Source organism: Lentzea alba, from assembly GCF_047445655.1.
GTDB classification, from domain to species: Bacteria; Actinomycetota; Actinomycetes; order Mycobacteriales; family Pseudonocardiaceae; genus Lentzea; species Lentzea alba_A.
Genome location: NZ_JAJAEG010000048.1, coordinates 1 through 57,671, shown reverse-complemented (window position 1 = coordinate 57,671; position 57,671 = coordinate 1). Strand labels below are relative to the sequence as shown.

Below are 57,671 nucleotides of genomic sequence, written 5' to 3'. Positions count from 1 at the left end.
GGTCCACATCGCCGTCTGCGGCGAGTACCAGCACGGTGACGGGGCGGACAGGTTTGCGCTCGTCCATGCCGAGTTTGAGAAGCAACTGCTGAACGACCTCACCTGGCGACAGGCGTCGTCCGTCCAGGTGACCGATGGACTCGCGGAGACCGGGGATCTCGGTGTCGTCGAGGCGTACCGGCAGCACGTAGTCGTCCCGCTCGCGCAACAGCCTGTCCAGTGCGCTGGCGCGTTCGTGGTGCGTCCACGTCTTGCGCACGTAGTCCGCGGACGCGAACAACACGCAGTACCGCGACCGCTTGCGATAGATGTCGTCCAGGTACGTCGCGAGGTCCTTGCCCCAGAGCGTTGCCACTTCGTAGTCGTCGTAGAACACCTTGACGCCGTTGTCTCGCAGCAGTCGCGCGACGTCATCGACGTAAGGCCGCTGTTCTCCTGCGAATGAGAGACAGACGTCGTACGACTCGGCCATTAGCGCCACACTCCTGACCCGGTCGAACCACTGAGATGCGCCCAGGAAACGCGAAGTGAGAGGCGGCCGCGCCGGTTGTCTACACACTGTCAACGATATGGCCAGAAACGGTCGAATCTCGCTGACGTGGGGTCACACGGCGTTAACGCTCGGTGCTTGAGGTCGACTGCGAGATGGCTGAACAGTTCGCCGAGATCTTGGGATGCCAACGCTCATACGAACAGGGCGGATGCACGTTGCGTGCATCCGCCCTTGTGGATCAGGCGCCCTCCCAGGCGTAGACGGTCTTGTCGCCGGTGAGGCGGACCCTGTGGGTGGACGGATTGTTCTCATGCCCGTCGGTGCATCGGTGGGTAGAGCCTTCGGGTAGTTGGTTCGGCCACCACCCGGCGGTCAGCGACGGTGCGCCCTCGGATTCAGCCGCGCCGCACGCGTCTGGGGACAACGGTTATTCGCCGAGCGTGAATCGCAGGATGCTTTCGTTGGTGTCGATGTCGAACTTGATACGAATGTCCTTCGCATCGGAGGGCACCCAGGGCGGTACCCAACCTGCCTGGCCGTGGTCGGCTTTCTGAACCGCGTTCATATCCGCGTATGCGGCTTCACGCTCGTCGGAAGGCGTGCAGGCAGACGCGGAAATCGCCACCACCGCGCCGATGGCCACCATCGATGACCTGTTCACCAGGGATCACTCCTGATCGAGAAGCGGGATCTAGGAAAAAACCTAGCGGGGATTCAGGAAACCGTGTGAAGCATTCACAGAACCTTCACTGAACAAGCACAGAATCAACCGGGCGTGCTGCAGGGCAGGTGCATCGATGCGGGGTTAGGTCAGAGGCTCGCTCGGCTCGATGGCCAGCTGGGGATCGCACTTCGGTACGAAAAAGCAGAAGAGGCCGTCTATGCGACGACCTCTTCGCGTGTGGTTAACGCTCGTGTCCGAGAGGGGACTTGCTCTCTATCCCTACGCCTTGACCTGGCTCGAACGTAACTACTGGCGCATGTCCCGCCCGTGCGGAGCGCTCCTGGTTGGGACAGGCGTTCGGGACGGGCGGAACCAGGCATCTACCTGCACAGACAGCTTCCTACGTGACTACGGGACGGGGTCATAACCCCGTCCCGTAGTCACCTATGCGCGTCTCCATTCAGACTTCAAGGGTCGCTGCATCATCTGGGACGGGACGGCGTCGGTCGCTGCTCACCGCGCCAGGTACGCGTGACACATGCCGGAGGTAGCCACTGCGATGCCCAGACGCGGCAGGATTGCGGCGTAAGGTGACGCAGTTAGGTCGGTGGAGCACGGCAAAAGTAGTGCCCAAGCAGTGCAACGCTGATTTGATCCTGCGCGACGAGCCGTCGAGCCGTAAGAGGAGTTTCAGCATGTATCGTCCTATACCTGACTTTGCGGCATGGCCAGCTCCGCAGAATCCCTCTGAACTCACGGCTAAATACAACCAGTTCGCTGAGATGCTGAGTAGGACAGATCCAGAAGTTGCGGACACTGTAATTCAGAAGCTGGGCCGCGAAGCGGCCGCCGAGACCGGTGCGATCGAAGGGCTCTACTCGCTATCCGTTGGGCAGACACGTGTCATTGCTGCGCAAGAACCTGGATGGGAAGAGGTTCTAACTGCGCAACGTTCTGACGCATTGTCACTGTTCGGTGCGCAGGTTGATACCTACGAGTTTGTGCGGGCCCAAGCTAGTATAGATGAAGACTTTACTGAGTACTGGCTCAGGGGTTTGCATGCCCGAGTTTGCTCAGGGCAGTCAGAATATGAGGTGCATGTCGGCGTAGGCGACGGGACTTATCTGATTCAAAAGCGCGAGTTGAGGCACGGTCACTACAAGACCGAGGAGAATGAAACGGAAAGAAGGGATGGTGGTGTGCTGAAGTTCTGCCCGGTCTTTGATCTTATTCCTGAGATGCATCGACTGGCCGGCCAGGTTAACTCGATTGACTTTATGAACGCAAGTGCAATAACTCAAGCCGCATACGCTCACTACTGTCTGACTCATATACATCCGTTTCCGGACGGCAATGGGAGAACTGCGCGAGCCTGGGCATCGTACTATACGTACCAGTCATTCGATCTACCAATTATCGTATACTCCGACCGAAAGATGTCGTATCTACAAGCCCTGGAGTACGCGAATGTAGGCAGCTACGGTGAACTCGTCGAGCATTTCGCGTATCGAGTAACGAACACAATTGAGCGAGCCATTGAGGAGCTCGAATTCTTTACTAGGCCGTCCGCAGTGGTCATGCTGGAAGACTTGTTGGCGATCAAGCCAGCCGATGCAAGGGTAAGGCTTGCCGATGCGCGCGACATGGCCACATCGATAATGGACGTCGTTGATGCGGAGTTTAAGCAGCGTATTACCCTTCTTGCTTCTCTGGGGAAGGGTGAAATTGACATAGTTCTAAACGCTGCCGTAATGTCCGGAGGGAAGCCGCATCTAGGGTCTGTTCCAATGGGGGAGCAGTTTAATGCGGCTGGCTCAAGAAATGTGAAGTCGTCGCTCAAGGAGCCAAGCTCGGTAAGCTCAAGGCTGGATATCACGATTGGTATAGCGCAGGACCTTGAGGCCGACTATACCTTCTTTCTTTGGGCTACGCGCCCTGCGTCGGGCTATCCGGGATCGCTTACTGTATCCCGTCTCCGCCTCGCCTACGAGGACGCATTCCCGGACGTTGGAACAAGTGCGATTGAAAGAATAGCACTTTTCGCGGAGCGGGCGCTAATAGATCTACTGGATGATCTTCAGAGGCAGAAGAGGGCTATCTATCGTCGTGGAGGTGTTGGTACTGCCTAGAATCGAAATGGCTGATCGCTATCTGCGAATCACGGCTCTTAGGTCGACTCGACCTCCTGGACACCGCTTGGCACGTGCGCTGCAGGAGTCCGGCGTCTATGGGTCGACTGGCCGACGAGGCGGTTGCTCCAGGCAGGCCGCCGTTCCGGGCATGTTCTGAACGTTGTCGTCGGCCTCAGCGAGACACTTGTGCAGCGTAGCTACCTTTGAAAGGCCAGGTCCTGAAGTCATCTGTCGCCTCCTCGTAACGAACGTGAGATCAGGTACGACGGATATGGCATACATTGACTCCGAGTGTGAGATATAGAAAAGGCCACGCGATGAATTTGCCGCTCGATGAACTCCACGACAGGGAGCCTGATGACGATGCAACTCGGTACTCTCGTGGTGATCAAAGTGCGGTTGAAGCGCACTATCGGAAATTCTTTGGAGGTCACTACTCTCACGTGTGGCATGAAAGGGTATCTGTCGGAATTCATCTGGACATCTATATTTACGGAGCAACCCCCGATCGTCCTTACGTTACGCTGGCCACGGTTGGCATGGGGGCGGCGGATATTACCTGCGAACACGGTGACGAACTCGCGCATCCGATAGAGCTTGTGACATACGTCCCGCACGACTGGGACTTTTCTTCTCCTGAAGCCCAATGGCTTGTTCGGAGAATAATTGAGGTAGCACGGTTTCCGCACGAGTTCCAAAAGGTAATGGCTAAGCATCACACGTGGTGTGTGTGCGACGGAGAAACTGGGCTTGCTCACGCCCTGTTTCCCGGATCAAACTTCACGCATTGGTTCTTTCGGTCTCTTCTTGACGAACCGGATGAAATCGATCACCTCACGCTGCCGAGTGGTCGGTGTGTTAATTTCCTTTGGGCCTATCCGATAACCCGACGTGAGTTGCATTTCGGGGAACAAGAGAGCGACCTAGCCGAGCTGGAGGTTCAGCTAGCGTCGTACGCGCCGACCCCGATTGATCTCTATCGTCCGTGCCTGTTCTCTCCGGAGAATAGGGAGGAGAGGCGAGCGCGAAAGAGGAGCCAGAAGCGGCTCGCAAGGTCTCTGCCTTTTTCGCCGTGGATGTCGATTCGCTGTGACTATCATGGCCACAAGGCTGATCTACCTGATGGTGAGCGCAGTGAATGAACTGTGGAATATCCCAAGTTTTGTGGTGAGTGCCGTACTTGGCGCTGTATCTGGTGGGCTGACGAGCATACTTATTGGCGCGAGAAAGGCGGAGAGGGAGGAGAAGGGGAAGCGACGGGTAGAGGCGCGGATAGCGCTCGTTAAAGCAATTCGACTATATCGTCACGATTATAAAAAGGTTCGACTGTTGCGCTTGGAGAATCAGCCTGTCACGGGTGAGAATCTGTTTCCTTCTGCCTTGGGGCTTGCAAATTCTGCTAACGCTTTCGGTCAGTTTCTTCCTCTTCTGGGGCGTGCGCTTTTGCGGAAAAGGGTGGCCTCTGTTGTCGGCGCTGAAATGCTTAGTCTTGCTGAGTTGCAGATTGAAGACGGTGGTGAAGTTTCCGCAGCTGCATTACACATGGTCGCTGAAAGGTGTCGTGCCGACCCGAGGGAATCCATGCGCCTGCTCGTCGAGGTAGATCCGGCCGACCTCTTGTGGGATGACTTGCTGCGACGGATTGAGCGACTAGCTCGGAAGTACTCTTAATTCTATGTTTGCTGCTGGGGGTCAGGTTCAGGATTGGGTTGCCTGATTGGCCCTTGCCGCATCGGGGCGTGCCAGTCGACGCACCTTGTGCAACCTGGGGCGCAGCGGCTGCAAAGCCAACTGACGCATCTCTCACGGGCCTGAAAGATCCGCTCGTGATCGTCGTTGGGCTGGGGCGTTCGAACCTCGACCCTCATCGAAGGGCACGCTGACGAGATTTGGCGTTCGGCGCTCGGTGTCGCGCCCGGTCGGTAACGGCTCGCCGCACCGCCATGCGTGCGACAAGTTCGCCGTACACGACGGCGATGATCACGGCGAGAACCGCCACCAGGACTGTGCCGGGTCCGCAGATGCACAATGCTCCGGCCGTCATCGGTGCTGCTTCTGGCGATCGGCGAGTGCGCGAAGCTGCTCCGACAACATCGAGGAGAAGTTCTCCGCACCTTGCGGGAGGAAGCCGATCAGCACCGGGCATGGACTACCGGGCAGAGCGACGTAGATCAGGTCATCGTCGCCGAGGTGTGCCTCGACGGTTGTGCCCGACCGAACCACCGAAACCACGTATCCCGAGCCGAGAAGGCCCTCGGCTGCCGGGTGTCGTTCGTCGGGCGTAGTCACGGTGACCTCCGTTGCGAGGTGTCCAGCGGCGCTGAGGCGGACAGGAGGCGTCCACGCCGCCGGACGGCTCGGGGGACCGCTGGTGAGCGACCCATGTCAAACTGAAATCAACGTCTCATCAGCACTTGGTCAGCGGAACGACCTGGTGGCGACATGTAGACGACATGGGCGAATCGGGAGGTGGGACGGCGTGCGGACGTTCCGGACGGTCCTGGAGCAGAAGATCCGGGAACGGCGTCAGACCCTCCAGGAGTTCATCGACTTCGCCGAGGCGTTCGCACGCGAGCACAACGAGATGGGGACGATCGGCAAGCGTCATCTACAGCGGCTCATCGCTGGTCGGAAGGCTTCTGGGGAACCACTCGGGCCGACTGTTCAGCCGGCGACCGCGCGCCTGCTGGAACGGATCTTCGAGGTCGGGATTGATGACCTGTTGTCTCCACCGAAGCCGCCCGAGATCGACACGCCAAAACGGCCGGAACGGGACGCGTTCGAGTTGGCTGCTGCCCTTGACTGGCTCGACGAACGCGCCGGGTGGCAGCCAGGAACGGGCCGTTCGAAGGTGCGCGCGAGGTTGGAAGCGCTCGACCTCGGGGCGCTGCTGGATCGGGGAGCGCGGCGGGCGAGGGTTGGGCGAACGGCGTTGGCTCGCGCGCTCGTCGAGTACTACGGTGACCAGGGCGTCTATCGGGCGATCTGTGCGGACACCGAGGTCCTGACCAGCATCGTGAGCCGCGCGGAATGGCTTGACCTGGCCTGCCCGCTGGGCGGTGCCCGTGGTGAGCTGACGCTCGCTGAGGAGATCGGCGATCACCGGGCGCTGGACGACGTCGAGGCGTCGGCGGCCCTGTCGCGGCTCGCGGAGTCGGTCGCACTCGGCGTGCGCTTCGCCAACCTGCCGCTGTACCGCCTGCGAAGCGTGGACGTCGGTCCTGGGCGGGTGCGGGGGCGCGTCGGCATCGTGCCGTTCGTCGAGTACGCGTTGACGGCCGACCTGCTCGAACAGGAACTGACCGATGCCGTTGGATCTGGAAGCCTTGCTCGCCGGACTCTCTTGCGGGACAAGCGATTGCCGACTCTCGATGCGGTACACGATCTGTCCGATCGCGTATGTGCCGGTGGTGTTCTGGCTCTGTGTGCGATCGCTCGGCCGCATGATCAAGTCCGCGGTTCGGCGGACTACGCCCTGCTGGTGCAGGAGCGTTCCGGCCAGGTGCTGAACGCCGTTGGGCGGCTCGCGGTGATCCCGAAGGGTTTCCACCAGCCTCTGACCGATGTCCGAGCCGATGCGGCGGTGGGCGCGACGCTCCGGCGAGAGCTGGAAGAGGAGCTGTTCGGCCGTCATGACGTCGATGCGACGGTGGGTGCCGCGCGCTCGGCGGTACCGATGCATCCGAGCCGACGATCGGAGCCGATGAAGTGGCTGACCGGGGCACCGGGGCGGTTGCGGATGGAGTGCACCGGCTTCGGGCTGAACCTTGTCAGTGGGAACTACGAGTTCGCGAGTCTCGTCGTGATCGAGGACGAGGAGTTCTGGCACCAGTTCGGCGGACAGGTCGAGGCCAACTGGGAAGCAAGCGGACTGCGGCTGTACTCCAGCCTCGACGGCGACCTGGTAAGCGAGTTGATCTCGCAAGAGGCCTGGAGCAACGAGGGGCTGTTCGCAATGCTCCAGGGCCTGCGTCGGCTACGCGAGATCGGCGGCGACCGCGTGAGTCTGCCGCCGGTCGAGTGGCGACTCAGCGACTGATCACGTTTGCGACGGCCAGCGGACCGTCATGACCACCGAGTCCTCAATCGCTTCCCACGAGTGGTCGATGCCGGGGCCCCACATCACGTAGTCGCCCTGGCGCGTCATCGTGGCGCTGCCCTCGGTTAGGTCAACGCGGAAGTTCCCTTGTACCAAAAGAACGAGGGTCGTGCGCTGGTCATCTGAGGTCCATTCCACACGCTTGTCGCCGGCGGGGTGATTGAACCACTTGACCTCGACGTCCTTTGAGGACCGGACGCCCTCGGACGGGTCGATGAAGTGCCCGACTAGCCAGCCGCGAGTAGCGCTTCCATCCTCAGCAGCGTTGCCCTGGCTCCAGTTCGCGGTCACCGTATCTCCCATTCGATCGTTGGCACGTTCACGCGGCTACCGCCGATCTCGCTGAGTCGGCGAAGTCCTTGCAGGAGCGCGAACAGGCCCTCATTGCTCCACGCTACGTCGGCCGCGAGTTCCTCGACGAGCTCGGCGTCTGCGCTGGAGTACTGGCGAAGGTTCGCCGTCTCCCAGTTGGCCTCAATTTGCCCGCCGTACCGCTGCCAGAACTCCTCGTCATCAACGATGATCAGGCTCGGGAACTCGAAGTTCCCGCTGACGAGGTTCAGCCCGAAGCCCGTGCACTCCATCCGCAGACGTCCCGGCTCGCTGAGGAGCCAGCGCATTGGCTCGGAAAGGCGGCTCGGGTGCATCGGGTCGGCGCTGCGCTGGTCGCCCACCGTGTTGTCGATGTCGTGGCGGCCGAACAGCTCTTCTTCCATCTCGCGGCGCATCGTCGCGCCTACCTGGGCGTCGGCTCGGAAGTCCACCAGCGGCTGGTGGAAGCCCTTCGGGATCACGGCAAGCCGACGCGCGGCGTTGATGACGTGACCTGAGCGCTCCTGCACCAGGAGAACGTAGTCCGCTGGACCTCGGAAAGGGTCGGCCGGTCGAGCGAACGCACACAGGGCAAGCGTGCCGCCTGCGGTGAGGCGTCCTCCTACGTCCAGCACGGTGTCGAGGTCCGGCAGGTAGCGGTCACGAAGCGGAAGTTCGCCCGCGTGAACGCCGCCGGCCAGCGCGTCGACCAGCTCTCCTTCGAGGAGATCCATCGTCACGATGTACTCGACGAACGACGCGATACCGACCGTGCCGCCGATCGACTCCCTCTGTATGTCGACGCCGAGGAGGCGGTACAGCGGCATGTTGACGAATCGGACGCCGAGGGCGAGCGACTCGGCGAGTCGCTGAACGGCCTGGTCGAACGCTTCCTCGTCGAGGGTTACCGGCGCGGCGCCAGCCGCGCGCATGAGCTTGAGGCGGTCGTGGCTCGCGATCATCGGGCAGTCGAGGTCGAGCCAGTCGGAGCGCGTGAGGATGCTCGTGTCCGCCTCGACGTCGCCGAACCGTGCGGCATATCGGCCATAGCCGTCGGAACCGCGACCGTAGTAGTCCGCGAGTGCCTGGGCGACCTTCCGCTGATCGACGCGTCCGCGACGGCTTCCCCTGTCGCGCAAGGAGTTCACGTCAACCTGGGCGAGGCGGGACGCGACTGCACGGCGGGCCGTTCCGGGCTCGCGCGTCGCGTGCTCGTCGAGCCAGTCGAGCGCGGCGACGATGTTCGGATCGGCGGCGAGCCGTTGTTCGGCCTCGGTCGCCGCGCTGTCCGGTGGCGGTTCGGTCGCGGCGGGTGTTGTGCCGGTGCGCAGCTCAGCGAAGCGTGCCTGGACATCGGCAGACGCTCGATCAAGCGCGGCGTCCAAGATCTGCTGGCCCTCGGACTTGGGGCGTGAGCTGGGGTTTTGGTGCCAGTAGCCGACGGTTCGCGAGTGGATGCCGAGGTGCTCGGCGAACCCCTCCTGGCTAAGCCGTAGTGCCTCCTGTAGCGCGCACGCGTCGGCGCCCGTCCAGCCGTTGTTCAAGCTCATCTCGTCGCTACCCCCGAAGCGCGATTTGCAGGGAACTTGTGGCGGTCTTGTGGTGGTTTTGCATAGGTCTTGCATGGGTTCCAGGGTGATTCCGCAGTGGAATTAGAGCCATGGAAAACAGCCGCTTCACCAGCAAAGACACCGCACTACTGACGACCGCGGACATGCTTCGCGACGTCCGCAACCTGGCCCATTACCGATGCGATATCCGACCTGAGAGCGTCAAGCCGCTCGGTGATGTCTTCGAGTCGCTCCTCGACTCGGTCCATCCGGGTCCAGAGCGTGTCGGCAAGGTCCACGACCGGGTCGCCGACCTCGGGAGGCGTACGGCCACGCAGCACGGCTTCCAGGTGCTGTGGGTGCCAGCCGAGGGCCGTGGACAGGGATTCGAGGGTTCGAGGGCTCCGCCGGCGCTCGACGAGGTTGTGCTGAACCTCGCGCACGATCGCGAGCGACACATGCGACCGCTCGGCGAGTTCCTTCTGGCGCAATCCCAGTTCATTCACGCGCTCGTTGATCGCCTTGGCGACTGCCGCCCAATCCTCCGACACGTATTCCTCCGCGTTCCGCCTCGACGCAGAGATTAGTCACCGATTCGCACCTAGCGGCGTGACACAGCGTTTCACGCGCCGTTCGCGACCTCGCACGCCTTCGTGAGTGCTGAAATCAATCGTCTAGTAACTGAAATCATCATTTCTCGTAGAAAGGTTCATTCCTCATGCGTACCTCTATGTCTGCCTCCGCGCACACCATCCGCGAGACCGCGTGGGTCCTCGGCGTCGACAAGGCCGAGGTCTGCCGCGCCATCCGACTCGGCAAGCTCCGCACTGAGCGCCGTCGCGGTCAGCTCGTGATCCCCGCAAGTGCGCTCCTGCCGCTGCTCGCCAACGCCGGTCCGGGGGTGCTCCGTGACTGACGACCGACTGATCGGCATCGCGTGGTCGTTGGACCGCTTGCGTTGGGTACCGACCGAACAACTCTCCGAGGTGGTCGAGCGTGACGGCCTGTGTATTTGGGCGTTCACGAACGAACCACCGGACGCCGGCGACGAACTGACCGATCACGAACTCGCCGAGCGCACCTGTGCCGGGTGCCCCGTGCGAGACGAGTGCCTGGAACTGGAGCTGCGCACCGCCGGCGAGAACACCACCGGCGTGTGGGGTGCGCTCACCGACGACGAGCGGCGGGAGCTGTACCCGCACTGGCTCCGACGCGGTGAACGCTTCGAGAGGGGGCCGCGTTCATGAACGCTCTCACTCTCGCCCCGACTCAGGTCATGGCAGGCGTCGGCGCGCTCCTGGTCCTGGTCTTCGTCTGGCGAACGGCGTCCTGTCGAGCGAAAGCGGCGGCGAGCGCGGCACGTACTGGCGCACGGTTCGTCTCGCTCGCCGGGCGCGTTCTGTTCAACGCCGCGCTGATCGTCGTGGCGCAGTGGATCGTGATCACTCAGGGAGGAAGCGGCTGGCTGCTCGTTGGGGTGCTCGCCATCCCAGCGCTGTTCGCGTCGTACACGCTCACCAAGGCTCTGACCGTCACCACATACGAGCCGCGCCGCCGAGGCGGTGAACGCCGATGAGCGAGCCGATCGAGCGCGTGGCGGTGCAGGTGGATCGGTTGTGCTGGACGGGAATCCTGCTCGGGCTGGCGTTTACGATGACCAACGTTCAGCAGTTCGCGGCGGCTGGTGCTCCGGCGTGGTCGCTCGCCTGGTCCGCCGCGTGGCTGCTCGACCCAATGGTGTCGCTGGTGCTCCTGGCGATCCTTCGGGCCGAGCAAGTCACGGCACGACACGGCATCCGCATGGGTGGCTGGGTTCGAGCCGCCAAGTGGTTCACGCTCGGCGCGACGTACGTCATGAACACCTGGAGTGCGTACGCCGCAGGATCGGCCGCGCTGGTGGTGCTGCATTCGGTGCCGCCGCTCGTCGTGTTCGTCGCGACGGAGGCCGTGACGGATCTTCGGGACAAGCTCGGCTCGGGGGCCGTCGCGTTCACGGCCGTGCCGGTAGAACCACCGGCTTCGCCGAGTCTTCCGAAGAAGCCCGCGAATCCGAGGACGTCGTTCGCTGACTATCTCGCGGTCGCCAAGGCGGCTCGAACGCCGGACGTGACGGTGACACCCGCATGGGTGCGTGAGGTGACGGAGTGCTCGCGCGGTCTGTCGTCGCGACTTGCTGCGGCGTTGAACGCCGAGGTGCAGCCGTGAACGGCGAGATCGTTCCGGCGGGACCGGTGTTCGACGGCGAACTCGTCGACGACCAGCCGGACGCGGTGCAGCCGCAGGTTCACAGGGTTGCGAGTTGGTGGCAGCGGTCGCGGGTCGTTCCGGCGGCGTTGAAGTCACGACAGGCACTCGGGTACGCGGTGAAGGACGGGCTCGGGTGGCTGGTGCGGTCACCGGTTCGCTCCATCCGGGCCACTGGTCGCGGGCTGGTGATCGCGGTACGCGGCTGGCGGCTGTGGGTGCGAGTGCACGACTATCGCGAGGCTGCCGAGCAGTCGGAGAAGTTGGCGGACAAGTTCGCTGAGATCCGTGGACTGACGTTGTTCCGGTGGAAGGTGACCGGCGCCGTACTCGCGGTTTCCGTTGTCTCCCTTGCGATCCTCGATCTTGTCTACGGCCACCGAGTGTTGTGGATCGCCGGCGTAGGTGGCTCAACGGCGTTGGCGTTCCTCGGCAGACAGAAGGACGGAAACCCCGGACGGAAGGCCGTGCTCGCCGGGCCACGCTCGCTCGCGTGGACGATGGACCCTCAGATCCTTGTCGACGCCTTCCGCGACGCGAAGCTGATCGGCAAAGACGAAACCCTGCGGCTCGTCGAGCGAGCTAAGCATCAGGGTGGGGGATGGGCCGTCACGGTCGATCTCCCCGCCACCCGCAAAGCGGCTGACGTGGTGAAGCACCGTGAAGACCTTGCGTCAGCCTTGGCGGTGGATGAGATCCAGCTCAGCGTCGAGCGCGTGCGCGGCAACGGTGGGCACGCCGGACGCGTCGCGATGTGGGTGGCCGATGAGGACCCGTACGCCAAGTCACCGATTCGGACACCTTTGCTGGCGGTCGAGCGGTGGGACGCGTGGCGGCCGGTGCCGTTCGGCACTGACGCGCGCGGCAGGCGGATCACGCTGCCACTGGTGTGGACGTCGCTCCTGATCGGTGCGCTTCCCCGTCAGGGCAAGACGATGGCGGAACGGTTGGCAGCCGCGGGCTTGATCTTGGACCCGCATGTTCGGCTGTACGTCGCGGACTTCAAGAACGGGAAGGACTGGAAGGCTGCCGAGAAGGTGGCCCACCGGTTCATGGCTGGCGACGACGCTGAGCACGTGCTGGCGTTCCTCGACTGGCTTGTTGAGCTGGTCGCCGATGTCCAGAACCGCTACCGGCGGATGCAGGACCTTGACGACGTGACCTGTCCCGAGTCGAAGGTGACGCCGGACATGTCTCGCGATCAGTCGCTGGGTATGCCGATCACGGCACTGATCGTCGATGAGGTCCACATCGCACTGGAGGACCGCACTCCCGTTGAGGTGCAAGGGAAGAAGCTCACGGCAGGGGAGTACATCGGTGAGCTGTTGACGTGGCTCGCGAAGAAGGCCCCGGCGGCCGGCATCATCCTCGTTCTCGCGACACAGCGGCCGGACAGCAAGACCATCCCGACCAAACTCCGTGCGGTGCTCGGCTCGCGTTTTGCCTTGCGCGTTATGGACTTCCGCGACAGCAACATCATCCTCGGCGAGCAGATGAACACGCGCGGATACGACAGCAGCCGACTACTGCCGTCCCATCGTGGTGTGGGCATCCTGCGACCGGACGGCGAGACGCAAGCCGGGGCTGACGTGCTCGCGCTGACCGTGCGGACGTACTACATGCCGAACGAGGACTGGCGGGAGATCTGCGAGCGAGGCCGCGCCTTGCGTGAGGCAGAAGGGACGTTGAGCGGACACGCGGCAGGGCATGACGTGCCGCCGATGTTGGACCGGGCAGCGGCGGTCAAGGCCATCGGAACCGCAGCCGTGGCGAGCCTGGCCGAGGTCGAGCTTCCCGAGCCGTTGGCGTCAGTCGTCGAGTACCTCGGCGATGATCTGAACGAGCGCGAGTTCGTGCCTTCCGCCGAACTGGTGGAGGTGCTGGAAGTCGAGGTGACCGCGTTCGGCCTGGAGATGGGCGAGCTGGGGTGTCGGCCGACGCGGCAGTACATCACGACCGACGAGGGCACGCGTCGAGTGCGCGGCTACCTCACGGCCGACCTTCGTGCGGCGGTTGAGCGCACGGCTTCCAGTGCTGAAATCAGCACACCGCCGAACACTGAAGGCGGCTGATCGTGACTCCTGACGACGCGAAGGACGGTGAACTCAGGTTCAACCCGCCAAGTGAACTACCTGTTCTCACCAAGGATGTAAGCCGCATACTGCTAGGCATGCTGATCAGGCTGACCGAGGTCGAGGCTCTCGACGAGCCTCGGGAAGGGAGGGCGGATGACTGTTGATATCAGTCGAGACCCGTGGAGCAAGCTCGATGAGCTGCTCGGTATTGAGGTGGAGGAGCCGGTTGGCGAGGGCATCGGACCGGTTGCGTTCTGCGGTCGGTGCTCGACCGAGGACAACCAAGACCCGAAGACCTCTCGCGCATGGCAGTACGGGAACGCCGAGAAGCTGGTCGAGCCGCTGGGTGGCGTGATCGTTGAGGAGTTCTTCGATATCGGCCAATCCCGGTCGGTGCCGTGGGAGCGACGTCCTGAGGCATCTCGCTTGCTGGCTGCGCTGAAGGACCCGAATCGGGGCTGGAGCGCGATTGTTGTGGGCGAGGGGACCCGATGCTGGTTCGGTAACCAGTTCTCGTTGGTCGCTCCCAAGTTCGCTGCGTACGGCGTGGACTTGTGGGTGCCAGAACTCGGCGCCAAGTACGACTCACGGAATCCCTCGCACAAGATGCTGATGAGCATGTTGGGCGGCATGAGTGAGTCGGAGCGTCAGCACGTGCAAGCGCGTGTTCGGGCTGCGATGGATGCCCAGGTGGTCAACGAAGGACGGCACCAAGGTGGGCGGGCGCCATACGGCTACAACGTTGTGGACGGCGGTCCGCATCCGAACCCGAGAAAGGCGGCTGAGGGAGGCCGCTTGCGGGTGCTGGCGATCGACGAGCCGAGCGCCGAGGTGGTGCGGCAGATCTTCGCCATGTACCTGACCGGGGAGATGGGCGATCGCGCCATTGCGAATCGCCTCAACCGAGACCGCGTTCCATGCCCCTCAGCGCGTCGTCCGGATCAGAATCGGCATCGGCTCGCCGACGGGTGGCAGGGCAGCACCGTGCGAGCGATTCTGGACAACCCTCGCTACACGGGCTTCGCCTTCTTCGGGCGGTGGACTCGGCAAGAGATGCTGCTCGATCCAGACGACGTCGCCGCTGGGCACGTCATCCGGTTTCGCAGGTCGGCGCCTGATCGTGTCGTGCGTTCTCGCAAGAAGGCGCATCCGCACATCGTGGAGGTCGAAGAGTTCGTTCAGTCGCAGTTGTTGAGGCGGTCTCGGGCGGCTGGCGGCTTCTCGGCGGGAAAGAGGTTGGTGCGTGGGTCGAAGCCGACTAAGCGGATCTATCCACTGCGCGGGCGGGTGAAGTGTGGCTATTGCAAGCGGCGTATGGAAGGCACACCGACCGGCGCCCGGACCTACTACCGCTGTGCGCTTCGGACGATGGTGCCTGGTTCGCCTGCTCTCAACGGGCATCCCGAGAACGTGTACTTGAACGAGGTTGTAGTGGTCGATCGGATCAATGAGTGGATTGATCGGCTCTTCGCCCCTGAGAACGTCGACAGCACGGTTTCGGCGTTGGCGGCTTCTCAAGACGACGACAAAGCCGGGGTGAGCGATCACACAGCAGCACAGAAGCGGCTCACCGAGGCGGAGGCGAAGCTGCGCAGATTCCAGGACGCGATCGCGGCCGGCGTGAACCCAGAAGCACTTGTCGGAGCGATCAACGAAGCCGAGGAGAAGCGGGCAGCGGCTCAAGCCGAACTGGCTGGGACGCCCAAGCGTGGTCGAGGCCGGAGTGTCGCCGAGATCTACGCGATGATCGACGCGCTCGGCGACGTGAGGAGCATGACGCGTCGGGGCGAGCCCGATGAGCTGCAGAAACTCTACGAGAAGCTGAACCTGGAGACCGTCTACAACGCCGAAGGGCGGACGCTCGATGCGAGCATCCGCCCTGTCGGTAGGGATAAAGCTGGTGTCCGAGAGGGGACTTGAACCCCTACGCCCTTTCGGGCACTAGCACCTCAAGCTAGCGCGTCTGCCATTCCGCCACCCAGACTGATGGGAGTGATCGTATAGCACCGCCCCGCAGGGCCCGAACGCGGGGATAGGATCGCCGGCGTGAAGGTCATCGTCGAGGCCGACGGCGGGTCCCGGGGCAACCCCGGACCTGCTGGTTACGGGGCTGTTGTCCGCGACAAGCTGAGCGGTGAGACGCTGGCCGAGCGCAAGGGGTACATCGGGATCGCGACCAACAACGTCGCCGAGTACCAGGGCCTCATCGCCGGGCTCAGGGCCGCCCAGGAGCTCCACGCCGAGACCGTTGACGTGCGGATGGACTCGAAGCTGGTCGTCGAGCAGATGTCCGGCCGGTGGAAGATCAAGCACCCGTCGATGCAGCCGCTCGCGCTCGAGGCCCAGCAGCTGGCGCGCACGTTCGGCCGGATCACGTACGAGTGGATCCCGCGCGAGCGCAACCGGCAGGCGGACCGGCTGGCCAACGAGGCCATGGACGGCGAGACCAAGGACGAGGCCAAGGACGAGACCAAGGAAGGCGACAAGCAGCCGCACTGGAGTGGTGCCACGGGCGATCCGACTCGGGTGATCCTGCTCAGGCACGGGCAGACCAAGCTGTCCGTCGAGCGCCGCTACTCCGGGCGCGGTGATCACCAGCTCACGGAGCTCGGGCTGGAGCAGGCGACCAAGGCCGCCCAGCGGCTGTCCAAAGTGGACGACATCGCGGCGATCATCTCCTCGCCGCTGCAGCGCGCGACCCAGACCGCCCAGAAGCTCGGTGACGCCACGGGAATCCAGGTGATCACCCATCAGGGGCTCATCGAGACCGACTTCGGCACCTGGGAAGGGCTGACGTTCGCGGAGGCGGCGCGGCAGGACCCGGAGATCCACCGCCGATGGCTGGGCGACACCTCGGTGAGGCCGCCGGAAGGCGAGAGCTTCGACGAGGTCGGCGCCAGGGTGCGGAAGGCGCGCACGGAGATCATCGCGCGGTACGGCGGCAAGACGTTGGTGCTGGTCAGCCACGTCACGCCGATCAAGACCATGTTGCGGCAGGCGTTGGACGTGGGGCCGCAGTTCCTGTTCCGGATGCACCTCGACCTGACGGGTGTGTCGATCGCCGAGTTCTACCCGGACGGGCACGCGTCGGTGAAGCTCGTGAACGACACCTCGCACCTGAGCTAGGACGCGCGGCGCAGACGTGGCGTCAGGGCGTGCATGAACCGGTCGGCCGCTGCGTCCAGTGCGGCGGCCGCATCAGCGGAACCGACGTTCTGGTCCAGCACGAACTCGCCGCGCACCACCTGGTCGGCGCCCTTGGCCGCGAGCAGCGGGTGCAGGGCGTAGTCCATCGCGACCAGGAAGCCCTGGCTGCCACCTGTCGCCAACGGCAGCACCGCGCGGCCGCGCAGTGCCTTCTTCGGCAGCAGGTCGAGCAACGCCTTCACGAGCCCGCTGTAGGCGGCGCGGTAGACGGGTGACGCCACCACCACGCCGTCCGCGGTCAGCACGCCGCTGACTGCGGCGGCGATCTCGGGGTCGCGCAGGTCCTCGGTCAGGAGCGACAACGTGGGCAGCGCGCGCACGTCCAGCAACGACACGTGGTGGCCCGCGGCCTCAAGCACCGCGGAGACGTGCGACACCACCACACCGGTCGGCGCGGCAGGGGACGGCGCGCCGGAGATGATCAGCAGATCGGACATGGCCAGGCACTCCGTTGCGACGTCGTGTGATGGCACCGAGTGAACCAACGTCCGGACCAGTGAACAACCAGTCCCAGACGCTGGGATATCCTGGTGAGTGCGGATGAGTCGGCAGGGCGGCCGCGGCAGGTGACTGTCGAGGAAAGTCCGGACTCCACAGGGCAGGGTGGTTGTTAACGGCAACCAGGGGTGACCCTCGGGACAGTGCCACAGAAAGCAGACCGCCTCGGCGCGAGCCGGGGTAAGGGTGAAACGGTGGTGTAAGAGACCACCAGCGCCCCAGGTGACTGGGGCGGCTAGGTAAACCCCACCCGGAGCAAGGCCAAGAGGGCGCGAAAGCGCCTGCGCGAGCGTTCGAGGGCGGCCCGCCCGATGCTCGCGGGTAGGCCGCTAGAGCCTGTCGGCAACGGCAGGCCCAGATGGATGGCCGCCAAGTGGGACTCCGGTCCCATGAACAGGATCCGGCTTACATGCCGGCTCATCCGCCTCATCGATTGCCTCGTCCGGCCTGTCCGAACTGCGGAACGGCGTGAGGGGTTGGCCATGGCTGAGCAACCGCCACCACCGCGGAGGATGCGGTGGAGCATCGGGCTCCTCGGCGACTTCGTCTGGATGAGCCTGCCTGAGTCGCGCCCGTTCTTCGCGGAACGGATCATGGCCGAGGTCGAGGAAGCGATCGACCACGACCGGGAACTGCAGCCGATCCAGCCGATGGACACCGCTCGCGACGTGTTGTGGTACCCGCTGATCCAGCCGGCGCTCGATGCCAGGCCGATGGACGAGCAGTGGGTGGCCAGACTGTTGCGGGTCGTTCGCGAGGCGTGGGAACTGGAGCCTCCCCCGTGGGAGGACACCAGGTACGGCCTGCGCGTGTACGTGCTGGAGAACCTCGACGTGCCGGACTACCTGCCCGTCGTCGAACGGCTTGATCCCGCGCTGTACGCCGCGATCAGGAGCGAGATCGGTTCACAGCCCCAAAAGTGATGGTGCCGGGCGGGATTCCCGCCCGGCACCGTTGCGATTCAGAACGTTGCGACGTTCAGCAGCGGTTCGTGCGTGCTGTCCGGGTCGGTCGCGGTGTTCCAGTTGGAGTTGCCCGCGGACCGCAGAGCGGACTTCACCGCCGCGGGAGACGCGCTCGGGTGGGTCGACTTGTACAGCGCGGCGGCACCCGCGACGTGCGGGCTGGCCATCGACGTGCCGGAGATCGTGTTGTAGCCGCCGTTCTTCCACGTCGACTGGATGCACACGCCGGGCGCGATGACGTCCACGTCCGCGCCGTAGTTGGAGAAGTCGGCGAACGTGTCGTCGACGTCCGCGCGGCACGTCGACGCCGCGCCGCCGCCGGCGCGACCGTTGAAGTCGGCCAGCGCGCTGACCGTGATGACTTCCTCGTAGGTGGCGGGCACGAAGGACGCCGAGTTCGCCGAGCTGTTGCCGGCGGCCACGACGTAGGTCACGCCGGCGGACACCGAGCGGCAGATCGCCTCGTGCATCGCGTCCTTGTTGGACCCGCAGGCGCTGTCGCTGCCCGATCCGCCGAGGCTCATGTTCGCGACCTCGATCTCACTCGCGTGCGCGGTCACGTAGTCGATGCCGCAGATGATGGCCGAGAACGAGCCGCTGCCCTGGTTGTTGAGCACGCGGACCGGCCAGATGCGGGCACCGGGAGCCACGCCCACCACACCGGTGCTGTTGTCGAGCGCGCCGATCGTGCCGGCCACGTGGGTGCCGTGGCCGTTGCCGTCGTCCGCGCTGCGGCCGGTGGAGCAGTTCTTCGCCTTCGCGGTGTTGACGTTGAGGTCCGGGTGGTCGAGGTCGACGCCGGTGTCGATCACGGCGACGTCGACGTTCACGCGCTCGTCGGTGCCGTTGATCCTGGCGGTCGGACTCTGTTCGCCGTCGATGCGGTCGACACCCGTGGGCAGGGTCTGGGCGGCGATGGAGGCCACGCCGTCCGGCTGCACGAGTGCGACCCGCGAGTCGCGGGCGAGACGTGCCGCTGTCGTGGCGGTCATGCGCGCTGAGTAACCACGCACGGCCGACTGGTAGAGGTTCTCCACGGTGACGCCGGCGAAGTCGGTCACGCTCGGCACGCTCACCCCGTCCTTCAGGAGGACGATGTAGCCGCTGGTCTGCGTGGCGGCGGAGGCGGGCGCGGCAGGGACGGCCGCGGCGAGCAGGACAGCTGCGAACAGGGCTTTGACGGTGAGTCGTCGCATGTCTCTCCTCAAAGGCGCTTGAGCAGGGTGCCCGATGCTCTCACCCGAACGGGCAGATGCGCTACCCCGTTCGGAGGTAACTCGACTGGGTGACCTGTATTGATGGACCCGTGCTCTCCCACCTCGAATGTGCCCGTTGCGGCCGGCGCCACGACGCCGACCAGGTGCAGAACCTCTGCCACGAGTGCGCCTCACCGCTGCTGGCGCGCTACGACCTCACGCGCGTCGCCCGGCCCACCCAGGACAACAGCCTCTGGCGCTACCGCGACGTCCTCCCGGTCCGCGCGCCTGATCCCGCCTTCAGCCTCGGCGAGGGCATGACGCCGTTGATCCCGTTGCCCGCGCTCAGCCGGGCTCTGGACGCGAACATCCTCATGAAGGACGAGTCGCTCATCCCGACCGGCTCGTTCAAGGCCCGCGGCGCGGCCGTCGGCGTCGCCAGGGCCCGCGAGCTCGGCATCAAGGGCATCAAGATGCCGACCAACGGCAACGCGGGCGCCGCCTGGGCCCTCTACGCGGCCCGCGCCGGGCTCAGCAGCGTCATCGCGATGCCCGAGGACGCCCCGCTGATCACCCGCGAGGAGGTCGAGGCGAGCGGCGCCGAGCTCCGGATCGTGCCGGGCACCATCGCCGACGCCGCGCAGGCCGTCAAGGACGTCGATCTCTTCGACGCCTCGACCCTCAAGGAGCCCTATCGCATCGAGGGCAAGAAGACGATGGGCTACGAGATCGTCGAACAGCTCGGCTGGCGCGTCCCCGACGTGATCATCTACCCGACCGGCGGGGGAGTCGGGCTGATCGGGATTCACAAGGCACTGCAGGAGATGCGCGAACTCGGTTGGATCGACGGACCGTTGCCGCGTCTGGTGGCCGTGCAGTCCACCGGCTGCGCACCGATCGTCAGGGCGTTCAACGATGGCGCGGCTGAATCGACGTTCTGGGAGAACGCCTACACCGACGCGTTCGGCATCAACGTGCCGAAACCGTTGGGGGACTTCATCATCCTGCAAGCCATCAGGGAGACCGATGGCACCGCGATCGCCGTGGACGACACGCAGATCCTCCACGACCGCAACGAAACCGCGCGGCTCGAAGGTGTTTTCCTCTGCCCGGAAGGAGCTGCCACGATCAGCGCGGTCCGGGCGTTGCGCAAGGACGGTTGGCTCAAATCGGATGACGAGGTGGTCGTGCTGAACACCGGCGCGGGCATCAAGTACCCGGGTGTCCGCCTCTAGGTATCCGCAATCCCCAAGAGCGTTACAGAATTTCGGCCGTTCGAGTGGCTGCGAAGTCTCAGCGGGCCACTCCCGGTATCACGGCCCGGAACCTCCGATCCTCCTGTCAGACGGTCGGCCCCTGCAGCCGGCCGTCCCCAAGGGAGGGAAGAGACATGCAACGCAAGCTGACCGTGGTGCTGGCCCTGTCCAGCCTCGTCACGGCGGGCGCGGTCGGAGTCGCGACCGCCGACGCCGCGGAGCTCCCCGTGTACGGCGTGAAGAGCTCCGGTCTCGACCAGGAGCAGGCGCAGAGGCTGCAAAGAGCGTTCGGCCTCAAAGACGTCCAAAGATCCGAGTTCGGCGCGGTGAGCTTCGCCGACGAGCAGCGGTACCAGTACGTGCCGACCGTCGACAAAGGACAGGGCAAGCCGGACGAGGACGGCGAGCCCACGACGTTGACCGCGCTCGACGTCGACGCGCTCAGGCGCATCAGGGCCATCCCGACCGACGAGGCGGCGAAGCGGGCGCAGGAAGGACTGCGGGCGGCGGGTGTGTTGCCGGCCAACGCGACGCCCACCGCGCAGCACACGACGTTCGAGCTGGCAGACGCCAACGGGCGCAACGCGCTCACGACGAACCTCGACACGGCGGTGTCCTACACGTTCCAGCTCGGCGGCATCCCGCTCGAAGGTGAGGGCGCGAACATCCGCGTCGCGTTCGACGCGCAGGGCGTGACCGCCGTCAGCCACGCCAGCCGGACCTTCGCCCAGGCGGGCACGGTCAAGGTGCACGACCTCGCCACCGGTGCGCAGCTGTGCCGGAAGTTCCTCGGCGCCGACGCCAGGGCCGACTACGTCTACGTCGCGCCGCCGCTGGAGGAGAAGGTCGACAAGATCGAGCCGTCCTTCCGCTGCACCGGTGGCAACGCCGACAAGGGCACGGCTCAGGCCGTCACCCTGCCCGCGGCCGTGGGAGCCGAGCTGCCCCAGCCGACCGAACCGCAGCCGCCGCGCGAGCAGACGTTGCAGGCACAGGAGATCCGCGAGGTCGGCATGGAGGGCACCGGCAACTGCGCCGGCCTGCCCAACACCGTGGCCAACGTCAACAGCTTCGACGCGGAGGCCGGTGCCCACGGCATCAACCGGAACTTCAAGTGGCTCGACGGCAACGCGTGGGAGAGCGACTTCAAGGACCCGGTGTTCGCCGGCGGAGACGACAACAACTGGGCCGACGACGTCGACATGACCTACTGGCAGGGCCACGGCTCCGGCACCGGTTTCTACTTCACCGGTTGCTCCAACCACAACGACACCAAGCTCGCCAACACCGACGCGCGCTGGGGCCAGAACGACGTCGAGTGGATGAGCCTCTTCACCTGCCTGATCCTCGAGGACGTCACGGGTGGCCAGACCTGGGCGCAGCGCTGGGGTCAGGCGTTCCGCGGCCTGCACCAGATCAACAGCTTCACCACGGTCAGCTACAACTCGTCCAACCACGGCGGCAAGTTCGGCCACTACATGTGGCGCAACCCGTTCCTGTGGTGGAACAAGCCGATGAAGGTCCGCGACGCGTGGGCGCAGGCCAGCATCGACACGCAGCCGGCCGACGTGCGGTGGGCGACGATGGGTGTCTACAAGTACGCCACCGGTGAGTACGTCAACATCGACGACTACTTCCACGGCAAGGGTTCCGTCGGTCCGGACCTGCTCCCGAACGGCTGGTTCTGGCGGATCTCCGGCGCCAGCTAACCGAGGTCGCGCACCCTCAACCTCGCCATGCCGAGTGAACTGAACAGAAAGGCCACCGCCGCGAGCCCGATCAGGGGCGCGGCGGTGAGCTGTTCGCCGGTCAGCACGCGAGGCAGGAAGTGGAACGGCGACACCAGGTTCGCCACGTCGTAGCCGATGCCCAGCGACGGCCCGACGATCTCACCGAACATGTTGACCACCAGCCACACCACGAACGAGATCGCCGCCGCAGCACGCGGCACGAAGGCCACGGCGAGCATCGCCACCGCACCCACGACCAGCGCGGCCGGCACCTGGAGCAGCGCCGCGGTGAGCACATGCAGGTCGCCACGTCCGGCGGTGAGCCCGGCAACGGCCATCATCGCCAGCGTCCCCGCCACGGCCACAACCAGATGCCCGGCAGCCCACCGCATCCGGCCAATTGCCGTCGACAACAACAACTCCGCCCGTCCGGACGTCTCGTCGGCCCGCAGCCGCAACACCACGAGCACCGGGAACAACGCAGCAGCGCCGCCCAGGCTGACCATGATCATCCACAGCAGCGTGTCGCCGATCGTGCCGGTGCCGTAGCGGTGCAGGAACTCGCCCATGACGGGAGAGGAGCCGTCGATCGTGCCGCGCATGCCCGCCGCGACACCGCCCATCGTGGCCCCGGCCAGTGCGAACGCCGTGACCCACCCGATCAGCTGAGTCCGGTGCACCCGCCACGGCACGTTGACGTCGCCACCGGCCTTTCCCAGCTTCGAGGGCGCCACCCCCGCCCCGAAGTCGCGGCTTGAGTTCAGCCGGAACGCGATCGCGGTCAGCACGGCGGCGGCCACCAGCGGCACGACGATCACCCAGTCCGACACCAGGAACAGGTGGCTCCAGCCGTTGGGGGAGAACCAGCGCGCCCACAACACCCCGCTGCCGTCCGCCGCGAACCGCACCCCGTACGTCACGCCCAGCGCCCCGCACGCGATCAGGTGGGCGGTCGAGGACCGTTCGGTCAGCTGAGCGGCCACCGCGGCCACCGCCGCGAAGACCAGTCCGGGTGCGGCCACCGCGAGCCCGAACCTCAGTCCGCCGATCACCGTCACCAATGTGCCGACCAGCAACGACGCGCCCATCGCGAGACCCAGCGCGGAGGCGAGTGGTGCGTACCGGGAGATCGGCGTGGAGCGCAGCAGCTCCTGACGGCCGGACTCCTCCTCAGCGCGCGTGTGCCGCAGCACGATGAGGATCGCCATCAGGGCGGTCAGCGTGAACGCGACGTCGCCGATCTTCCACAGGATCAGGCCGTGCAACGTCGGCGCGGTCAGCTGTCCGGTGAACGCGGTCAGCGCCGTGTTGCCTTCGAGGTCCTGCGCGAAGGAGAGGGCGGCTTCAGGGGTGGGGAACATGCGGCTGTACTGGCCGGTGGTGCTGAGGACCACGCCTGCGATGAGCACGATCCAGGCGGGGAGCACGACTCGGTCACGACGCAGCAGGAACCGTAACATGGTTCAGAAGCTACGCATCTTTCACAAACTTGTGAAGACTCAACGCTTGGCCGGACGCCCCGAAGGCATCCTCAACACCGGCCGGAACGGCTCCCCGGCGTTGTAGAGCTCCTCCAACTCGGTCACATAAGCCAGCACCGCCGGGTTCACGATGTCGGCCAACGACCGCACCCCGGCCTGAGGCTCATAAGAGGCGAGATAGGTGGCCGCCGCACGAGCCCGCTCCAGCACCGACCTGTCGAAGTTGATCGTCCGCTGGACCCGGCGCCGGGATTGCGGCGCCTCCCCGGTAGGCTCCGCTACGCCTGGAGCACTAGGGGAGGCTGTGATTCCGTCCACACTTCCGTCCGGCACGAGGTCAGGTTCGAGCATGGGCGAATCTCCTCGGAGTCGTCGCTCCGGAGCGCGCCCGCAGTGCTGGTCAAAGGGGTCGCGAACCGGCCGATCAGGGCGTTCACATGAGTGGACACGTGCGCATGTTTGAGACGCACGCACTGTGTGTGACCAGGGCGTTCGCAGTCGGGTGAACCTTGCCAGCGACGGAGAGAATCTTGAGCCGGGTGTTCCCCACTGACGTCTCCTCAGTGATGATGTGTCGGCCAGATTAGACGTAATTCCTCCCAGGGGGAACGGCCAGATGATCTACAGCCCGCTCCAACAGCTTCACACCTCGTGACGAACTCGTGTTCTACTCGTAGCGCAAGCCCGAGCGCACTCTGGAGTACCTAATGACCGCCATGGACCTGGTGACACTCGCTCAGCAGCAGCCGCAGGTGCCGGGCACAGGCAATGTCCGCGACTGGATCCTGGACAACATCGTTCCGCTGCTCCTGCTCACCGTCGCGCTCCTCCTGCTCTGGCTCGGAGGTGGCAAAGGCGACAACGCGGGCGTCATGCGCCGCCTCGGTGGTGTGATCGTCGCCCTGGCCATCATCGGGCTCGCGGTCACGACCGACGCGGGCTCGAACATCGGCAAGTGGCTCGCCGGCTTGTTCGTCGGAGGCTGACACGTGCGGGTTCGCACTGACGACGAGGTCTACCGGGTCGACGCCGTCTGGCTCGGCCCGCCCAAAGCGACTTTCCCCTGGCGCGCGCGATACGTCGCGTGGGGCGTCGGGATCGTCGTTTTCCTCGTCGTACTCACGATCGAGCGGCAGATGGGCGTCGGGTTCGGGTTCTTCTCGACCGCGTGGGCCCTGGTCGCGACGATCATCCTCACTCGCTTCATCACCCAGCGGATCAGCCATGAACGGCCGCTCACGGCCGTCATGTCGATGTGGGTCCGCGAGCTCACCGCACCTCGAGAACGCACGGCAAGCACCGGCGGAGCGGCCAGTGCCGCCCGGATCCGGGTCGCTCCGCAGCGGCCTCGTCCCAAGTTGAGCAAGAAACAACAACGACGGGCGAGACAGCAGGCCCAGCACCGCCGGACGTCAGCCAGCCGTAAGAAGGAGGTTCGCGGTGTTCGGACGCCGGCGAGACCGTGACCGTCGCTCCGCCCAGCACATCGCCCAGCACGCCGCGGCGGATCCCCGCGAGCGCGACCGGGCCGCATATTCGAAGCGCGGCCGCCGCCTGCCCGGCGAGCAGGCCGTGCCGAGCTACACGCCGTCGATCGCGGCCCGCAGCATCGACGGCCACCTGCTGCGCACCGGCCAGGAGGTCTACGCCTGGTACCGGCTCGCGCCGCAGCGCTGGTCGTTCCGCAGCGACTCGCAGCGCCAGGACCTGATCGCCGCGATCGCCGGGCAGTACGCCGAGCTGCAGGGCCGTTGGATGCACCTGCGGGTGACGACACGGCCGTACCCGATCCGCATGTGGGCCGAGGCGCACGTGCACAACGCCGTCAAGCGCCTGCCGGACACGCCCGGCACGCTGTCGTTCGACGACTACATGGTCGGCGAGCAGCAGCAGCTCATGGGCCGCTCGATGGCGGAGAAAGAGGTCTACCTGGGCGTCCAGGTGCAGACCCGCAACATGATGGACCGCGCCGTCGAACGCGCCGCGCCCGTGCTGCGCAAGGTCTTCCCGGACGCCGTGGACGCCGAGCTCGTCGCACTGGACTCCGAGGTCGAGCACCTCGACCAGGTGATCGGGTCCGCGGGTCTCGAAGGCCGTCCCGCGACGGCCGAGGAGATGTCCTGGCTGATGCACCGGTCGTGCTCGCTGGGTCTGCCCGCGCCGCGCAACCTGCCCGCCGTACCGGGTGCCGCGTGGGAACCGGAGGACCTCGCGTCCTTCACCGACGCCGCCGACTTCCACCAGGAGCCTTACTCGCCCACGGTGACCGTGCGCGGCCGCACCGGCTCGAACGCGGGCATCAAGCGGCACGTCGCGGTGCTGACCGTCGGCCTGATGCACGGCCTGCAGATTCCCGAGGTCGACGACCCGTGGGTGCAGCGCGCGGACCGGCTGCCCGCCTCCGTGGAGTGGTCCGCCCGCATCTACGTGCGCAAGCCCGAAGAGGTGTCGGGCGAGCTGTCGCGGCAGATGAGCAAGGTGCGCTCGCAGGTCCGCCACTACACCGACGAGCACGAGCTGGAGCCGCCGCAGTCGCTGGCCCGCCAGGCCGGTCGCGTGCTGGAGATCGACGACGAGATGACGTCGGGCTTCACCGCGCTGGGCACCCGGGTGCGCTCGTGGTGGCGCCTCGCGGTCTCCGGTCCGACCGAGCGTGAAGCACTCAGGCTGGCCCAGTCGTTGCTGGAGCTCTACAAGCCGAAGATCGCGATCGAGCACCCCGAGGCCCAGTACGCGATCGCCCGCGAGTTCATCCCCGGCGAACCGCTGTCGAACGGCGCGTACCTGCGCCGCGGCAGCGTGTTGTGGGCCGCTTCAGCGGTCCCCACCGCGACGGCCGAGGTCGGTGACCGCCGCGGGATCCTGCTCGGCGAGACCGTCACGGCCACCCGCCGCCCGGTCGCGTGGGACCCGTGGATGGCGCAGGAGCTGCGTGACGCCTCGGGCCTGACGGCGATGGTCGCGGGCCTCGGTGCCGGTAAGTCGTTCCTCGGCGGCGGCATCGTCTACAAGACGCTGCGGGCCGGCGCGCACTGGACGCTGCTCGACCCGTCCGGTCCGCTGGCGGCGCTGTGCGACCTGCCGGAGCTGCGGCCGTACGCGCGGCCGATCAACCTGCTCAACGCCCAGCCCGGCATCCTCAACCCGTACCGGGTGGTCGCCGAGCCGATGATCGAGCACTTCCTCGACGAGGACGACCCCGAACGGGCCTGGCGCCGCGAGAAGGCACTGGCGGCGGCGACCCGTCGTCGTCTCGTGCTGGACGTGCTCACGGGCCTGCTGCCGTTCGAGGTCGCGCGTCTGCCCCAGACGCGCATCGTGCTGCTGCGCGCCGTCCGCACGGTCGGTGGCCGCTTCGACGCGCACCCCGGTCTCGTCTTCGAGGCGTTGCGCCGCGACGCGTCCGAGCACCACGAGCACGCCGTCGTCGTCGCGGACTTCCTCGACGAGATGCGCGAGCGCATGTCGTTGCTCATCCCCGAGGAGAACCACGACCCGTACAACGAGGTGCGCGACGACCGCCTGACCGTTCTCACCATGGCGGGCCTGAACCTGCCGAAGGACGGCGTCGGCCGCGAGCACTGGACGGACGCGGAGTCGCTCGGCGTCGAGATGCTGAACCTGGCCGCCTGGCTCACCCAGCGCTCGATCTACGAGAAGCCGAAGGACCAGCGCAAGGGCGTCTGGATCGACGAGGCGTTCTTCCTCTCGGAGGTCCCGACCGGTCGCGTGCTGATGAACCGCTTCGCGCGTGACTCGCGAAAGTGGAACGTCCGCGTGCTGCTGTCGTCCCAGATCCCCGCGGACTTCCTGCGGATCCAGGGCTTCGTGGCACTGCTCGACTCGGTCTTCGTCGGGCGTCTCGACGACGACCAGGCGCAGGCAGACGCGTTGCGGTTGCTGAAGGTTCCGATCGGTGCCGGGTACGAGCAGGTCGTCGCCTCGCTCGGCCGCCGGCCCGGTGGCGAGCGCACCGCGACCGAACGCGACCGCGCGCCGCGCCAGTTCATCTTCGGTGACGGTGCCGGTGGTGTGGAACGGATCCGCATCGACTTCAGCGGCCCGCACCTCGAACACCTGCGCAACTCCCTCGACACGACGCCGGACGCCAAGCGCGACAGCGGCGAGCTCGTGAAGACGGACGACGACCACGCGGCGTCCCAGCCGCCCGCCTACGTGCCCGACGAGATCGACGACGAACTGGCGGCGGACATGGAACTCGGACTGACGGAGGAAGAGGCCCACCTGGTGGGCCACGGTGACGGGCCCAACCGCCACCGGGACGGCGCCGCATGACGGCGCTGACGATCGTGCTCGCGATCGCCGCCTTGCTCTGGGCGAGGCGGCGGTTCGCGCTGCGCACGTCAGCGAAGTCCCGTGCGGTCATGATGGTCTCGGCCATCCTGGCTCTGCAGGTGGTGATCGGCGCACCTGCCCACGCGCAGGCCTGTGGCGACCCGCCGAACCCCGAACGTCCCGGCGCGGGCATGGTCGGCGCGCTCGACCCGCCCGTGGGCAACGGCCTGCCGGGCTCGCCGTACCTCGAATACGGCTACGCGGGCATGGTCTGGCACTACTACCAGTCCAGCTGCACCATCCCGAACGCCAGCGCCACGCTCGACACGTGGGCGGGCAACGAGCTCTTCAGCATCGGCAAGAACATCGTCGGTGCGACGAACGCGTTGCACTACACGGTGATGGGCCGCGGTCTGCTGGTGCCGCTGGACGACGCCGTGAAGAACGGCGTGCAGAAGGTCTACGACAACGTCTACCTGCGCTGGTTCGGACTGGTCGCGCTGATACTCGCGATCCTGATGTTCCGCCAGATCTGGACCGGCGACTTCGCCACGATCTCCAAACGCGGGCTCTGGGCGTTGGCGGCCATGTGGCTGGCAACGTCCACTTTGGCCTTGCCGCAGTTCTACAACCTCCTCGACAACACGCTGGTCTCCAAGACATCCGAGATACAGGCGGGGTTCATCGAGGCGCCTGAAGAACAAGGCACACTCCACGTTCTACCAACGAAACTGCACGACGCGGTCGTCTATCAAAGCTGGCTGCGCGGCGCGTTCGGCACGCCGGAAGCACCACAGGCCGCCGAGTACGGCCCGCGCATCCTCAAGGCCCAGGCCTGGACGACGGCGGAGATCGCCGAGCACAAGGACGCGGACCAGGCGGCGCTGACCGCGAAGAAGGCGGAGTGGAAGGCCCTGGAAGGCCAGCTCGGCACCGCGAAGGGCTACTTCGACGGCACCGACGGCAGCCGCACCGGCGCCGGCTTCCTCTCACTGTTGCAGGCCATCGCGTTCTCGCTGTTCCAGCTGTTCGCGAAGGCCGCGGTGCTGCTCGCCCAGCTGCTGCTGCGCATCCTCACGCTCGCTGGGCCGTTGATCGGTCTCGTTGCGTTGCTGCACCACGACTTGCTGCGCAAGGTCGCGCGCGCCGCGGCCGTGACGGTGTTCAACGTGCTGGTGCTCGCGGTTCTCGCGGGTGTGCACGCGCTGCTGCTGCAGGCGATCTTCAACGCGACCGGGCTTTCGTTGCTCACCAGGACACTGCTCGGACTGATGCTGACACTCGTGTGCTTCGTCATCGGCAAACCGTTGCGCCGCATGTGGCAGATGGTCGAGATGTCGGTCGGTTCGGCGGGCAACGTCCTGCCGATGAGCGGCGGCGTCTGGTCGAAGATGATGGGGCGCAAGAAGCAGACCGGTCCCACCCCGCAGGACGAGTTCTGGGATTCCGTGCGGGACAACGAGGTCGACGGCGAGGTGCCGCAGCGCGGTCGCGGCCGGGTGCGCCCGGAGGCGTCCAGCCCGGTCATGGCGACGGCGCAGCGACTCGACCGCGACTCGGTGCCCGGCCAGATCGTCAGCGGCTCCGACGGCTCGGGTGTGCGCGCCGGCGCGTTGCCCGCGGGATCGGGCCCGGCGGCGTTGCCGGTCGGCCGGTCGCGCGTGGTGGACAGCCCACCGGTCACCGATCGGCAGTGGGACCGGGTCGACGACGCGGTGCTCGTGCCGTCGCGGTCAGGCGGCTACCAGGGACCGGTGCAGGAACCTCGCAGGGCTGAGACAGAAGTGGTGGCAGGGCGTCCGGTGCACGTGATCTACCGACCGTCGCGCGGTTTCGAAGTCCGGGACAACAGCTGAGAGGGGGACGTTAGGTGCCGATCCGTACCAACCGCGGCCGTGCCGCGGTCTACCGCAGGCTGTGGGGCTGGCCGCTGCGTTCCCCACGCCACCTGGCGGCGTCGATCATCATCTTCACGGTGGTGGTCATCGCGCTCGGCGTGATCATCCCGAAGGTGATGGACCGCCAGTCGTCGACGCCGACGGCAGGGGGCACCTCTTCTACTTCGGTGCAGCCGAACCAGGTCGGTCAGCTGCCGTCGAGCGGCGCCTCGCTGCCGACCAAGCAGCCGCCGCCGACGAACGCCGCGTCGGCCGCGCCGCCTGCCGCCGACGCCCAGCTGATCGCCGAGCTGTGGGCCGAGAACTGGATCAAGCCGCCGCCGGACAACGACGTGAACAAGTGGCTGGCGCAGCTCCGTCCGTACACGACGGAGGAATTTCTCGCCCAGATGGCGACTATCGACCCGAAGAACGTTCCGGACAAGATCACTCAAAAGGTGGCGGCGAAGCGGTCGACGGTGTCGTCGGCCGACTTCGAGGTGGGAACTGATGTCGGCAAGGTCGTCATCACGTTGATCAAGCTCTCGCCGAGCAACGAGTGGCGGGTCAACGGCTACACGAAGGCGGACTGACCATGCGCTGGATGTTGCTGTTCGGGGCGCTCGGCGCGGTCATCGTGATCGCGGTGGCGACCTCGGGTGTGACGCAGGTGGTCAGCAACTCGACGAACCCCGCGGCGCAGGCCAACTTCCTGCGGGTGGGCTGCAACGCGTCCATCGGCCCGTGGGACGCGGGCGGCGGCGACAAGGGCCGTTACGACGCCTCGCGCCTCAACGACGAGCAGCGCAACATCGTGGCCCGCATCATCTCCATCGGCCAGGAGCGCAAGCTGCCGCCGCTGGCGTGGCAGATCGCGATCCAGGCGGGCATGACCGAGTCGGGCCTGCGCCCGTTGAACTACGGCGACCGCGACTCGCTCGGCATCTTCCAGATGCGCCCGTCGATGGGCTGGGGCACGCCCGCCCAGGTGATCGACCCGCATTACGCGATCAACAAGTTCTACGACGTGCTGCTGAAGGTGCCGGACTGGGAGAACAAGCGCCCCGGTGACTCGGCCCAGGCGGTGGAGCGCTCGGCGTTCCCCGACCGGTACCACAACTGGGAGTCCATGGCGGCGTTCCTGCTCGGTGAGCTGGGCCAGATCAGCGACCCGGCCGGCTGCGGCGCGGGCGCGGGCCAGTTCCTGCTGGCGTCGAACGCGGCGGGCGTCGCGATCCAGTTCACCAAGGAACAGCTGGGCGAGCCGTACCTGTGGGGTGGCAACGGTCCCGACGCCTGGGACTGCTCGGGCATCCTCGTGAAGGCGTTCGCGGCGGCCGGCGTGAAGATCCCGCGCGTGGCGAACGACCAGTACGAGAAGGGCGGCGCTCACCTCCCGGTGCGCGAGGCCCAGGCAGGCGATCTGCTCTTCTGGGCCTACAACACGGCCGACCCCCGCTCGGTGCACCACGTGGGCATGTACCTCGGCAACGACGAGTACATCCACGCCCCCCAGACGGGTGATGTCGTGAAGATCAGCAAGATCAACTGGAATTATCACGAGTTGATGCCGCTGGCCGTCCGGCCGGGCGTGTAGATCGCGGGGAGGCGCTGCATGTTCAACCACGACCCCATCCCGAGGCCTTCCGGACCGCCCGCGTCGAGCACACCAGTGCGTGACTACATGGCGGCCGGTGCTCCCGGAGTCTCCTCCGACTACGTGGTGATCCCACGTGCACTGGCAGAAGCGATGCCTCTGCCGTGGCAGCAGCACCTGACGCACCTGCTGGCGGAGTTCCACCGCACGTACGGGCACCTGAAGTGGCCGATCTACCGGGTGGTGCCGTCCCGCTACGAGAAACTCGCCGATCTCGACGAGGAACAGCTCGCCGAGGTCGGCGCCATCATGGAGATCGACTCCGACGGTTCCCTGGTCTACCGGGACCGCTCCGGGCGTAAGATCGAGAACGCCGAGGACCGCACGGTGCTGGTCTCGTGTTTGGATCCGATCCCGTCGGAGTACGCCAACGCCAACCAGTCCACGCCGCCGAGGGGATTCCCGGCGCCTTTGGGAGGCGAACGCGTATGAGCGACACCAGTGGTTGGTACTACTGCCTGACCCACCAGACCGTCGAGAAGGGCAAGGGCTGCCGCGGCGGCGACCGCATGGGCCCCTACCCCGACGAGGCCACCGCGGCCCGCGCTCTGGAGATCGCCCGCGAAAAGACTCGCGCCGCCGACGAGGCCGAGAAGAAGTGGCGCGGCGACGACGAGGACTGAGCGCCTGAGTCCTTAGTCTGTGCGGGTGGCCTCCCTGGTGATCCGCACTGGTCGTGCTGACGTCGCGTTCGACGGCATCCGCACCGAGTTCTCGCTGCCCTCGTCGTTCCCGCCGGCAGCGCTGGCCGAGGCTGAATCGGCGGTCTCCCGACCTGTGGGGGACCGCCAGGACCTCACCTCGATCCCGCTGGTCACCATCGACCCGCCCGGCGCGAAGGACCTGGATCAGGCGCTTTGCTTGGAACGCACGGCTTCTGGCTTCGTCGTGCACTACGCGATCGCCGACCTCGGTGCCTTCGTCACGCCCGGCGGCGCGCTGGACGAGGAGGTCCGCCGGCGCGGCCAGACCGTCTACCTGCCCGACGGCAACGTGCCGCTGCACCCGACCGTGCTGTCCGAGGGCGCGGCCTCTCTCTTGCCCGGTGTCGTCCGCCCAGCGGTGTTGTGGACGTTCACCTGCTCGGATGAAGGCGTGCCCACGGCCGTTGAGGTGCGCCGGGCACTGGTGCGCTCGCAGGCTCAGTTCGACTACGCGTCGGTGCAGAAGACGTTCGACGAGGGCAACCCGCACCCCTCGGTAGCAGCACTGGCCGAGTTCGGTCCGCTGCGCCGAGCGCTGGCACGCGCGCGGGGCGCCATCGAGCTGCAGCTGCCCGAGCAGGAGATCGAGTCCAACGGCGACGGCTGGAAGCTGGTCACCCGCCCCCGCGCACTCGTGGACTCCTGGAACGCCGAGATCTCGCTGATGACCGGCATGGCGGCAGCGTCGATCATGCTGGAGGCCCAGGTCGGCATCCTGCGCACACTGCCGGACCCGGACGCCTCAGCCGTGTCGGCTCTGCGGAAGTCCGCCGCAGCCCTGAAGGTGCCGTGGCCAGCCGATCTGTCGCCGGGCGCCTTCCTGGCCGACCTGGACGCTTCCACGCCCGAGGCATTGGCGCTGTTCACCGATGCCACGCGGCTGTTGCGCGGCGCGGGCTACACGGCGTTCTCCGGTTCGGTGCCCGAGGTCGTGACGCACGCGGGCGTGGCAGCGCCGTACACACACGTCACCGCCCCTCTCCGCCGCCTCGTCGACCGCTTCGCCACGGAGGTGTGCCTGGCCGTGACGGCCGGCGAGGACCTGCCCGCGTGGCTGTCCGAGGCGTTGCCGCAGCTGCCGTCGCTGATGGGTTCGTCGGACTCGCTGTCCGCGAAGGTGGAGCGGGCGGCGCTGGACCTGGTCGAAGCGTGGGTGCTGGCGGGCAAGGTCGGGCAGGAGTTCGAGGCCGTCGTGCTTCGATCGGGCGACAACGAGGCCGAGGTGTTCATCGCGAACCCGCCGGTGCTGGCCAAGTGCGCGGGCAAGCGTTTGCCGGAAGGTGAGCGGATCCGCGTCCGGCTGGAGGAGGCCGACCCGGTCGAGCGGCGGGTCCGGTTCACGGCGAAGACCTGATCCCGTCCAAGGGACCTGAGCAACCATCCTCGCAAGGTGACCGTCCGCACGCCAGGCGACCCCTTCGCTGGAACAGGCGCCCGCCAACGCAAGCCGACCCGCCCGCCCGGAACCGCCATCAGCCACGCAAGCCAATCCGCCCGCCCGGAACGGGACCACCAGCCCACCCGAACCGACCCACCCGGATCACCCGCACCCCACCATCGAGCGCAAGGTCACGTTCCACAGCCCGCTCCTAGCCGGCCGTGTGAAGATGCACAGGTGACTGAGATTCGTGACCTAACCGTCGGCGTCCTGGGCGGCACCGGAGCACAGGGCAAGGGCCTCGCGATCCGCTGGGCCAAGGCGGGCCTCAAGGTGATCATCGGCTCCCGCAGCGCCGATCGCGCCGAGCTCGCGGCGAAGGAGATCACCGACGTCGCCGGTGGCCAGGTCGAGGGCAAGGACAACGCCGACTGCGCTGCCGACTCCGACATCGTGCTGGTCGCGGTTCCGTGGGACGGTCACGGCGACCTCCTGGCCAGCCTGCGCGACCAGCTCGCGGGCAAGATCGTCATCGACTGCGTGAACCCGCTCGGCTTCGACAAGCAGGGGCCGTTCGCGCTCAAGGTCGACGAGGGCAGCGCGGCCCAGCAGGCCGAGTTGCTGCTGCCGGAGTCCAGGGTCACCGCCGCGTTCCACCACGTGTCCGCCGTGCTGCTCGCCGACCTCACCGTGTCCGAAGTGGACATGGACGTCCTGGTGCTCGGCGACGACCGCGAGGCCACGGACACCGTGCGCGAGCTGGCCGAGCTGGTGCCGGGCTTCCGAGGTGTGTACGGCGGCCGGCTGCGCAACGCCCACCAGGTCGAGGCGTTCACCGCGAACCTCATCGCGGTCAACCGCCGCTACAAGACCCACGCCGGCCTGAAGATCACGGGAGTCTGATGCTCCCCGTCGACGACCTCGGTGAGCCGGTGGTGCTCGACCGGCCGCAACGCGTGGTCAGTCTGGTCCCGTCCATCACCGAGGCCGTCGCGGTCAGCGTCCCCGAAGCCCTGACAGGCGCCACGGACTACTGCACCCATCCGTCCGATTTGGACGTTCCACGGGTCGGCGGCTCGAAGTACCCGGATGTCGACAAGATCCTCGAACTCACCCCGGACCTCGTCATCGCGAACTCCGAGGAGAACCGCGCGGAGGACGTAGACCGGTTGCGTGCCAACGGGATCCAGGTCTGGGTCACCGAGGCCCCAGCCACCGTGCCGATGGCCCTCAAATCCCTCCGCCGACTCTTCGCCACCGCCTGGGACCTAGAACCCGACTGGCTCAAGCAGGCCGAGAACCTGTGGCGCGAAACGAAACCGCAGAAGCTCACCGCGTTGATCCCGGTCTGGCGCCGCCCGTGGGTGGTCGTAGGCCGAGACACGTTCGCCACGGACGTGCTGCGGCGCCTCGGAGTCGAGAACGTCTACGCATCGCACGAAGAGCGCTACCCGCGCCCAAGTCTCGAAGAACTGAACGACCGCCGCCCAGATCTGGTGATCCTGCCCGACGAGCCGTACGTCTTCACCCACGACGACGGTCCGGAGAGCTTTCCCGGCCTGCCGTACGTGCTGGTCAACGGTCGGCACCTGACCTGGTACGGCCCTTCCCTCACAGAAGCGCGCACCAGCCTCGAACGAGCGCTGAACTACGGCCACGGTTGACAACCACAGGTGGATTCGCGCACCGGCGAGCACTGCCAGGATCCACGGCCATGGGGAAACTAGCCGCGATCATCGCGACCGCCGCAGCCGTCACCGCACTGACCGCTGTCCCGGCCCAGGCCGAACCGGTCGTCGTCTACCAGCTGTCCGGCACCAACCGCTGCCTCGCCGACACCGGCACCGACGTCGTGCTGAAGTTCTGCAACCGGGCCTCGAACGAGCAGCGGTGGATCGTGCCGGTGAGCGACGCCGACTGGCCGCACAACATCGCCACCCGCAAGTGTCTCGCCGCGAGCAGCACCGGCGAAGTACGAGGTCAAACCTGCAGCACCAGCAGCACCCAGCGCTGGCGCCGCGTCCCGCCCACCGGCACGTCCTTCCAGTTCCGCAACCTCGGCACCAACAAGTGCCTGACCGCCCAGGTCACGGTCGCCGCCTGCACCACGTCCAGCCCGCGCTGGGTCGGCCTCCGCTAACGGAACCGATCCGTCGCCGACAGCAGTGCAGCGAGAATGCCGGGTTCGTCGTAGGCGTGCCCGGCATCCGGCACCAGCACCAGTTCCGACCCCGGCCAGGCCTTGTGCAGGTCCCAGGCCGACACCGCGGGCGTGGCGGCGTCGTACCGCCCCTGCACGATCACGCCGGGGATGCCCGCCAGCCGCGAAGCGTCCCGGATGAGCTGCCCCTCCTCGAACCACCCGCCGTGCACGAAGTAGTGGTTCTCGATCCGCGCGAACGCCAGCGCGTAAGAAGGTTCGGCGAACTCCTCCACCAGCTCGGGCCGCGGCAGCAACGTCACCGTCGCGCCCTCCCAGGTGCTCCACGCGACGGCGGCCGGTCCGTGCACGGACGGATCCGGCGAGGCCAGCAACTTCGAGTACAGCTCGACGGGATCACCATCGAGCCCCTCCAGCGGCGCCATGAACTTCTCCCACTGGTCGGGGAAGAGGTTCGCCGCCCCACCGCGGTAGTACCAGTCGATCTCGGACGACCTCAGCGTGAAGATCCCGCGCAGCACCAACTCCGTGACCCGCGAGGGATGCGTCTCCGCGTAGGCCAGCGCCAGCGTCGAACCCCATGAGCCGCCGAACACCTGCCACCGCTCAACACCGAGAAACGAGCGCAGCCGTTCGATGTCGGAAACCAGGTGCCAGGTCGTGTTCGACGCCAGATCAGCGGTCGAGGAGGCGTGCGGAGTGGAGCGTCCGCACCCGCGCTGGTCGAACAGCACGATGCGGTAGGCGGACGGGTCGAACAGGCGCCGGTGCGACGGTGAGCAGCCACCACCGGGGCCGCCGTGCAGGAAGACGACGGGCTTGCCGGCCGGGTTGCCGCACTCCTCCCAGTACACGAGGTTGCCGTCGCCGGTGTCCAGGTGGCCTGACGCGTGAGGCTCGATCTCCGGGTACATGGGCCTATCGTCGAACACATGGCGCAGTTCACGAAGGAGACCTCCACCACGGGGGCGTTCGTCAGGCAGCCCAACCGCTTCACCGCCCGGCCCGAGCCCGAACAGGGCCGCTACCGGCTCGTCGTCAGCCTCGCCTGCCCGTGGGCGCACCGCGCGGTCATCGTCCGCAAGCTGCTCAAGCTCGAAGACGCCATCTCACTGGCGGTCGTCGATCCCATCCGGGACGAGAAGGGCTGGCGCTTCCCGGAGACCGACCCGGTCCTCGACATCGACTTCCTCGAACAGGCCTACAAGAAGGCCGACCCGGACTACGAGGGGCGCGTCACCGTGCCGTCCATCGTCGACACCACGACCGGCGCGGTCGTCACCAACGACTACCCGCAGATCACCCTGGACTTCAGCCTGCGCTGGCGCCCGGAGAGCACGCTCTACCCGGAGCACCTCAGGCAAGAGATCGACGCCTGGATCGAGCCGATCTTCCACAACGTCAACAACGGCGTCTACAAGGCCGGTTTCGCCACGTCACAGGAGGCCTACGAGCAGGCGTACACGAACCTGTTCGCCGAGCTCGACCGGATCGAAGACCACCTCGAAACCCGGAGCTACCTCGTCGGCGAGCAGCTCACCGAGGTCGACATCAGGCTCTGGACCACGCTGGTCAGGTTCGACGCGGTCTACCACGGTCATTTCAAGTGCAACAGGAACAAGCTGACCGAGATGCCGAACCTGTGGGCGTACGCGAAGCGCCTCTACGCCCAGTTCGGGGACACGGTCGACTGGGACCACATCAAGCGCCACTACTACGTGACGCACCGCCAGATCAATCCGACCGGCATCGTGCCGGAGGGTCCAGACCCGGAGGTCTGGACCCGCCAGTAGATCAACTCAGTGGAAGGTGTGCTCGGGACCGGGGAACTGGTGCCCGCGCACCTCGTTGGCGAACTCCGTCGCCGCGCCCAGCATGATGTTGCCGATGTCCGCGTAGCGCTTGACGAAGCGAGGCGCCTTGCCGCGGTTCAGGCCCATCATGTCCTGCCACACCAGCACCTGGGCGTCGGTGTCCGGGCCGGCGCCGATGCCCACGGTCGGGATGACCAGGTCGTGCGTGATCTGCTTCGCGACCTCGGCGGTCACCATCTCCAGCACGACCGCGAACGCGCCGGCTTCCTGCACGGCGATCGCGTCCTGGAGCACCACGTCGTGGTTCTCGTGGCGGCCCTGCACGCGGTAGCCGCCCAGCTGGTGCTCGGACTGCGGGGTGAAGCCGATGTGCGCCATGACCGGGATGCCGGCGGCCGTGATCGCGCGGATGTGCGGCGCGAAGTGGGCGCCACCCTCCAGCTTGACCGCGTGCGCCCGGCCTTCCTTCATGAACCGCACCGCGGTCGCCACGGCCTGCTCGACCGACACCTGGTAGGAACCGAACGGCAGGTCAGCGACCACGAGAGAACGCTTGACCGAACGCGATACCGCGCCTACGAGCGGCACCAGCTCGTCCACCGTGACCGGCAGCGACGTGTCGTAGCCGTAGACGGTGTTCGAGGCGGAGTCGCCGACCAGCAGAACGGGGATGCCGGCCTCGTCGAAGATCGAGGCGGTGAACGTGTCGTACGCCGTGAGCATGGGCCACGGCTCGCCGCGTTCCTTCATCTCACGCAGGTGGTGAACGCGAACCCTCTTGGCGGGGGCCTTCTGACCCGCTCCGTTGCCGTAGGGCGCGGAAACTTCGGCAGTGGTCATCGTCGACCGGTCCTTTCCTCGAGGCCCACGTAGGTGGGTCCCCGGGCGCTTTGTGCACGGTTGCCGAACACCAGAGTGACACCGTCAGCCGGAAACAGGGATGCAGATGCGGTTACCGTCACACGCACGATGCGCTCAGCGGTCGGTCCGACCCCTGAGGATCTCGCGCACGGCCATGACCACGGCGTCCGGCCGGTCCATCTGGATCATGTGACGACTGCCGGGCACCGGCACGTTGCGCCCCCACGGCACGAGGGCGGCCAACGACTCGTGCTCCGGCCACACCTTCCGCCCGGCCGTGAGCACCAGAAACGGCACTTCGGGCAGCTCACGACGCCTGCGCAGCCGTTCCAGCGTCGCCACCTGGCCGGGGTACGACGCGAGCTCGGCCAGCACCGCCCGCCCCACGCCAGGTCTGCGGTAGACCATCTCGACCAGGTCGGCGGGCGCCGGATCGGTCACGCCCAGTGTCGACACCGCCGTCAGCAGGTTCCGCAACGCGTGGCCGTACCTGCGCGTGATGCGTGAGCCGAGCCAACGGCTGCCGAACGCCCGCATCCCCTGCGCGAGGACTGCGGACATGTCGAACGGCGCTCCCGAGCCCGGCGTCTCGGTGTCCGGATCGAGCAGCACGAGACCGTCCACACGGGTCGGTCGCAGTCGTGCATAGGCCTCGACGTGCATCGATGCCATCGAATGTCCGACCAGGACCGCGCGCGGGATCCCGCGCATCACCGCGTCGAGCACCGCCACCTCGCGCGCCAGCGACGGCCCGCGCCGCGCGGGACCGCTCATCCCGAGGCCCGGCCGGTCGAACACGATCACCCGAGCGAGTGGTTCCAGCAGCCGCACGGTCCGGTCCCAGTCGAACCAGGCGCCGCCCAGACCCGAGCTGAGGACCACAACGGGCTGGTCAACACGCCCGGAGGACGCCACGTGCACCCGTCCGGCCGAAGAGGGAATCATGGCGGTCATCGGCCGACCTCGGGAGTTGATGTGGCACCGGCGTGGAAGTGGAAGACCGCGGGCGCGATCGCGACGGTAGTGCAGCTGGCCGGGGTGATGTCGCTGCTGCGGGTCATCCTCCCGGAGGACAGCTGGTTCACCGACGTCGCGGACGGGGTCGGGTACTTCTTCGGCCTGCCGATCGACGGCAACCTCTTCATCGCCATGGTGTTCTTCGTGCTGGGCGCCGCGCTGCGCAGGCACAAGCGAGCAGCGCTGTGGGCGCTGCTGGCGTTCCAGGTCGTCGGCCTGGCGCTGGTCGGCTTCATCATGGTCATTTTGGCTGTCGCGCCTGAAGAAGTCCTGGAAGCCGGCGAGGAACCGCACTGGGTGTTTCTCGGCGTGGGCGTCGGTACGTCACTGCTGTTCGTGGTGCTGCTGTGGATCGTGCGGGAGGCGTTCCCCGCCCGGCTGGCCCGCGGGGCGTGGCGGCGCGCGCTGGTGTCGTTCGTGCTGGGAATGGTCGGGCTGGTGCTTCTCGGCTGGGCGCTCACCGAGGTCTTCCCCGGCAAACTCGTCGAGCAGCTCGACAAGCTGGCGTGGGCGGCGAACCAGGCCACGGGTGAGGTCGTGCGGCTGGGCCGGCTCGACATCCCCGAAGGTCCGCAGTGGCTGAGCGTGGTGCTCGGTCTGGGCGGCACTCTCGTTGCAATCCGCGGCCTCTACGTCTTCTTCCGCGGTGTCCGCACGCAGAACATGATCACGCCGGACCAGGAGCTGGACGTGCGCCGGCTGCTGGCGGCCGACGGCGAGCCGGACTCGCTGGGCTACTTCGCTACTCGCCGCGACAAGAGCGTGGTGTTCGCGGCCTCCGGACGTGCGGCTTTGACGTACCGGGTGATCGGTGGCGTGACGCTGGCGTCGGCCGACCCGATCGGCGACGAGGAGGCGTGGCCGGAAGCCGTGCTGGCCTGGCTGTCCGAGGCGCGCACGTACGGCTGGATGCCGGGAGTGCTGGGCGCGTCCGAACGCGGGGCGCAGGTCTACGCCGATGCCGGGCTGAAGGCGTTGGAGATCGGTGACGAGGCTGTGCTGGACGTGCGGGAGTTCAACCTCGCCGGTCCGGAACGGCGTGGGTTGCGCCAGGCGGTGTCGCGGGTCGAACGTGCCGGGTACACCACTCGAGTGCGCCGGCACAGCGAGATCGCACCGGACGAGATGTCGTCCATTTTGGACCTCGCGGAGGCGTGGCGTGGTGCCGAGACCGAGCGCGGTTTCTCGATGGCGTTGGGGCGCCTGGGAGATCCGAGTGACGGCCGCTGTGTGATGGTCGAGTCCTACGACGCGTCGGGTGCTCTCCGCGGGCTGCTGTCGTTCGTGCCCTGGGGTCGCCGCGGTGTGTCCCTGGACCTGATGCGGCGCGACCGGACTGCGGAGAACGGCCTGAACGAGTACATGGTCGCGCAGCTCGCGGCGGCCGCCGGACACCTTGGCGTGCAACGGATCTCGTTGAACTTCGCGATGTTCCGCGCGGTCTTCGAGGAGGGCGAGAAGATCGGCGCGGGCCCGGTGCTTCGGGCGTGGCGGCGGGTGCTGTCGCTGGCGTCGCGGTTCTTCCAACTGGAGTCGCTGTACCGGTCGAACGCCAAGTACCTGCCGGACTGGGAGCCGCGGTTCCTCTGCTATCAGCGCTCCCGGTCGTTGCCGCAGGTCAGCATCGCCGCCGGGGTCGCTGAGGGCTTCGTGCCGTCGCTGCGGTCGCTGCGCAAGCGGGCGTTGCAGAAGACCGACGTGAGCGCCGAGTTCGCTTTGAAGGTCGCGGAGATCGACGCGATCCGGGTGGAACCGAAGCCGGTGCGGCGGCCGGAACAGGTCCGGGTGCGGATCGCGAAGGTGGAACGGCTGGTGGCCGCAGGCGTCGACCCGTACCCGGTGGGCTTTGCTCGCACGGATCTCCTTGCGGCGGCTCGGGAACGGTTCGGCGAGGACGTCTCGGTCACCGGACGCGTGGTGGCGCTGCGGGAGATGGGCAAGCTGTGCTTCGCGCGCCTGCGGGACTTCAGCGGTGAGATCCAGCTGATGCTGTCGTTCGAGTCTCTCGGCGATGCTCTGGCGTTGTGGAAGTCGGACGTCGATCTCGGAGATCACGTCGGGGTGACCGGGCAGGTGATCAAGTCGGACCACGGCGAGATCTCCGTGCTGGCCACCTCGTGGACGATGACCGCGAAGTGCCTGCACCCGTTGCCGGACAAGCGGAAGGGCTTCACCGACCCGGAGGCCCGCGTCCGGCAGCGCTACCTGGACCTCGTGGTGAACCAGGACTCGGCGTCGTTGCTGAAGCTGCGCAGCGACGTCATCCGCAGCGTGCGCGAGTTCCTGCACTCACGCGAGTACCTCGAAGTCGAGACCCCGATGCTGCAGGCGGTGCACGGCGGCGCGAACGCCCGGCCGTTCGTCACCCACATCAACGCCTACGACATGCGCATGTACCTGCGGATCGCGCCGGAGCTGTACCTGAAGCGGCTGTGCGTCGCGGGCGTGGACCGGGTGTTCGAGCTGAACCGCAACTTCCGCAACGAGGGCGCCGACGCCACGCACAACCCCGAGTTCACGATGCTGGAGGCCTACCAGTCCTATGCGGACTACCGGGTCATGCTGGATTTGGTGCGGTCGTTGATCCAGCACGCGGCACGTGAGGCGTTCGGTGCCGAGGTGGCGGTGCGGCCGGAGGGGGAGTTCGACATCTCCGGGGAGTGGCCGGTGGTTCCGGTCTACACGGCCGTTTCCTCGGCGTTGGACGCTGAGGTCACACCTTCCACGTCCGTGCCGGAGCTGCGGTCGTTGTTGGGTGCTCGGGGTGTCGAGATCAACGACGACTGGGACCACGGGCAGTTGGTGCAGGAGGCGTACGACTCGTTCGTGGAGGCTTCGACCGTTGGGCCGACGTTCTACATCGACTTTCCCACCTCGGTGTCGCCGTTGACGCGGCAGCACCGGGTTGATCCGCGGCTGGCTGAGCGGTGGGACCTGGTGGCGTTCGGGGCGGAGATCGGTACGGCCTACTCGGAGCTGACCGATCCGTTGGAGCAGCGGCGGCGGCTTGAGGCGCAGTCGTTGAAGGCGGCGTCTGGGGACGTTGAGGCGATGGAGCTGGACGAGGATTTCCTGCGGGCGTTGGAGCACGGGATGCCGCCGACCGGTGGGCTCGGGATGGGGGTCGACCGGTTGCTGATGATGCTCACCGGGACGTCGATTCGGCAGACCGTGCTCTTTCCGTTCGTGCGTCCTCAGTGATCCAGGTAGGCCAGGACTGCTTGGACGCGGCGGTCTCCGGAGCCGTCCTCGCTGTTGAGACCGAGTTTGAGGAAGACGTTGCCGATGTGTTTGTGGACGGCTCCTGGGCTGATGACCAGGCGGTCGCCGATGGCTGCGTTGGACAGGCCTTCTGCCATCAGGCCGAGGACTTCGCGTTCTCTCGGTGAGAGGACGCTCAGCGCGTCGTCTGTTCGGCGGCGGACCAGGAGTTGGGAGACGACCTCGGGGTCCAGGGCTGTGCCGCCTGCTGCTACGCGGTGCAGTGAGTCGAGGAAGTCCGCGACTTTGCCTACGCGTTCCTTGAGGAGGTAGCCGACGCCGCCGTTCGTGCCGGCCAGGAGTTCGTGGGCGTAGCTCTGCTCGACCCACGCTGACAGGACCAGCACGGCCAGTTTTGGGTGTCTGCGGCGGGCTTCTACGGCTGCTTTCAAGCCTTCGTCGGTGAACGTCGGTGGCATTCGGACGTCGACCACGGCGATGTCTGGCTGGTGCTCGGCGACTGCGGTCAGGAAGTCGTCCGGGTTGTCGGTCGCCGCCGCCACTTCGAGGCCCTCGTTGCGCAGCAACAACGTCAGGCCCTCGCGGAGGAGGGCGTCGTCTTCGGCGATCACGATGCGCATGGTCACTTTCCCAGTGGTAGCACGACGGTGAGGACGGTTGGGCCGCCCTCGGGACTGTTGACGGTGGCGGTGCCGTCCAGCGCCGCGACTCTGCCCCTGATGCCTTCCAAGCCTGTGCCTTGTTTTTCGTCTGCGCCGCCCTTGCCGTCGTCGTGGACCAGAACTGTCAGCTGGTCGGTGTTGATGGCGAGGCTGACCCACGCGTGCTTGGCGCCGCTGTGCTTTGCCACGTTCGTCAGCGCCTCGGCCACCGCGAAGTAGGCCGCTGCCTCTACCGCTGCTGGGAGTCGGCCCAGGTGGTCGGCTTGGAGGAGGCACGGGACCGGGCACCGCGCCGCCAGCGCTTGGATCGCGCCGTCCAGGCCCAGGTCTTCCAGTACGGGTGGGTGGATGCTGCGGACTACGTTGCGGAGTTCTTCCAGGGCGTCGCCTGCTGCGTCTTGTGCTCGGAGCAGGGCTTGTAGGGCGTTGTCCGGGTTTTGTTTGAGGGTTCGTTCTGCGATGCCCAGCATCATGACGACGCCTACCAGCTTGTTCTGGGTGCCGTCGTGCAGGTTTCGTTCGATTCTGCGTAGTTCGGCGCCGTGGGCCTGGAGGGCGGCGGCGCGGGTTGCTACTACCTCGGCCAGGCGCTTTTCCAGGGAGGCTCGTGGCGGGGCCAGCAACGACTTCGCCCACTTTGCGTCCAGGTCGGCCAGGCGTGGGAGTTGGGTCAGGATCAGGGTTAGGACGATCGCGATCGGCACGCTCAGGAAGGCCGTTGGCCAGGAGTCGACGCGTACGCCGAAGGAGTTTTCGATTCCGTCTGGTACTGCCCACCAGGTGAGTACTACGAAGGGCTGCTGGATCAGTGAGCCTGGGACGCCGATGGCGATTGCTCCGAAGAGGGTGCCGACCAGGGCGTGGGTGATCAGCCATCTGCCGTCTCGGCGGCTGGCTGGGTCGGTCAGCACTCGTTGGGCTTGGTGCAGCCAGGGGCCGTCTAGCGGTTCTGGTGAGGGCAGAGTGGTGCCGGCGTAGCGCGCTAGGCGTTGGCGGTCGAAGTCCACGATTCGGCGGATGAGCGGGGCTGTGATCGGGAGGAGCGGGAGGATCACTACGGACAGCAGCAGCACGCCTAGCGCCAGCCATGATGCGATGGCTGTTAGCAGGCCGGTCGCCAGGTAGAGGAGTGCTGCGCCGATCCGTTTCATGGGTGGAAACGTAGCTGGTGGGGGTGGGTGGCGCGGTGGAGCAGGCTCTACTTCGTTGTGGCGCGCGCCGGTTGCGTAGGTCGTCCCCCTGGTGCGTTGGCGGGTTCCTGTTTGTTGTCCGTAGGTGGTTGCGTTGCGTGCTTATGCGCGGTTGCGTTCTGGGGCGCCGCCCCAGACCCCGCCAATCTGATCAAAGACCGGCCAGCGCCGCGGGCGGGTTGATGGCACGCCTGTTGCTCAGGGCGACTGTCTGTTGCTTGGTTTGGTTGCGGTGACGGGACCACCCCACCCGGCCCGTACGGGAAGAACGGCTCGCCTTCGGCATCGCATAAGANTGCGTTCTGGGGCGCCGCCCCAGACCCCGCCAATCTGATCAAAGACCGGCCAGCGCCGCGGGCGGGTTGATGGCACGCCTGTTGCTCAGGGCGACTGTCTGTTGCTTGGTTTGGTTGCGGTGACGGGACCACCCCACCCGGCCCGTACGGGAAGAACGGCTCGCCTTCGGCATCGCATAAGAGCAGTGGGCTCACCCGGCCCGTTCGGGAAAGACGGCTCGCCTTCGGCTTCGCTGCACTGTCAGACCCCGTCGGTACGTTGGGTCGCGGGGGATCCAAATTCACGGGGGACCCCTGCGCGAGCATGCCGTTAGCCCTCGCGCCAGCCGTTCGTGATCGGCAGGCGGCGGTCCCTTCCGAACGCCTTGATCGAGATCTTCGTGCCCGGCGGGTACTGGCGGCGCTTGTACTCGGCCTTGTCCACCATTCGCAGGACGCGGTCGACCAAGGCGGGGTCGAAGCCCGCCGCGATCAGGTCGTCGTGGCCCCGGTCGCCGTCCACGTAGAGGGTGAGCAAGGAGTCCAGCAGGTCGTAGTCGGGTAGTGAGTCGGTGTCGACCTGGCCGGGGCGCAGTTCTGCCGAAGGGGGCTTGGTGATCGAGTTCTCCGGGATCGGAGGCACCTCGCCGCGCTTCTCGGCTTCGGTGTTGCGCCAGCGGGCGAGGCTGAAGACCAGGGTCTTGAAGACGTCCTTGATCGGGGCGTAGCCGCCTACCGCGTCGCCGTAGATCGTGGAGTAGCCGACTGCCAGCTCGGACTTGTTGCCGGTCGCCAGGACCAGGTGGCCGTGCTGGTTGGAGAGGCCCATCAGGAGCATGCCTCGGCAGCGGGCCTGGATGTTCTCCTCGGCCAGGCCGGTCAGCTTCAGCTGGTCCACGTAGACGGAGACCATGTCGCCGATTGGTTCGGTGGTGAAGTGCAGGCCTGTGCGCTGGGCCAGGTCGTAGGCGTCCGACTTGGAGTGGTCGGAAGAGTAGGAGGAAGGCATCGAGATGCCGTGGACCGAGTCGGCGCCCAGGGCGTCCACGGCTAGCGCGGCCACGACGGCCGAGTCGATGCCGCCCGAGAGGCCGAACACGACGGAGCGGAAGCCGTTCTTGTGGACGTAGTCGCGCAGGCCGGTGACCAGGGCGTGCCACACCTCGGCCTCGTCGGAGAGCGGTTCGAACACGCGCGGGGCGGGTAGCGGTTCGTAGGCCGGGATCGCGTCTGAGATGAAGACGCGGCGGACGTAGAAGTCGCCGATTTGGCCCTGTTCGTACTCGCGGCCGCCGGGGAGGTCGAAGTCGACCAGCATGAGGTGCTCCACGAACTGCGGTGCGCGGCCGATCAGGTGGCCGTCGGGGCTGACGACCAGTGAGTCGCCGTCGAAGACCAGTTCGTCCTGGCCGCCGACCAGGTTGCAGTAGGCCAGGGGCGCGCCTGCCTCGGCTGCGCGGCGGATCACCAGAGGGAGGCGCTGGTCGTCCTTGTTGCGTTCGTAGGGGGAGGCGTTCGGGGAGACGACCAGGTCCACGCCGGCGTCACCCAGTGCTGAGGTCGGGCCGTGGTCCTGCCACAGGTCTTCGCAGATCGCCATGCCGACTTCGACGCCGTTGATTCGGACGATGTCGAGGGACGAGCCGGGCTTGAAGTAGCGCCGCTCGTCGAACACGCCGTAGTTCGGGAGGTGGTGCTTGCACTGCCTGGCCACGACACGCCCGCCGTGCAGGACTGCGGCGGCGTTGCGGGGGCCCACCGAGTCGTGTTCCAGGTAGCCGACGAACGTGGCGATGTCGCCCAGGCCGGCTTCTTCCAAAGTTCGTGCCAGCGACTCCAGCGCTTCGGCTGAGGCGCGGGCGAACGACGTGCGGATTGCCAGGTCCTCTACCGGGTAGCCGGTCAGCACCATCTCCGGGAACACGACGAGGTGCGCGCCGCCTTCGCGGGCCTTGCGCGTCCAGTCCACTACCAACGACGCGTTGCCGGAAAGGTCGCCAACAGTGGCGTTGACCTGGGCGAGCGCGATGCGAAGCTGCGGCATGCCCTCATCATCTCCCATACCATCGAGTCGTGGTCCGTCTCTTGAGCGTGTTGCTCGTCATTCCGCTGCTCGCGTCCTGCACGACGATCATCGAGGGGGCGGCCAAGCCCGGCGTGAGCTTGGAAAAGCCTGGTCCGGCCGGGACGGTCCCGGCGGGACTGGAGAAGTTCTACGGGCAGCAGCTCGCCTGGCAGGAGTGCTCGTCGTTCGCCACGACCGGGTCCAGCAAGGACGCGTACGGGAGCAAGCGCGACGTCGAGTGCACGCGGCTGCAAGTGCCGCTCGATTACGCGAAGCCCGATGCGGACACGATCACCATCGGCGTGCTGCGGTGGAAGGCCACCGGGCAGAAGATCGGCTCGTTGCTGATCAACCCGGGCGGGCCCGGCGCGTCCGGCATGGCGGCGGCGGCGAGCATGGTCGGGGAGTACCGCAAGAGCGAGCTCGGGGGTCGGTTCGACCTCATCGGGTTCGACCCGCGGGGCATCGGCGCGAGCGAACCGGCCGTGCGGTGCCTCACCGGACCGGAGCGCGATGCCGACCGTTTGGACCTCGACCTCGACACCAGTCCGGCCGGAATAGCCCAAACGGAGCAAGAGAACAAGGCGTATGCCGAGAAGTGCTCCGCCGGGACAAAATTCGGGGCATCAATGCTCGCCAACATGGGCACGCGGGACGTAGTTAAGGACATGGATGTCCTTCGTTCCGCGCTCGGCGACGCCAAGCTGAGCTACGTCGGCTACTCCTATGGCACCCGCATAGGTACGGAGTACGCCGAGACCTTCCCCCAGAACGTGCGCGCACTGATCCTCGACGGCGCCGTCGATCCGGCCCAGGACCAGGGACAATCGACCGTCGCGCAGGCCAGAGGCTTCCAGCGGTCCTTCGACGAGTTCGCGAAGTGGTGCCGTGAGAAGGGCGACTGCGCGCTCGGTGACGACGCCAACGCGAGCTTCCGCCAGCTCACCCTGCCGTTGATCGAGAAACCGGTCGCCGTCGGCAACCGCAAGCTGTCCTACAACGACGCGATCACCGCCACGATCCAGGCGCTGTACTCCGAGCAGCTGTGGCCGCTCCTGCAGCAGGGCCTTGAGGAGCTCAAGGCCGGCAAGGGCACGATGCTGCTGCGGCTGGCCGACATCTACCTCGACCGCGACGAGCAGGGCAACTACTCGACGATCACCGACGCGTTCAACGCCGTGCACTGCGTTGACGACGCACGCGTGACGGACAAGAACGCGATGGTGGAGGTCGCCAAGCAGTACAAGGCGGCCGCGCCGTTCCTCGACGACGGCAACCCGCCAGGTGCGGCACTCGACGCGTGCGCGTTCTGGCCCGTCCCGGTCACCGGTCGCACCGGTGTGCCCAAGGCCGATGGCATCCCGCCGCTGCTGGTGATCTCCACGACCGGTGACCCCGCCACGCCGTACGAGGCGGGCGTGAACCTCGCCAAGCAGCTCAACTCGCGGCTGCTCACGTTCGAGGGCGAGCAGCACACGGTCTTCCTCCAGGGCGTGCAGTGCGTGGACGCGGCCGGCGTGAAGTACCTGATCGACCAGACCCTGCCCGCCGACGGAACCCGGTGCGCCTCATGACGAAGCGGCGATCCCGAATCACCGCAGCCGTGTTCGCCTTGATCGTCTTGCTCGGCACGTCCACGTCCTACGCGCGCATCGACGGCACGCCGGTCGCAGGGCGCAAGGGCATCGATCGCTTCTACTCGCAGGTGTTGTCGTGGGGTGCGTGCCAGCCCTACGCGACCGACGCGAAGAGCAAGGGGCTGTACGAGCGCGAGGGCATCCAATGTGCGCGACTGCAGGTACCGCTCGACTACGAGAAGCCGGACGCGGGGACGATCACGGTCGGACTGTTGCGCAGGCCCGCTGCTGAAGAAGGGCGACGGGTCGGCTCCCTGGTGGTGAACCCCGGCGGTCCGGGTGGTTCGGGCATGGCGCACGTCGCGAACATGCAGCCGAACAACCCGGTCGGCAAGCGGTTCGACGTCGTGGGCTTCGACCCGCGCGGCGTGGGGGCGAGCCAGCCCCGCGTGCAGTGCCTCACCGATGCGGAACGGGACGCGCAACGGTTGAGGCCCAAGGGTGAGAGCGCGAGCCAGACCGAGCAGGAGAACAAGTTCTTCGTCGACAGATGTGCTGAACGCAGTGGTCTCGACCTGCTGCGCAACGTCGGCACGCGGGACGTCGCACGGGATGTGGACGTGCTGCGCGCCGCGTTGGGCGAGAAGAAGCTGACCTACCTCGGCTACTCCTACGGCACGCGCATCGGCACGTTGTACGCCGAGATGTATCCGAAGAACGTGCGCGCGATGGTGCTCGACGGCGCGGTCGCGGTCGACGGTGACAAGGTGGACGCGGCGGCCCGGCAGGCACAGGGCTTCGAGCAGGCCTTCCAGCGGTTCGCGGGTTGGTGCGCGCAGCGGGACTGTCCTATCGGGAGGGACACGGCCAGCGCGGAGTCGAACTTCCGGCAGATGATCGAGCCGCTGAAGAAGACACCGCTGCAGGTCGGCGAGCGCAAGCTGTCCCACTCGGACGCGAACACCGCGATCATCCAGGCGATGTACACGGACCGCCTGTGGGAGACGGCGTTGAAGGGCCTGCAGGAACTGCGGCAGAACAAGGGCAACACCCTGCTGCAGCTCGCCGACCAGTACCTCGGCCGGGCCCAGGACGGCTCCTACTCGCGCATCCAGGACGCGTTCGTCGCGATCCGCTGCGTCGACGAACCGCCGATCAAGGACCGCGCCACGCTGGAGTCCAACCGTCGGAGGCTGTTGGAGATCCTGGGCAACGACACCGTGCCCACCGACGAGACCGCGCTCGGTCCGTGCGCGTTCTGGCCGGCCCCGCACACGTCGGAACCGCATCCGCCGAACGTCAACGGGCTGCCGCAGGTGCTGGTGGTCTCCACGACCGGTGACCCGGCGACGCCCTATCAGTCCGGCGTGGACCTGGCGGCTGCGTTGGGCGCGCGTTTGCTGACGTACAACGGAAACCAGCACACGGCGTTCCTGGCCGGTATCGGCTGCGTGGACGGCGTGGGCACGAACTACTTGGTGGACCTGAGACTGCCGGAGACCGATTCGGTCTGCTGACGCGTTCCGGGCAGGAGGACCGAGCCCAGCGCTCCGAGCGCGCAAATCACCGCCGTGATCAGGAAGATCTCGTGGTACTCGGTGAGCAGCGCCTCGGTGAGCCCGCGCTGGTACTCGGCCAGCTGCCGTTCGAACTCGGCTTTCTCGACCCCGAACGGCAGCGGGGTGTTCAGGTCTGCCGTGAGCTCGCGGAACCGGTGGAGTCCCCACGCGGACAACGCCGCCACGCCCACGAGCATGCCCGTCATGCGCGCCACGACGACGAACGCCGACGCCACGCCGTGCCTGATCGGAGGCACCACCCGCAGCACAGCACCGGACAACGGCGCGATGACCAGCCCGAGCCCGAAACCGGCGATGGCCAGGTCGCGCGTGAGCACCCAACCGGACACGTCGGCCGGCCACTGCGCGATGAACACGTACGACACCGCTGCGATCGCCAGGCCGCTGAACGACACCCAGCGGTCGCCCAGCCGTGACGCGAGGAATCCACCCAGGACAGCGCCGACCGGCAACGCGATCAGGAACCGGGTCAGCAGGGTCGCTGCGGCGGCGGAATCCCTGCGCAACACGGTCTGCGCGAACAACTCCACGTCCACCAACGTGACCATCAACGCCGCACCGGCCGCGAGAGAGACACCGAGCACGGCCCAGAACGGCCGCCACTGCACACCCTCGGGGTCGATGAGCCGCACAGCAGCACGGCGTTCCCACACGAAGAACGCCACGAGAACAACGAACGCGCCGACGAGCACCGGCCAGCCCCACGACGGCAGCACCGACTCGGCGGGCTTGGGGTTGTAGAGCGCGACCACCAGCAACGACAACGCCACCGCGAGCAGCACGCCACCCACGACGTCGATCCGAACAGGACGCCGTGTGTTCGGCACGGTCCGTTGCACGATCACCATCGCGATGACCGCCAACGGCACGTTGACCCAGAACACCCACCGCCAGCTCTGCGGCTCCCACGCCTCGAACAACGGCAACGCGTTGAACAGCGTCGCAACGCCGATGCCGTACAGCGTGCCGAGGACCGACCCCAACTCTTGCGCGGCACCAACGGCACCGAGAGCCGACGACCGCCGGTGCTCTTCCCACAGGTCAGCGACGAGAGCCATCGTGACCGGCAGCAACGCACCGCCCGCGAGGCCCTGCACGACCCGGCCCACGACGAGAAGTGGCACGTCAGCGGCCAGCGCCGTGATCACCGAGCCGATCAGGAACCCGAGCAGTGACACCTGCAGCACGAACCGCCGCCCGAGCCGGTCCGACAGCTGCCCGAGCAACGGCATGCCCGCCACGTACCCGAGCAGGTACCCGGTGACGATCGGCGTCGCCTGCTCCAGCTCGTTCACCGCGATGCCGAGGTCGCGCACCATGTCCGTGAGGACACCGACGACGACGTACGCGTCGAGCGCCCCCAGCAGCACGGCCGCGCCGGACGCGGCGAGAGCGACTTTCCGCATTACACCGGGGCCGTGACCGTGACGGGCTTGTCGAAGTCGGTCAGTCCGATGTCGACTTTCTGACCGGTGGGGAGCTCGAACAACGCGCTCTTCAGCTTGTTGTCCTTGTCGAGAGAGAACGTCGCCTTCACGTCCGCGGCGATGCCCGGCACCAACCCGGCGGCCACGTCCTTCGGCACGGTCGCCTCGACCACCGACACGTCACCGGACGACTTCGTCTTGGCGTCCTTCGAGCTGGAGAGGACCTTGGCCACGCCCTTGTCCGGGTTCAGGATCGCGGACGGGTCGTACACGGTGCTCGCGAACGCCGCCGACACGGTGGTGTACCCGCCGGTCGGGCCCTTGAAGTGCAGGTTTCCGCCCGTCAGCACGTACTCGATGGACAGCAGCTGCCCCATGAGCGTCACCTTCGCGGTGCCCTTCGACTCACCGGCGGCGGTGAGATCGCCGTCGGCGTCCTTCACCGGCACGTCCGGGAGCTCGCCGTCCACCTTGATGGTGAAGTGGACCGTCTTGACCGAGCGCATCGACTCCGCCGACTTCGAGAGCAACGTCGCACCATCGGGGAGATCTCCACCGGACGTGCAGCTCGTGAGCAGGGCGAGTGCGCAAACCAACAACCAACGGGCGGACATGCGTTGATCGTAGAGTCCCGGGAGCCCTTAAGCTGCGCCCTATGGACCGCCAGCAGGAGTTCGTGCTCCGCACGCTCGAGGAACGCGACATCCGGTTCGTCCGGCTCTGGTTCACGGACGTCCTGGGCTTCTTGAAGTCCGTGGCGGTCGCACCGGCCGAGCTGGAAGGCGCCTTCAGCGAGGGCATCGGCTTCGACGGCTCGGCGATCGAGGGCTTCGCCCGCGTCTACGAGTCGGACATGGTCGCGAAGCCGGACCCCGCGACGTTCCAGGTGCTGCCGTGGCAGACACCGGACGGCACGAACTACTCGGCGCGCATGTTCTGCGACATCACCATGCCGGACGGCTCCCCGTCGTGGGCCGACCCGCGCCACGTGCTGCGCAGGACCCTGTCGAAGGCGAGCGAGGCCGGGTTCACCTGCTACGTGCACCCGGAGATCGAGTTCTTCCTGCTCAAGGGCCTGCCCGGCGACGGCAGCGAGCCCGAGCCCGCGGACAACGGCGGCTTCTTCGACCAGACCTCGCACGAGACGGCCACGCACTTCCGCCGCCATGCCATCGAGGCGCTGGAGGCGATGGGCATCTCCGTCGAGTTCAGCCACCACGAGGGCGCGCCCGGCCAGCAGGAGATCGACCTGCGCTACGCCGACGCGCTGACCATGGCGGACAACGTCATGACGTTCCGCTACGTGGTGAAGGAGGTCGCGATCACGCAGGGCGTGCGCGCCTCGTTCATGCCCAAGCCGTTCTCCGAGCAGCCGGGTTCGGGCATGCACACGCACTTCTCGCTGTTCGAGGGCGACCGCAACGCCTTCTACGACGAGGAAGACCCGTACCAGCTCAGCGACGTCGGCAAGCAGTTCGTCGCCGGCGTGCTGAAGCACGCGCGCGAGATCTCCGGCGTCACGAACCAGTGGGTGAACTCGTACAAGCGCCTGATCGTCGGCGGTGAAGCGCCCACGGCCGTGTGCTGGGGTCACGCGAACCGGTCCGCGCTTGTCCGTGTGCCGATGTACTCGCCCGGTAAGTCGTCGTCCCGGCGCGTGGAGATCCGTTCGCTCGACTCCGCGTGCAACCCGTACCTGGCGTACTCGGTGATCCTGGCCGCCGGTCTGAAGGGCATCGAGAAGGGCTACGAGCTGCCGCCGCCCGCCGAGGACGACGTGTGGTCGCTGACCGACCGTGAGCGTCGTGCCGCCGGCTACGCGAACCTGCCGCAGAACCTCGGCGAGGCCCTCGCCGAGATGGAGAACTCGGAGCTGCTCCCCGAAGCGCTGGGCGAGCACGTCTACGACTTCTTCCTGCGCAACAAGAGGACGGAGTGGGACGCGTACCGTCGAAGCGTCACCCCGTACGAGTTGCGCTCTCTTCTTCCCGTGCTGTGAGGCCGATACGTTGCTCTCCGTGACAGAGGTACCCGAGTTCCAGCCCGCGATCTGCGCCTGCACGGTCGCGACGGCGGCCGAGCTGCCCGCGGTCAAGGTCCTGTCCAGCTCGTTCCTCGCGGAGCACCCCGAGGGCCGGTTCGTCGCGCTGATCGTCGACGCGCAGCCGGAGCACTCGGGTCCCGGGCTCATCACGCCCGCCGACATCGGGGTGCCCGAGATCGAGCTGCACGTCCTCGCGACCTCGCTGGACGCCGCCGAGCTGAAGGCGGCGATGCTGCCGCGGCTGCTGGAGGCGTTGCTGTCGCAGGGCATGCCCGTGCTCTACCTCGACCCGTGGGTCCAGGTGTTCGGGTCGCTGACCAAGCTCGTGCTGGAGGCGTTGCAGAAGGCTCCGGTGGTGTTGCTGCCGCGCACGTTGCGGGCGCTGCCGGACGACGGGCTGCAGCCGGGGCCGGCCGAGCTGCACGAGCTCGGGGCGTTCGACCCCGGGTTCATCGCGGTCGGCAAGGGGGCCGAGTCCTACCTGCCGTCGCTGGACATGCCGGCGATCGTGCCGCACCACGTGCTGCGTGACGCGCGCCTCGGGTTGTCCGTGTGGAACGTGGCTGACCGGCCGTTGCACCGCACCGAGTCGGGGGCGCTGGCCGTCGTCGGTTCGGACCTTCTGACCGTGCACTTCCGCGGGTTCGACCCGCGTCGTCCGTGGCTGTTGTCCGCCGACTTCGCGGAACGGCCGCGCGTGCTGCTGTCCGAGCACGCCGAGGTCGCTGAGCTGTGCACCGCCTACCGCGCTGAGCTGGTGCGATGCGGGTGGAGCGTGCAGCCCGTGCCGTACCGGTTCGGTGCTCTGATCGACGGGACCGACATCCCGTCCGAGCTGCGTGCCGACTACCGGGCCGCTGAGCCGACGCCGTCACCGGCGTTCGGTGAGGACGGTGGTGGTGGGTTCCTCATGTGGGCGTGTGAGCCGACGGAGAACGGCGGCACGCGGTGGGCGGACGCCGTGTGGCGGGCCGATCCGTTGCTGCAGCAGCAGTTCCCCGCGCCGTTCGGTGCGGACGCGGATGCCTGGCGCGAGTGGTGTGCCGGGGTCGGCGTGGCCTCCGGGCGGTTGCCGGTGCCGGCCGTGCCGCAACCCCGGGAAGAGGGACCGGCGCTGCTCGACCAGCTCGGCGTTTCCGTCGTGGGGTCGGGGCCGCTGTCCGAGCTGATGCTCGCCGCTGCGCGCGCGTCCGGACTGCCGGTGTCCACTTCGGCCAGCTATCCCGTTGTGGTGCGCACTTCTTCTGACGACGAGGTGCCGGACGGGCGGTTCATCGTCGAGGTCGCGTTGGACGCCACTGCTGCGGACGACCGCACGGGCGTGAACGAGCTCTGGCTGTCGTCCGACTTGTCGCGTGCTGCTGCCGAACGCATCGGCGGGCCCATCGTGCGTGTGGTGCCTGTGCCGGTTGTTGATGTCGGCGCGCGTGAGCACGCTTCTGGCGATGTGGTGGTGTTCGCGGCGATCGCGGACCACTCGCTCGATCGGTCCGGCAATGTCCTTGGCGCCGTGTCGGCGTTCTTGAGCGCGTTCCCGGATCGTTCGGACGTCGAGCTGCGGATCGCGGTGTCCGGTGCGTTCGAGCACCCGGAGGCCGCCGAGCGGTTGCGCCTCGCCACTGCCTCTGACCAGCGGATTTCGCTGGTCGAGGACGAGGACGTGTGTCTGACAGCCGACGCCGTGGTGTCGTTGCACCGCGGTGGGGCCGATGACGCGATTGCTCTGCGTCTGGCGTCGTTGGCCGTGCGGGGCGTGCCTCTGGTGGCCTCCGATCACGGTGCCGTTGCCGAGCTGTTCGGCAAGACGGCGGTCCTCGTGCCGTGTCACCAGGGTTCCGAACCTGATGTGCAGGCGGCTTCTCGTTTGCTGCGGTCGTTGGCCGATGACCTGCCCACGGCCGAGGCACTCGGTGCTGCTGCTCGCGACCACGTCCTGGCCGTGCGGTCTGTCGCGCGCGTTGCCGAGATGCTGCGCGAGCGCGTCGAGCACGCGTACCGGGGATGGCGGGCGCGCCGGCCGAAGCCGAAGCCCGAGGTCGACCCGATGCTCGCGTTGCACTCGGCCAAGCACGCGTTACTACGTCAGCCGAACGTCGACACCGCCCATCGGACGCCGATGGCTCCCGCGCTGCGCAAGGTCGTGTTGCGCGCGTTGGACCACTACGACAACCACATGCGGCAGGTGCTGCACACCCTGATCGACGGGGTCGAGCGCACCGTGGCCGAGCTGGTCGACCGGCAGGACGCGCTGCGGGCCGGGGTCGGCCAGGGTGAGCTGGAGCTGCTGCGCGCCGAGATCGAACAGGTCGCGGAACGGCAGTCGCACTTCGGTGACCAGCTGGTCGGCGTCGACGACGGGGTCGTTCGCGTGCGCGCGGACATGGCCGGTCAGGGACGCCGGCTGCGGGACATCGAGGACGCGGTGGTCACCGAGGCGGCCAAGCGCGCGAAGGCCAACGACGTCCTGGCGGAGCGGATCGACAAGCTGACCGTCGCCCTGGATCGGACACTGGACCGCATCGACACCTTGGAGTCCAAGGTCGTCGAGGTGTTCCGCGAGCGCGACACGCGGCTGGACTCGGCTCTTCGAGCCGCGCACCACGCGCAGCAGACCGCGGACGCGTTGCGTCGCGTAGTGGTTCGTCAGCACGAAGCCGCAGGTGACGCGCCTGAGGTGCGTTCGTCGTTGGTGTTGTGCGACGCGGGCATGATGCGGCTGCCTTCCGACGACGCGTTCATGCTGCCGCTGTTGTCGTCCAACGGCGTGTGGGAGCCGGACCTCGCGGAGCTGCTCGACTCGGTGCTGGAGCCGGACGGGATCTTCCTCGATGTCGGTGCGTACGTCGGGTATCACTCGATCAGGGTGTTGTCGCGGCTCGGGCTGATGGGTGCGGTTGTCGCCGTCGAGCCGGATGCCTCGGCTGCTGCTCTGTTGAGGCACAACGTCTCGGCGAACCTGCCTGCTGCTGTCGCGGATCGCCTGACCGTGATCGAGGGCGCGGCGTGGGAGAGCGCTGGTGAGCTGGCTGTTTCGCCGACGCTGACCGGTGGCGTCTCGGTGTCGCCGCTCGCCGCTGATGCTTCCGCCGAAGTCGCGCGGGTGCGTTCGGTGCGGTTGGACAAGGAGCTCGAAGACATCGCCTTGGTGCAGGGCATGAAGCTCTCCGTCGTGAAGGTGGACACGCCTGGACGTGGGCACCGCGCTCTCGCGGGTCTCGTCCGGCTGTTGCGTCGCGATCGGCCGCACGTGTTCCTGGAGTTCTCGGCTTCCGCGACGGCGGACTTCGGTGACGATCCGGTGACGGTCCTCAAGGAGTTCGGCATCTGGGGCTACGACCTGGTGCCGTTGGCGACCCGTCAGGCGGCTTCGCCGGACCAGATCGTGCGGGCGATGGAGGGACTTCGTTCCGTCACCCTGTGGCTGCGTCCGCGTCCGGTTGGGGCCAAGCAGGTTGCGCCGGCGCCGTCCGTGCCGATCAAGCAGCCCGCTGACCAGGCGATTTGACTTTGATCCTCCCCATGAGTAACTTTCTCCAAGTCGCAAGCGAGACCCCGGAACGAGCGGTTGACACCGCGGATCGGGCCGGGTAAAGTCTCACGGCGTCAAACCCCCAGAAGTAAATGAACGGCCTAACGTGCTGTCCGGGATCTGAGAATGACCCCGATTTGACACCGGAAAAGCCACTCAGATAACTTCTGAACCAAGCTTAAAACTGAATGCGAAGCGAGTTTGCGCCGCAGCCAAGAAGCCGAAACGGCCGATTTGACAAGGCGAAAACGAACTAGCTAAGCTTCAAACACAAGCCCCGAGAGAAACTCTCCGGAAACGGAGAATGGAACCGGTGAGCGCGTGTTCTTTGAGAACTCAACAGCGTGCCGAAACACAGCCAGTAATATGAATACTCCTCGTCAGGAGTATTCCTTTGAGTAGCAAGACCAGATTGCCAGACATATTCCGTCTG

General features: G+C 66.8%; 50 protein-coding genes, 1 tRNA gene and 1 other RNA gene (1 of these 52 running past the window's edge). 33 read left to right on the top strand and 19 right to left on the bottom strand.

The features are described from left to right. Together LFM09_RS46140 and LFM09_RS46135 are read right to left on the bottom strand one after the other, a co-directional pair. A protein-coding gene (locus tag LFM09_RS46140; RefSeq protein ID WP_414102992.1) for a toll/interleukin-1 receptor domain-containing protein crosses the window boundary here: on the bottom strand, positions 1-472 show its beginning. Its footprint begins 527 nt before the window's first position; only the first 472 of its 999 coding nucleotides appear in the window; it begins with the start codon at positions 470-472; the stop codon falls past the left edge of the window. Between the two features lie 448 nt (positions 473-920). Continuing rightward, on the bottom strand, positions 921-1,154 hold the full coding sequence (locus LFM09_RS46135; RefSeq protein WP_414102991.1) for a hypothetical protein: 234 nt from the start codon (positions 1,152-1,154) through the stop codon (positions 921-923). 698 nt (positions 1,155-1,852) lie between these two features. Between LFM09_RS46135 and LFM09_RS46130 the strand changes: the two genes are divergently transcribed. The 3 genes from LFM09_RS46130 to LFM09_RS46120 all read left to right on the top strand — a co-directional run bounded on the left by LFM09_RS46130 (position 1,853) and on the right by LFM09_RS46120 (position 4,960). Beyond that, positions 1,853-3,286: a Fic family protein gene (locus LFM09_RS46130; RefSeq protein ID WP_414102990.1), complete on the top strand. Its 1,434-nt coding sequence runs from the start codon at positions 1,853-1,855 to the stop codon at positions 3,284-3,286. Between the two features lie 320 nt (positions 3,287-3,606). Beyond that, a complete protein-coding gene (locus LFM09_RS46125; RefSeq protein ID WP_414102989.1) occupies positions 3,607-4,431 on the top strand; it encodes a suppressor of fused domain protein in 825 nt (274 codons plus the stop codon). Beyond that, entirely contained in the window at positions 4,388-4,960 is a 573-nt protein-coding gene (locus LFM09_RS46120) for a hypothetical protein (RefSeq protein ID WP_414103006.1), read from the top strand. The genes LFM09_RS46125 and LFM09_RS46120 overlap by 44 nt, the downstream gene beginning before the upstream one ends. 369 nt (positions 4,961-5,329) lie before the next feature. Here the strand turns inward: LFM09_RS46120 and LFM09_RS46115 are convergent, their stop codons facing one another. Next, a complete protein-coding gene (locus LFM09_RS46115) occupies positions 5,330-5,578 on the bottom strand; it encodes a hypothetical protein (protein WP_414102988.1) in 249 nt (82 codons plus the stop codon). Positions 5,579-5,768: 190 nt separating this feature from the next. Here LFM09_RS46115 and LFM09_RS46110 point away from each other — a divergent pair, with 190 nt between their 5' ends. Further along, positions 5,769-7,328 carry a transcriptional regulator gene (locus tag LFM09_RS46110; RefSeq protein WP_414102987.1) on the top strand — a complete coding sequence of 520 codons (1,560 nt, stop codon included), beginning with the start codon at positions 5,769-5,771 and terminating at the stop codon, positions 7,326-7,328. On the opposite strand, the gene LFM09_RS46105 is transcribed toward LFM09_RS46110, so the two are convergent. From LFM09_RS46105 to LFM09_RS46095, 3 genes are all read right to left on the bottom strand, one after another. Next, a complete protein-coding gene (locus tag LFM09_RS46105) occupies positions 7,329-7,679 on the bottom strand; it encodes a signal peptidase I (protein WP_189251688.1) in 351 nt (116 codons plus the stop codon). It lies immediately after the preceding gene. Further along, entirely contained in the window at positions 7,676-9,250 is a 1,575-nt protein-coding gene (locus tag LFM09_RS46100; RefSeq protein WP_414102986.1) for a transcriptional regulator, read from the bottom strand. The genes LFM09_RS46105 and LFM09_RS46100 overlap by 4 nt, the downstream gene beginning before the upstream one ends. Positions 9,251-9,396: 146 nt before the next feature. Further along, positions 9,397-9,801, bottom strand: a complete 405-nt coding sequence (locus LFM09_RS46095) for an XRE family transcriptional regulator (RefSeq protein ID WP_414102985.1) — start codon at positions 9,799-9,801, stop codon at positions 9,397-9,399. Positions 9,802-9,968: 167 nt separating this feature from the next. Here LFM09_RS46095 and LFM09_RS46090 point away from each other — a divergent pair, with 167 nt between their 5' ends. The 6 genes from LFM09_RS46090 (at position 9,969) to LFM09_RS46065 (ending at position 15,489) form a co-directional block, all read left to right on the top strand. Next, entirely contained in the window at positions 9,969-10,166 is a 198-nt protein-coding gene (locus tag LFM09_RS46090) for a helix-turn-helix domain-containing protein (protein WP_414102984.1), read from the top strand. Beyond that, complete coding sequence (locus LFM09_RS46085) at positions 10,159-10,497, top strand: WhiB family transcriptional regulator (RefSeq protein ID WP_414102983.1); 339 nt, start codon at positions 10,159-10,161, stop codon at positions 10,495-10,497. The genes LFM09_RS46090 and LFM09_RS46085 overlap by 8 nt, the downstream gene beginning before the upstream one ends. After that, on the top strand, positions 10,494-10,826 hold the full coding sequence (locus tag LFM09_RS46080; protein ID WP_414102982.1) for a hypothetical protein: 333 nt from the start codon (positions 10,494-10,496) through the stop codon (positions 10,824-10,826). Before LFM09_RS46085 ends, LFM09_RS46080 begins: the two co-directional genes overlap by 4 nt. Further along, complete coding sequence (locus LFM09_RS46075; protein ID WP_414102981.1) at positions 10,823-11,455, top strand: hypothetical protein; 633 nt, start codon at positions 10,823-10,825, stop codon at positions 11,453-11,455. Before LFM09_RS46080 ends, LFM09_RS46075 begins: the two co-directional genes overlap by 4 nt. Next, on the top strand, positions 11,452-13,566 hold the full coding sequence (locus LFM09_RS46070; RefSeq protein WP_414102980.1) for an FtsK/SpoIIIE domain-containing protein: 2,115 nt from the start codon (positions 11,452-11,454) through the stop codon (positions 13,564-13,566). The genes LFM09_RS46075 and LFM09_RS46070 overlap by 4 nt, the downstream gene beginning before the upstream one ends. Positions 13,567-13,722: 156 nt before the next feature. Further along, positions 13,723-15,489: a recombinase family protein gene (locus LFM09_RS46065; protein ID WP_414102979.1), complete on the top strand. Its 1,767-nt coding sequence runs from the start codon at positions 13,723-13,725 to the stop codon at positions 15,487-15,489. On the opposite strand, the gene LFM09_RS46060 is transcribed toward LFM09_RS46065, so the two are convergent. Then, a tRNA-Leu gene (locus LFM09_RS46060) sits at positions 15,468-15,553 on the bottom strand. The two genes, LFM09_RS46065 and LFM09_RS46060, sit on opposite strands and share 22 nt — an antisense overlap. 62 nt (positions 15,554-15,615) lie before the next feature. Here LFM09_RS46060 and LFM09_RS46055 point away from each other — a divergent pair. Beyond that, positions 15,616-16,695 carry a bifunctional RNase H/acid phosphatase gene (locus LFM09_RS46055; RefSeq protein ID WP_414102978.1) on the top strand — a complete coding sequence of 360 codons (1,080 nt, stop codon included), beginning with the start codon at positions 15,616-15,618 and terminating at the stop codon, positions 16,693-16,695. Here the strand turns inward: LFM09_RS46055 and LFM09_RS46050 are convergent. Next, positions 16,692-17,213 (bottom strand): NAD(P)H-dependent oxidoreductase, encoded by a 522-nt coding sequence (locus LFM09_RS46050; protein ID WP_414102977.1) that lies wholly within the window; start codon positions 17,211-17,213, stop codon positions 16,692-16,694. The genes LFM09_RS46055 and LFM09_RS46050 overlap by 4 nt on opposite strands. A 104-nt stretch (positions 17,214-17,317) precedes the next feature. Between LFM09_RS46050 and rnpB the strand changes: the two genes are divergently transcribed. Both rnpB and LFM09_RS46040 read left to right on the top strand, forming a co-directional pair. Continuing rightward, an RNA gene (rnpB, locus tag LFM09_RS46045) (RNase P RNA component class A) lies at positions 17,318-17,698 on the top strand. Positions 17,699-17,756: 58 nt separating this feature from the next. Further along, positions 17,757-18,197 (top strand): hypothetical protein, encoded by a 441-nt coding sequence (locus LFM09_RS46040; RefSeq protein ID WP_414102976.1) that lies wholly within the window; start codon positions 17,757-17,759, stop codon positions 18,195-18,197. Positions 18,198-18,235: 38 nt separating this feature from the next. On the opposite strand, the gene LFM09_RS46035 is transcribed toward LFM09_RS46040, so the two are convergent. Then, positions 18,236-19,435, bottom strand: coding sequence for a S8 family peptidase (locus LFM09_RS46035; RefSeq protein WP_414102975.1), 1,200 nt, complete (start codon positions 19,433-19,435; stop codon positions 18,236-18,238). Between the two features lie 110 nt (positions 19,436-19,545). On the opposite strand from LFM09_RS46035, the gene LFM09_RS46030 reads away from it, so the two are divergent. Together LFM09_RS46030 and LFM09_RS46025 are read left to right on the top strand one after the other, a co-directional pair. Further along, complete coding sequence (locus LFM09_RS46030; protein WP_414102974.1) at positions 19,546-20,670, top strand: threonine synthase; 1,125 nt, start codon at positions 19,546-19,548, stop codon at positions 20,668-20,670. A gap of 155 nt (positions 20,671-20,825) precedes the next feature. After that, complete coding sequence (locus LFM09_RS46025) at positions 20,826-22,400, top strand: DUF6345 domain-containing protein (protein WP_414102973.1); 1,575 nt, start codon at positions 20,826-20,828, stop codon at positions 22,398-22,400. On the opposite strand, the gene LFM09_RS46020 is transcribed toward LFM09_RS46025, so the two are convergent. Both LFM09_RS46020 and LFM09_RS46015 read right to left on the bottom strand, forming a co-directional pair. Further along, the gene (locus LFM09_RS46020) at positions 22,397-23,881 is read right to left on the bottom strand and encodes an ABC transporter permease (RefSeq protein WP_414102972.1); all 1,485 of its coding nucleotides are present in this window, start codon (positions 23,879-23,881) and stop codon (positions 22,397-22,399) included. The two genes, LFM09_RS46025 and LFM09_RS46020, sit on opposite strands and share 4 nt — an antisense overlap. 39 nt (positions 23,882-23,920) lie before the next feature. Continuing rightward, positions 23,921-24,253: a hypothetical protein gene (locus LFM09_RS46015; protein WP_414102971.1), complete on the bottom strand. Its 333-nt coding sequence runs from the start codon at positions 24,251-24,253 to the stop codon at positions 23,921-23,923. Between the two features lie 356 nt (positions 24,254-24,609). Between LFM09_RS46015 and LFM09_RS46010 the strand changes: the two genes are divergently transcribed. From LFM09_RS46010 to LFM09_RS45955, 12 genes are all read left to right on the top strand, one after another. Beyond that, positions 24,610-24,888, top strand: coding sequence for a hypothetical protein (locus LFM09_RS46010; RefSeq protein WP_414102970.1), 279 nt, complete (start codon positions 24,610-24,612; stop codon positions 24,886-24,888). Between the two features lie 3 nt (positions 24,889-24,891). Then, positions 24,892-25,368, top strand: coding sequence for a hypothetical protein (locus tag LFM09_RS46005; protein WP_414102969.1), 477 nt, complete (start codon positions 24,892-24,894; stop codon positions 25,366-25,368). Beyond that, complete coding sequence (locus LFM09_RS46000; RefSeq protein WP_414102968.1) at positions 25,343-28,198, top strand: ATP-binding protein; 2,856 nt, start codon at positions 25,343-25,345, stop codon at positions 28,196-28,198. Before LFM09_RS46005 ends, LFM09_RS46000 begins: the two co-directional genes overlap by 26 nt. Beyond that, positions 28,195-30,054 carry a hypothetical protein gene (locus LFM09_RS45995; RefSeq protein ID WP_414102967.1) on the top strand — a complete coding sequence of 620 codons (1,860 nt, stop codon included), beginning with the start codon at positions 28,195-28,197 and terminating at the stop codon, positions 30,052-30,054. Before LFM09_RS46000 ends, LFM09_RS45995 begins: the two co-directional genes overlap by 4 nt. A 14-nt stretch (positions 30,055-30,068) precedes the next feature. Continuing rightward, positions 30,069-30,668 carry a hypothetical protein gene (locus LFM09_RS45990; RefSeq protein WP_414102966.1) on the top strand — a complete coding sequence of 200 codons (600 nt, stop codon included), beginning with the start codon at positions 30,069-30,071 and terminating at the stop codon, positions 30,666-30,668. Between the two features lie 2 nt (positions 30,669-30,670). After that, positions 30,671-31,672 carry a C40 family peptidase gene (locus tag LFM09_RS45985; RefSeq protein ID WP_414102965.1) on the top strand — a complete coding sequence of 334 codons (1,002 nt, stop codon included), beginning with the start codon at positions 30,671-30,673 and terminating at the stop codon, positions 31,670-31,672. Between the two features lie 18 nt (positions 31,673-31,690). Next, a complete protein-coding gene (locus tag LFM09_RS45980; RefSeq protein WP_414102964.1) occupies positions 31,691-32,164 on the top strand; it encodes a hypothetical protein in 474 nt (157 codons plus the stop codon). Continuing rightward, positions 32,161-32,355 (top strand): hypothetical protein, encoded by a 195-nt coding sequence (locus tag LFM09_RS45975; RefSeq protein WP_112271296.1) that lies wholly within the window; start codon positions 32,161-32,163, stop codon positions 32,353-32,355. The genes LFM09_RS45980 and LFM09_RS45975 overlap by 4 nt, the downstream gene beginning before the upstream one ends. 37 nt (positions 32,356-32,392) lie before the next feature. Further along, positions 32,393-33,790: an RNB domain-containing ribonuclease gene (locus LFM09_RS45970; protein ID WP_414103005.1), complete on the top strand. Its 1,398-nt coding sequence runs from the start codon at positions 32,393-32,395 to the stop codon at positions 33,788-33,790. A 261-nt stretch (positions 33,791-34,051) separates the two neighbouring features. Further along, positions 34,052-34,717: an NADPH-dependent F420 reductase gene (npdG, locus tag LFM09_RS45965; protein WP_414102963.1), complete on the top strand. Its 666-nt coding sequence runs from the start codon at positions 34,052-34,054 to the stop codon at positions 34,715-34,717. Continuing rightward, positions 34,717-35,478, top strand: coding sequence for a helical backbone metal receptor (locus LFM09_RS45960; RefSeq protein WP_414102962.1), 762 nt, complete (start codon positions 34,717-34,719; stop codon positions 35,476-35,478). Before npdG ends, LFM09_RS45960 begins: the two co-directional genes overlap by 1 nt. 50 nt (positions 35,479-35,528) lie before the next feature. Further along, positions 35,529-35,954 carry an RICIN domain-containing protein gene (locus LFM09_RS45955; RefSeq protein ID WP_414102961.1) on the top strand — a complete coding sequence of 142 codons (426 nt, stop codon included), beginning with the start codon at positions 35,529-35,531 and terminating at the stop codon, positions 35,952-35,954. Here LFM09_RS45955 and pip read toward each other — a convergent pair. Next, positions 35,951-36,889: a prolyl aminopeptidase gene (pip, locus tag LFM09_RS45950; RefSeq protein WP_414102960.1), complete on the bottom strand. Its 939-nt coding sequence runs from the start codon at positions 36,887-36,889 to the stop codon at positions 35,951-35,953. The genes LFM09_RS45955 and pip overlap by 4 nt on opposite strands. An 18-nt stretch (positions 36,890-36,907) precedes the next feature. On the opposite strand from pip, the gene LFM09_RS45945 reads away from it, so the two are divergent. Beyond that, on the top strand, positions 36,908-37,768 hold the full coding sequence (locus tag LFM09_RS45945; RefSeq protein WP_414102959.1) for a glutathione S-transferase family protein: 861 nt from the start codon (positions 36,908-36,910) through the stop codon (positions 37,766-37,768). A gap of 6 nt (positions 37,769-37,774) precedes the next feature. Here LFM09_RS45945 and panB read toward each other — a convergent pair whose 3' ends face one another. Then, a complete protein-coding gene (gene panB, locus LFM09_RS45940) occupies positions 37,775-38,629 on the bottom strand; it encodes a 3-methyl-2-oxobutanoate hydroxymethyltransferase (protein ID WP_414102958.1) in 855 nt (284 codons plus the stop codon). 135 nt (positions 38,630-38,764) lie between these two features. After that, entirely contained in the window at positions 38,765-39,604 is an 840-nt protein-coding gene (locus LFM09_RS45935; protein WP_414102957.1) for an alpha/beta fold hydrolase, read from the bottom strand. 21 nt (positions 39,605-39,625) lie between these two features. Here LFM09_RS45935 and lysX point away from each other — a divergent pair, with 21 nt between their 5' ends. Further along, the gene (lysX, locus tag LFM09_RS45930; RefSeq protein WP_414102956.1) at positions 39,626-42,868 is read left to right on the top strand and encodes a bifunctional lysylphosphatidylglycerol synthetase/lysine--tRNA ligase LysX; all 3,243 of its coding nucleotides are present in this window, start codon (positions 39,626-39,628) and stop codon (positions 42,866-42,868) included. Here lysX and LFM09_RS45925 read toward each other — a convergent pair. From LFM09_RS45925 to LFM09_RS45915, 3 genes are all read right to left on the bottom strand, one after another. Next, entirely contained in the window at positions 42,862-43,509 is a 648-nt protein-coding gene (locus tag LFM09_RS45925) for a response regulator (RefSeq protein ID WP_414103004.1), read from the bottom strand. The two genes, lysX and LFM09_RS45925, sit on opposite strands and share 7 nt — an antisense overlap. A gap of 2 nt (positions 43,510-43,511) precedes the next feature. Continuing rightward, positions 43,512-44,702 carry a sensor histidine kinase gene (locus tag LFM09_RS45920; RefSeq protein ID WP_414102955.1) on the bottom strand — a complete coding sequence of 397 codons (1,191 nt, stop codon included), beginning with the start codon at positions 44,700-44,702 and terminating at the stop codon, positions 43,512-43,514. Positions 44,703-45,347: 645 nt separating this feature from the next. Beyond that, positions 45,348-47,060, bottom strand: a complete 1,713-nt coding sequence (locus LFM09_RS45915; RefSeq protein WP_414102954.1) for an NAD+ synthase — start codon at positions 47,058-47,060, stop codon at positions 45,348-45,350. A gap of 29 nt (positions 47,061-47,089) precedes the next feature. Here LFM09_RS45915 and LFM09_RS45910 point away from each other — a divergent pair, with 29 nt between their 5' ends. Together LFM09_RS45910 and LFM09_RS45905 are read left to right on the top strand one after the other, a co-directional pair. After that, positions 47,090-48,655, top strand: a complete 1,566-nt coding sequence (locus LFM09_RS45910) for an alpha/beta hydrolase (protein WP_414102953.1) — start codon at positions 47,090-47,092, stop codon at positions 48,653-48,655. Continuing rightward, positions 48,652-50,175 carry an alpha/beta fold hydrolase gene (locus LFM09_RS45905; protein WP_414102952.1) on the top strand — a complete coding sequence of 508 codons (1,524 nt, stop codon included), beginning with the start codon at positions 48,652-48,654 and terminating at the stop codon, positions 50,173-50,175. Before LFM09_RS45910 ends, LFM09_RS45905 begins: the two co-directional genes overlap by 4 nt. Here LFM09_RS45905 and LFM09_RS45900 read toward each other — a convergent pair. Both LFM09_RS45900 and LFM09_RS45895 read right to left on the bottom strand, forming a co-directional pair. Further along, entirely contained in the window at positions 50,130-51,644 is a 1,515-nt protein-coding gene (locus tag LFM09_RS45900; protein ID WP_414102951.1) for an MFS transporter, read from the bottom strand. The two genes, LFM09_RS45905 and LFM09_RS45900, sit on opposite strands and share 46 nt — an antisense overlap. Then, on the bottom strand, positions 51,644-52,279 hold the full coding sequence (locus LFM09_RS45895) for an LppX_LprAFG lipoprotein (protein WP_414102950.1): 636 nt from the start codon (positions 52,277-52,279) through the stop codon (positions 51,644-51,646). The genes LFM09_RS45900 and LFM09_RS45895 overlap by 1 nt, the downstream gene beginning before the upstream one ends. Before the next feature lie 41 nt (positions 52,280-52,320). Between LFM09_RS45895 and glnA the strand changes: the two genes are divergently transcribed. Then, complete coding sequence (gene glnA / locus LFM09_RS45890; RefSeq protein WP_414102949.1) at positions 52,321-53,664, top strand: type I glutamate--ammonia ligase; 1,344 nt, start codon at positions 52,321-52,323, stop codon at positions 53,662-53,664. Positions 53,665-53,683: 19 nt separating this feature from the next. Continuing rightward, entirely contained in the window at positions 53,684-57,214 is a 3,531-nt protein-coding gene (locus LFM09_RS45885) for an FkbM family methyltransferase (RefSeq protein ID WP_414102948.1), read from the top strand. Positions 57,215-57,671 lie beyond the last annotated feature (457 nt).

Coding starts and splice junctions, on each gene's coding strand:
- LFM09_RS46130 (WP_414102990.1), top strand. CDS start 1,853: ATGTATCGTCCTATACCTGACTTTGCGGCATGGCCAGCTCCGCAGAAT.
- LFM09_RS46125 (WP_414102989.1), top strand. CDS start 3,607: ATGAATTTGCCGCTCGATGAACTCCACGACAGGGAGCCTGATGACGAT.
- LFM09_RS46120 (WP_414103006.1), top strand. CDS start 4,388: ATGGCCACAAGGCTGATCTACCTGATGGTGAGCGCAGTGAATGAACTG.
- LFM09_RS46100 (WP_414102986.1), bottom strand. CDS start 9,250: ATGAGCTTGAACAACGGCTGGACGGGCGCCGACGCGTGCGCGCTACAG.
- LFM09_RS46090 (WP_414102984.1), top strand. CDS start 9,969: ATGCGTACCTCTATGTCTGCCTCCGCGCACACCATCCGCGAGACCGCG.
- LFM09_RS46080 (WP_414102982.1), top strand. CDS start 10,494: ATGAACGCTCTCACTCTCGCCCCGACTCAGGTCATGGCAGGCGTCGGC.
- LFM09_RS46075 (WP_414102981.1), top strand. CDS start 10,823: ATGAGCGAGCCGATCGAGCGCGTGGCGGTGCAGGTGGATCGGTTGTGC.
- LFM09_RS46065 (WP_414102979.1), top strand. CDS start 13,723: ATGACTGTTGATATCAGTCGAGACCCGTGGAGCAAGCTCGATGAGCTG.
- LFM09_RS46050 (WP_414102977.1), bottom strand. CDS start 17,213: ATGTCCGATCTGCTGATCATCTCCGGCGCGCCGTCCCCTGCCGCGCCG.
- LFM09_RS46040 (WP_414102976.1), top strand. CDS start 17,757: ATGGCTGAGCAACCGCCACCACCGCGGAGGATGCGGTGGAGCATCGGG.
- LFM09_RS46035 (WP_414102975.1), bottom strand. CDS start 19,435: ATGCGACGACTCACCGTCAAAGCCCTGTTCGCAGCTGTCCTGCTCGCC.
- LFM09_RS46025 (WP_414102973.1), top strand. CDS start 20,826: ATGCAACGCAAGCTGACCGTGGTGCTGGCCCTGTCCAGCCTCGTCACG.
- LFM09_RS46020 (WP_414102972.1), bottom strand. CDS start 23,881: ATGTTACGGTTCCTGCTGCGTCGTGACCGAGTCGTGCTCCCCGCCTGG.
- LFM09_RS46015 (WP_414102971.1), bottom strand. CDS start 24,253: ATGCTCGAACCTGACCTCGTGCCGGACGGAAGTGTGGACGGAATCACA.
- LFM09_RS46010 (WP_414102970.1), top strand. CDS start 24,610: ATGACCGCCATGGACCTGGTGACACTCGCTCAGCAGCAGCCGCAGGTG.
- LFM09_RS45995 (WP_414102967.1), top strand. CDS start 28,195: ATGACGGCGCTGACGATCGTGCTCGCGATCGCCGCCTTGCTCTGGGCG.
- LFM09_RS45985 (WP_414102965.1), top strand. CDS start 30,671: ATGCGCTGGATGTTGCTGTTCGGGGCGCTCGGCGCGGTCATCGTGATC.
- LFM09_RS45980 (WP_414102964.1), top strand. CDS start 31,691: ATGTTCAACCACGACCCCATCCCGAGGCCTTCCGGACCGCCCGCGTCG.
- LFM09_RS45975 (WP_112271296.1), top strand. CDS start 32,161: ATGAGCGACACCAGTGGTTGGTACTACTGCCTGACCCACCAGACCGTC.
- LFM09_RS45960 (WP_414102962.1), top strand. CDS start 34,717: ATGCTCCCCGTCGACGACCTCGGTGAGCCGGTGGTGCTCGACCGGCCG.
- LFM09_RS45955 (WP_414102961.1), top strand. CDS start 35,529: ATGGGGAAACTAGCCGCGATCATCGCGACCGCCGCAGCCGTCACCGCA.
- pip (WP_414102960.1), bottom strand. CDS start 36,889: ATGTACCCGGAGATCGAGCCTCACGCGTCAGGCCACCTGGACACCGGC.
- LFM09_RS45945 (WP_414102959.1), top strand. CDS start 36,908: ATGGCGCAGTTCACGAAGGAGACCTCCACCACGGGGGCGTTCGTCAGG.
- panB (WP_414102958.1), bottom strand. CDS start 38,629: ATGACCACTGCCGAAGTTTCCGCGCCCTACGGCAACGGAGCGGGTCAG.
- LFM09_RS45935 (WP_414102957.1), bottom strand. CDS start 39,604: ATGACCGCCATGATTCCCTCTTCGGCCGGACGGGTGCACGTGGCGTCC.
- LFM09_RS45925 (WP_414103004.1), bottom strand. CDS start 43,509: ATGCGCATCGTGATCGCCGAAGACGACGCCCTCCTCCGCGAGGGCCTG.
- LFM09_RS45920 (WP_414102955.1), bottom strand. CDS start 44,702: ATGAAACGGATCGGCGCAGCACTCCTCTACCTGGCGACCGGCCTGCTA.
- LFM09_RS45915 (WP_414102954.1), bottom strand. CDS start 47,060: ATGCCGCAGCTTCGCATCGCGCTCGCCCAGGTCAACGCCACTGTTGGC.
- LFM09_RS45905 (WP_414102952.1), top strand. CDS start 48,652: ATGACGAAGCGGCGATCCCGAATCACCGCAGCCGTGTTCGCCTTGATC.
- LFM09_RS45900 (WP_414102951.1), bottom strand. CDS start 51,644: ATGCGGAAAGTCGCTCTCGCCGCGTCCGGCGCGGCCGTGCTGCTGGGG.
- LFM09_RS45895 (WP_414102950.1), bottom strand. CDS start 52,279: ATGTCCGCCCGTTGGTTGTTGGTTTGCGCACTCGCCCTGCTCACGAGC.
- glnA (WP_414102949.1), top strand. CDS start 52,321: ATGGACCGCCAGCAGGAGTTCGTGCTCCGCACGCTCGAGGAACGCGAC.